48 protein-coding genes, 1 tRNA gene, 2 rRNA genes, 1 other RNA gene and 1 riboswitch are annotated in these 49,844 nt (G+C 51.9%); of the genes, 38 read left to right on the forward strand and 14 right to left on the reverse strand.

What is annotated here, in order from left to right; all coding sequences use genetic code 11:
• The 8 genes from JJQ72_RS18845 to JJQ72_RS18880 form a co-directional block, all read left to right on the forward strand.
• A 23S ribosomal RNA gene (locus JJQ72_RS18845) occupies positions 1-148 on the forward strand; the annotation flags it as partial.
• 256 nt (positions 149-404) lie between these two features.
• Positions 405-521, forward strand: a 5S ribosomal RNA gene (rrf, locus tag JJQ72_RS18850).
• A 292-nt stretch (positions 522-813) separates the two neighbouring features.
• Positions 814-2,271: an IMP dehydrogenase gene (gene guaB / locus JJQ72_RS18855; RefSeq protein ID WP_138223959.1), complete on the forward strand. Its 1,458-nt coding sequence runs from the start codon at positions 814-816 to the stop codon at positions 2,269-2,271.
• Positions 2,272-2,415: 144 nt separating this feature from the next.
• Entirely contained in the window at positions 2,416-3,843 is a 1,428-nt protein-coding gene (locus JJQ72_RS18860) for a D-alanyl-D-alanine carboxypeptidase family protein (RefSeq protein ID WP_138227552.1), read from the forward strand.
• A 125-nt stretch (positions 3,844-3,968) separates the two neighbouring features.
• The gene (pdxS, locus tag JJQ72_RS18865; protein ID WP_138223960.1) at positions 3,969-4,850 is read left to right on the forward strand and encodes a pyridoxal 5'-phosphate synthase lyase subunit PdxS; all 882 of its coding nucleotides are present in this window, start codon (positions 3,969-3,971) and stop codon (positions 4,848-4,850) included.
• A 17-nt stretch (positions 4,851-4,867) separates the two neighbouring features.
• Complete coding sequence (pdxT, locus tag JJQ72_RS18870) at positions 4,868-5,455, forward strand: pyridoxal 5'-phosphate synthase glutaminase subunit PdxT (RefSeq protein WP_208204612.1); 588 nt, start codon at positions 4,868-4,870, stop codon at positions 5,453-5,455.
• 121 nt (positions 5,456-5,576) lie between these two features.
• Positions 5,577-6,860, forward strand: a complete 1,284-nt coding sequence (gene serS / locus JJQ72_RS18875) for a serine--tRNA ligase (protein ID WP_138223962.1) — start codon at positions 5,577-5,579, stop codon at positions 6,858-6,860.
• 71 nt (positions 6,861-6,931) lie between these two features.
• Positions 6,932-7,020: transfer RNA gene (locus JJQ72_RS18880), tRNA-Ser, on the forward strand.
• Positions 7,021-7,206: 186 nt separating this feature from the next.
• On the opposite strand, the gene JJQ72_RS18885 is transcribed toward JJQ72_RS18880, so the two are convergent.
• Positions 7,207-7,512: a hypothetical protein gene (locus tag JJQ72_RS18885; protein WP_138223963.1), complete on the reverse strand. Its 306-nt coding sequence runs from the start codon at positions 7,510-7,512 to the stop codon at positions 7,207-7,209.
• A 279-nt stretch (positions 7,513-7,791) separates the two neighbouring features.
• On the opposite strand from JJQ72_RS18885, the gene JJQ72_RS18890 reads away from it, so the two are divergent.
• The 3 genes from JJQ72_RS18890 to JJQ72_RS18900 all read left to right on the forward strand — a co-directional run bounded on the left by JJQ72_RS18890 (position 7,792) and on the right by JJQ72_RS18900 (position 9,870).
• Positions 7,792-8,133 (forward strand): hypothetical protein, encoded by a 342-nt coding sequence (locus tag JJQ72_RS18890; protein WP_138223964.1) that lies wholly within the window; start codon positions 7,792-7,794, stop codon positions 8,131-8,133.
• Positions 8,134-8,212: 79 nt separating this feature from the next.
• On the forward strand, positions 8,213-8,365 hold the full coding sequence (locus JJQ72_RS18895; RefSeq protein WP_138223965.1) for a small acid-soluble spore protein P: 153 nt from the start codon (positions 8,213-8,215) through the stop codon (positions 8,363-8,365).
• A gap of 434 nt (positions 8,366-8,799) precedes the next feature.
• The gene (locus tag JJQ72_RS18900) at positions 8,800-9,870 is read left to right on the forward strand and encodes a hypothetical protein (protein ID WP_208204613.1); all 1,071 of its coding nucleotides are present in this window, start codon (positions 8,800-8,802) and stop codon (positions 9,868-9,870) included.
• A gap of 110 nt (positions 9,871-9,980) precedes the next feature.
• Here JJQ72_RS18900 and tadA read toward each other — a convergent pair whose 3' ends face one another.
• Positions 9,981-10,493: a tRNA adenosine(34) deaminase TadA gene (gene tadA, locus JJQ72_RS18905; RefSeq protein WP_279591748.1), complete on the reverse strand. Its 513-nt coding sequence runs from the start codon at positions 10,491-10,493 to the stop codon at positions 9,981-9,983.
• Positions 10,494-10,877: 384 nt separating this feature from the next.
• On the opposite strand from tadA, the gene JJQ72_RS18910 reads away from it, so the two are divergent.
• Positions 10,878-13,181 carry an ATP-binding protein gene (locus tag JJQ72_RS18910; protein WP_208204615.1) on the forward strand — a complete coding sequence of 768 codons (2,304 nt, stop codon included), beginning with the start codon at positions 10,878-10,880 and terminating at the stop codon, positions 13,179-13,181.
• A gap of 18 nt (positions 13,182-13,199) precedes the next feature.
• Positions 13,200-13,904: a 23S rRNA pseudouridine(2604) synthase RluF gene (gene rluF, locus JJQ72_RS18915; protein WP_138223969.1), complete on the forward strand. Its 705-nt coding sequence runs from the start codon at positions 13,200-13,202 to the stop codon at positions 13,902-13,904.
• Positions 13,905-14,000: 96 nt separating this feature from the next.
• Here rluF and motB read toward each other — a convergent pair whose 3' ends face one another.
• Together motB and motA are read right to left on the reverse strand one after the other, a co-directional pair.
• Positions 14,001-14,831 (reverse strand): flagellar motor protein MotB, encoded by an 831-nt coding sequence (gene motB / locus JJQ72_RS18920; protein ID WP_138223970.1) that lies wholly within the window; start codon positions 14,829-14,831, stop codon positions 14,001-14,003.
• Positions 14,815-15,615, reverse strand: coding sequence for a flagellar motor stator protein MotA (motA, locus tag JJQ72_RS18925; protein WP_138223971.1), 801 nt, complete (start codon positions 15,613-15,615; stop codon positions 14,815-14,817). Before motA ends, motB begins: the two co-directional genes overlap by 17 nt.
• 196 nt (positions 15,616-15,811) lie before the next feature.
• Between motA and JJQ72_RS18930 the strand changes: the two genes are divergently transcribed.
• The gene (locus JJQ72_RS18930) at positions 15,812-16,105 is read left to right on the forward strand and encodes a hypothetical protein (RefSeq protein ID WP_208204616.1); all 294 of its coding nucleotides are present in this window, start codon (positions 15,812-15,814) and stop codon (positions 16,103-16,105) included.
• A 43-nt stretch (positions 16,106-16,148) separates the two neighbouring features.
• Positions 16,149-16,454, forward strand: coding sequence for a 4a-hydroxytetrahydrobiopterin dehydratase (locus JJQ72_RS18935; protein WP_138223973.1), 306 nt, complete (start codon positions 16,149-16,151; stop codon positions 16,452-16,454).
• Between the two features lie 92 nt (positions 16,455-16,546).
• On the opposite strand, the gene JJQ72_RS18940 is transcribed toward JJQ72_RS18935, so the two are convergent.
• The 5 genes from JJQ72_RS18940 to JJQ72_RS18960 form a co-directional block, all read right to left on the reverse strand.
• On the reverse strand, positions 16,547-16,906 hold the full coding sequence (locus tag JJQ72_RS18940; protein WP_138223974.1) for a c-type cytochrome: 360 nt from the start codon (positions 16,904-16,906) through the stop codon (positions 16,547-16,549).
• A 144-nt stretch (positions 16,907-17,050) separates the two neighbouring features.
• Positions 17,051-17,539 (reverse strand): GNAT family N-acetyltransferase, encoded by a 489-nt coding sequence (locus JJQ72_RS18945; RefSeq protein WP_208204617.1) that lies wholly within the window; start codon positions 17,537-17,539, stop codon positions 17,051-17,053.
• Positions 17,540-17,801: 262 nt separating this feature from the next.
• A complete protein-coding gene (locus JJQ72_RS18950; protein ID WP_208204618.1) occupies positions 17,802-18,275 on the reverse strand; it encodes a C40 family peptidase in 474 nt (157 codons plus the stop codon).
• A 3-nt stretch (positions 18,276-18,278) separates the two neighbouring features.
• Positions 18,279-18,418: riboswitch (cyclic di-AMP (ydaO/yuaA leader) on the reverse strand.
• Between the two features lie 233 nt (positions 18,419-18,651).
• Positions 18,652-19,473 (reverse strand): hypothetical protein, encoded by an 822-nt coding sequence (locus tag JJQ72_RS18955; RefSeq protein ID WP_208204619.1) that lies wholly within the window; start codon positions 19,471-19,473, stop codon positions 18,652-18,654.
• A gap of 10 nt (positions 19,474-19,483) precedes the next feature.
• Positions 19,484-21,472 carry a M1 family metallopeptidase gene (locus JJQ72_RS18960; protein WP_208204620.1) on the reverse strand — a complete coding sequence of 663 codons (1,989 nt, stop codon included), beginning with the start codon at positions 21,470-21,472 and terminating at the stop codon, positions 19,484-19,486.
• A 156-nt stretch (positions 21,473-21,628) separates the two neighbouring features.
• Between JJQ72_RS18960 and JJQ72_RS18965 the strand changes: the two genes are divergently transcribed.
• Positions 21,629-22,135: a YwhD family protein gene (locus tag JJQ72_RS18965; protein WP_138223978.1), complete on the forward strand. Its 507-nt coding sequence runs from the start codon at positions 21,629-21,631 to the stop codon at positions 22,133-22,135.
• A 53-nt stretch (positions 22,136-22,188) separates the two neighbouring features.
• On the opposite strand, the gene JJQ72_RS18970 is transcribed toward JJQ72_RS18965, so the two are convergent.
• From JJQ72_RS18970 to JJQ72_RS18980, 3 genes are all read right to left on the reverse strand, one after another.
• On the reverse strand, positions 22,189-23,367 hold the full coding sequence (locus tag JJQ72_RS18970) for a copper amine oxidase N-terminal domain-containing protein (RefSeq protein WP_208204621.1): 1,179 nt from the start codon (positions 23,365-23,367) through the stop codon (positions 22,189-22,191).
• A 161-nt stretch (positions 23,368-23,528) separates the two neighbouring features.
• Positions 23,529-23,921 (reverse strand): large-conductance mechanosensitive channel protein MscL, encoded by a 393-nt coding sequence (gene mscL / locus JJQ72_RS18975; RefSeq protein WP_138227554.1) that lies wholly within the window; start codon positions 23,919-23,921, stop codon positions 23,529-23,531.
• 115 nt (positions 23,922-24,036) lie between these two features.
• Entirely contained in the window at positions 24,037-24,777 is a 741-nt protein-coding gene (locus tag JJQ72_RS18980) for a DNA-3-methyladenine glycosylase (RefSeq protein ID WP_208204636.1), read from the reverse strand.
• A gap of 194 nt (positions 24,778-24,971) precedes the next feature.
• Here JJQ72_RS18980 and JJQ72_RS18985 point away from each other — a divergent pair, with 194 nt between their 5' ends.
• Entirely contained in the window at positions 24,972-25,904 is a 933-nt protein-coding gene (locus JJQ72_RS18985) for a hypothetical protein (protein ID WP_208204622.1), read from the forward strand.
• 76 nt (positions 25,905-25,980) lie between these two features.
• Here the strand turns inward: JJQ72_RS18985 and JJQ72_RS18990 are convergent, their stop codons facing one another.
• Entirely contained in the window at positions 25,981-28,053 is a 2,073-nt protein-coding gene (locus JJQ72_RS18990; RefSeq protein ID WP_208204623.1) for a transglycosylase domain-containing protein, read from the reverse strand.
• Between the two features lie 331 nt (positions 28,054-28,384).
• Between JJQ72_RS18990 and speE the strand changes: the two genes are divergently transcribed.
• The 7 genes from speE (at position 28,385) to argS (ending at position 34,795) form a co-directional block, all read left to right on the forward strand.
• A complete protein-coding gene (gene speE / locus JJQ72_RS18995; RefSeq protein ID WP_208204624.1) occupies positions 28,385-29,212 on the forward strand; it encodes a polyamine aminopropyltransferase in 828 nt (275 codons plus the stop codon).
• An 18-nt stretch (positions 29,213-29,230) separates the two neighbouring features.
• Positions 29,231-30,100 carry an agmatinase gene (gene speB, locus JJQ72_RS19000; RefSeq protein ID WP_208204625.1) on the forward strand — a complete coding sequence of 290 codons (870 nt, stop codon included), beginning with the start codon at positions 29,231-29,233 and terminating at the stop codon, positions 30,098-30,100.
• Between the two features lie 162 nt (positions 30,101-30,262).
• Entirely contained in the window at positions 30,263-31,120 is an 858-nt protein-coding gene (locus JJQ72_RS19005; RefSeq protein ID WP_208204626.1) for a carbon-nitrogen hydrolase family protein, read from the forward strand.
• A 56-nt stretch (positions 31,121-31,176) separates the two neighbouring features.
• Complete coding sequence (locus tag JJQ72_RS19010; protein ID WP_208204627.1) at positions 31,177-31,854, forward strand: GNAT family N-acetyltransferase; 678 nt, start codon at positions 31,177-31,179, stop codon at positions 31,852-31,854.
• Positions 31,855-31,907: 53 nt separating this feature from the next.
• The gene (locus tag JJQ72_RS19015; protein ID WP_208204637.1) at positions 31,908-32,582 is read left to right on the forward strand and encodes a GNAT family N-acetyltransferase; all 675 of its coding nucleotides are present in this window, start codon (positions 31,908-31,910) and stop codon (positions 32,580-32,582) included.
• Between the two features lie 111 nt (positions 32,583-32,693).
• Positions 32,694-33,119, forward strand: coding sequence for a YwiB family protein (locus tag JJQ72_RS19020; protein WP_208204628.1), 426 nt, complete (start codon positions 32,694-32,696; stop codon positions 33,117-33,119).
• Positions 33,116-34,795, forward strand: a complete 1,680-nt coding sequence (gene argS / locus JJQ72_RS19025; RefSeq protein WP_279591749.1) for an arginine--tRNA ligase — start codon at positions 33,116-33,118, stop codon at positions 34,793-34,795. The genes JJQ72_RS19020 and argS overlap by 4 nt, the downstream gene beginning before the upstream one ends.
• Positions 34,796-34,925: 130 nt before the next feature.
• On the opposite strand, the gene JJQ72_RS19030 is transcribed toward argS, so the two are convergent.
• Complete coding sequence (locus tag JJQ72_RS19030) at positions 34,926-36,068, reverse strand: S8 family peptidase (protein WP_208204629.1); 1,143 nt, start codon at positions 36,066-36,068, stop codon at positions 34,926-34,928.
• Between the two features lie 407 nt (positions 36,069-36,475).
• Here JJQ72_RS19030 and rpoE point away from each other — a divergent pair, with 407 nt between their 5' ends.
• The 14 genes from rpoE to JJQ72_RS19100 all read left to right on the forward strand — a co-directional run bounded on the left by rpoE (position 36,476) and on the right by JJQ72_RS19100 (position 49,514).
• Positions 36,476-37,051, forward strand: coding sequence for a DNA-directed RNA polymerase subunit delta (gene rpoE / locus JJQ72_RS19035; RefSeq protein WP_138223989.1), 576 nt, complete (start codon positions 36,476-36,478; stop codon positions 37,049-37,051).
• Between the two features lie 373 nt (positions 37,052-37,424).
• The gene (locus tag JJQ72_RS19040) at positions 37,425-39,026 is read left to right on the forward strand and encodes a CTP synthase (RefSeq protein WP_208204630.1); all 1,602 of its coding nucleotides are present in this window, start codon (positions 37,425-37,427) and stop codon (positions 39,024-39,026) included.
• A 241-nt stretch (positions 39,027-39,267) separates the two neighbouring features.
• The gene (locus JJQ72_RS19045; RefSeq protein ID WP_208204631.1) at positions 39,268-39,642 is read left to right on the forward strand and encodes a response regulator; all 375 of its coding nucleotides are present in this window, start codon (positions 39,268-39,270) and stop codon (positions 39,640-39,642) included.
• Between the two features lie 181 nt (positions 39,643-39,823).
• The gene (gene fba / locus JJQ72_RS19050) at positions 39,824-40,678 is read left to right on the forward strand and encodes a class II fructose-1,6-bisphosphate aldolase (protein WP_138223992.1); all 855 of its coding nucleotides are present in this window, start codon (positions 39,824-39,826) and stop codon (positions 40,676-40,678) included.
• Positions 40,679-40,874: 196 nt separating this feature from the next.
• On the forward strand, positions 40,875-42,128 hold the full coding sequence (locus JJQ72_RS19055; protein ID WP_208204632.1) for a UDP-N-acetylglucosamine 1-carboxyvinyltransferase: 1,254 nt from the start codon (positions 40,875-40,877) through the stop codon (positions 42,126-42,128).
• A gap of 205 nt (positions 42,129-42,333) precedes the next feature.
• Positions 42,334-43,677, forward strand: coding sequence for a transcription termination factor Rho (gene rho / locus JJQ72_RS19060; protein ID WP_208204633.1), 1,344 nt, complete (start codon positions 42,334-42,336; stop codon positions 43,675-43,677).
• Positions 43,678-43,725: 48 nt separating this feature from the next.
• On the forward strand, positions 43,726-45,003 hold the full coding sequence (locus JJQ72_RS19065; protein ID WP_138223995.1) for a radical SAM family protein: 1,278 nt from the start codon (positions 43,726-43,728) through the stop codon (positions 45,001-45,003).
• A 143-nt stretch (positions 45,004-45,146) separates the two neighbouring features.
• Entirely contained in the window at positions 45,147-45,344 is a 198-nt protein-coding gene (gene rpmE, locus JJQ72_RS19070) for a 50S ribosomal protein L31 (protein WP_138223996.1), read from the forward strand.
• A 243-nt stretch (positions 45,345-45,587) separates the two neighbouring features.
• Positions 45,588-45,854: signal recognition particle sRNA large type (ffs, locus tag JJQ72_RS19075), an RNA gene on the forward strand.
• Between the two features lie 202 nt (positions 45,855-46,056).
• Positions 46,057-47,772, forward strand: a complete 1,716-nt coding sequence (dnaX, locus tag JJQ72_RS19080; RefSeq protein ID WP_208204634.1) for a DNA polymerase III subunit gamma/tau — start codon at positions 46,057-46,059, stop codon at positions 47,770-47,772.
• 26 nt (positions 47,773-47,798) lie between these two features.
• On the forward strand, positions 47,799-48,110 hold the full coding sequence (locus JJQ72_RS19085) for a YbaB/EbfC family nucleoid-associated protein (protein ID WP_217496362.1): 312 nt from the start codon (positions 47,799-47,801) through the stop codon (positions 48,108-48,110).
• Between the two features lie 30 nt (positions 48,111-48,140).
• A complete protein-coding gene (gene recR, locus JJQ72_RS19090; RefSeq protein ID WP_138223999.1) occupies positions 48,141-48,737 on the forward strand; it encodes a recombination mediator RecR in 597 nt (198 codons plus the stop codon).
• A gap of 273 nt (positions 48,738-49,010) precedes the next feature.
• Positions 49,011-49,235, forward strand: a complete 225-nt coding sequence (locus JJQ72_RS19095; RefSeq protein WP_138227557.1) for a DUF2508 family protein — start codon at positions 49,011-49,013, stop codon at positions 49,233-49,235.
• 15 nt (positions 49,236-49,250) lie between these two features.
• Positions 49,251-49,514 carry a pro-sigmaK processing inhibitor BofA family protein gene (locus JJQ72_RS19100; RefSeq protein ID WP_208204635.1) on the forward strand — a complete coding sequence of 88 codons (264 nt, stop codon included), beginning with the start codon at positions 49,251-49,253 and terminating at the stop codon, positions 49,512-49,514.
• Positions 49,515-49,844: the final 330 nt, after the last annotated feature.

Consider the following 49,844-nt stretch of genomic DNA (forward strand, 5'->3'; position numbering starts at 1 on the left):
GCTGAAAGCATCTAAGCGTGAAGCCCCCCTCAAGATGAGATTTCCCAGTATGTAAGACCCCTTGAAGACCACGAGGTAGATAGGTTGGAGGTGGAAGTGCAGCAATGCATGGAGCTGACCAATACTAATCGGTCGAGGGCTTATCCTAAGAGCTTTGCGAAGCAAAGCTAGCTACGAAAGCATCCGCAGAGCTTTGCGAAGCAAAGCTAGCTACGAAAGCATCCGCAGAGCTTTGCGAAGTAAAGCTAGCTTCGGAAGCATTACGCTAATGATCAATCTAACAACGCACATTCGTTTCGTATCTAGTTTTCAGGTGATCAAACATCTGAGCACACTGAGGGTGAATATCAAGGTTTGATATTTTCTCGCAGCGATTTTGAAGAGCTATGCTCCGAAAAATCATGTTTGGTGGTGATGGCGGAAGGGTTCCACGCGTACCCATCCCGAACACGAACGTTAAGCCTTCCAGCGCCGATGGTACTTGGACCGCAGGGTCCCGGGAGAGTAGGACGCCGCCAAGCGAACAACCTATAGAGTCACAATGGATACCCATTGTGACTCTATTTATTTATATAGCATAAAATTTCAGAGGTTCTTGTCCACCCTATAAGGACAGATATACACGGGTTAAGGATTTAAGAGCACGTTAAACGAGGCCGCGTAAAAAGGTAAGCTTGCGCCTTGACAGCCCATATGCCCTTTGCTAAGATTGCAATAATATATTTCTGAAAATCATATGTAAACGCCGTCCCGCGCCGCTCAGACAGCTTGTATGTAGTCCGCAGGAAGACGACAAAAGGAGGAATAACCCGAGTGTGGGAAGATAAATTTAGTAAAGAGGGCTTCACATTTGACGATGTACTGTTGGTTCCTAGAAAATCGGCAGTTCTGCCGAAGGAAGTGGATGTTTCCACAAAATTGAGTGAGTCCGTAAAGCTGAATATCCCTCTGATCAGTGCGGGGATGGATACGGTCACGGAAGCACCTTTGGCCATTGCTATTGCCAGAGAAGGCGGAATCGGCATTATTCATAAAAATATGAGTGTAGAGCAGCAGGCAGAAGAGGTTGACCGTGTGAAACGTTCGGAAAGCGGCGTTATTACGAATCCATTCTCCTTACAGGCAGATCATTTGGTGTCTGACGCGGAGAAGGTAATGTCTAAATTCCGGATTTCCGGTGTTCCAATTGTGGACGAGCAGCATAAGCTGATCGGGATTTTGACAAATCGGGATCTTCGTTTTGTTCATGACTATTCTACTCCAATCAGCGAAGTCATGACTAGCGAGAACCTCGTTACTGCTCCAGTGGGCACGACGCTGACAGATGCAGAAACCATTTTGCAGAAGCATAAGATTGAGAAGCTGCCATTGGTGGATGAGAATAATGTCCTGAAGGGTCTTATTACCATTAAAGATATTGAGAAAGCGATTCAATTCCCTAACGCAGCCAAGGACAAGCAAGGACGCCTTCTGGTCGGCGCAGCGATTGGGATCTCAAAGGATACCTTTGATCGTGCAGAGGCGCTTGTCAAAGCGGGTGTAGACGTTATTACTGTAGACTCTGCCCATGGACATCACATTAACATTATTGAAGCGGTCAGCAAGCTGCGCAAGCTTTACCCGGACCTCACCATCATCGCGGGCAACGTGGCTACAGGAGAAGCTACCCGTGATCTGATCGAAGCCGGTGCATCTGTAGTCAAGGTCGGTATCGGCCCAGGCTCGATCTGTACAACCCGCGTGATCGCCGGGATCGGCGTACCACAGGTTACTGCGGTGTACGATTGCGCCAGCGTCGCTAAAGAATATAATGTTCCGATTATTGCAGACGGCGGCATTAAATACTCCGGAGAAATTACGAAAGCTCTTGCGGCAGGTGCCAGCGCAGTCATGCTGGGCAGCATGTTTGCCGGAACGGAAGAGAGCCCGGGCGAATCCGAGATTTATCAAGGACGACGTTTCAAAGCATACCGCGGTATGGGCTCCATGGCGGCCATGAAGCAAGGCAGTAAAGACCGTTACTTCCAGGACGATGACAAGAAGCTGGTTCCAGAAGGCATCGAGGGCCGTGTTGCTTACAAAGGTCCTTTGGCGGATACTATTCATCAGCTGATTGGCGGACTTCGCTCCGGTATGGGCTATTGCGGGACAGGTAACCTGGAAGAGCTCCGCAACGACACCCAGTTTATCCGGATTACAGGGGCAGGCCTGCGCGAGAGCCATCCACATGATATCCAAATTACGAAGGAAGCACCAAATTACTCCCTGTAAGGGGAAGATTCGGGGCACATTCTCGACTCTAATCATGCTTACAGAGACAAGCCGGTTGAAAGGTATCCGGCTTGTCTTTTTTCTGATAGAATAGAACAAGCAAAAAGAGTGCGAGAGAGGAGTATTACCTTGAAAGAGTCCAAAATGAAAGAGCAAATCTCCTATAAGATGAAACACAACGTAAAGCCTGTAACCAAACGTCCGATCATTCAGAGAACGCTGGCATCGGTCATGTTACTGAATATATTATGCTTTTCGGCTATACCGGCCGCGGCTGCCCTGGCCGAACCTGCACCGGCGGCTACAACGACAGAAACGACGGCTAGTCCGGCAGAAACAGCAAAACCCGAGAAGCTTGATAAAGTGGCGGGTGTAGATTCACTGGGCCTGCAGGTCAGATCAGCCGTGCTCATGGAGCCAACTACGGGACAAGTGTTGATGTCTCTTAATTCCGATAATGCGCTCCCTCCGGCAAGCATGACCAAGATGATGACGGAGTATATCGTCCAGCATGAGATCAAGCAGGGCAATCTGACGTGGGACACGATGGTTACGGTGCAGGAGAATGCGTCTTTAAATCAAGGCTCCCGGATATTTTTGGCCCAAGGGGACCAGCATACTGTAGAGGAGCTTTATATTGCGATGGCCGTAGGCTCGGCGAATGACGCGACGGTCGCGCTGGCGGAGTATATTGCTGGCTCTGAAGAAGAGTTTGTAAAGATGATGAACGACTATGCGCAAAAAATGGGGATGGAAACCGCTTATTTTGCCAATGCGACGGGTCTGAGCATCAAGGATATGCCCGAGAAATACCGTCCTGCAGATCCTCGGGAAACGGTGCTGTCCGCTATGGATACAGCCAAGCTCGTAAAGTACATCGTCCAGGAGCATCCGGACTTCTCGAAGTATACAACGATTCAAACGTATCAATTCCGCGAGCGTGATCAGGCGCCAATCGTGAACCTGAACTGGATGCTGGAAGCCAATAAGGACGTGCCGAACTTCCGCGCCTTCGCGTATGAGGGTCTGGACGGTATGAAGACCGGCTTTACGGAAGAGGCTTTGAATACGTTCGCCGGGACGGCCGAGCGTGATGGATTGCGTCTCATTAGTGTCGTAATGGGTGCAGAAACGAAGGCGTCCCGTTTTACAGAAACCCGGAAGGTGCTGGATTACGGCTTTAACAACTTCGAGGTGAAGCAGGTCATTGATGCAGGCTCAACCATTGAAGGCTTCGAAACCATTCCGGTGAGCAAGGGCAAGGAGCAGTCTCTTCCGCTTGCCATCGACAAGTCGGTATCCTTCATGGTGCCAAAGAATTCGGAGGGCAAGAGCTACACCGTGGAAGCGAAGCTGGATAACCCGACGCTGACCGCTCCGGTCCAGAAGGGCACCAAGGTAGGGACAGTGACGTATAGCTATCACATTGATGGCGTAAAGAATATCCAAAAGGCCACTGTCGATCTCATTGCAGCAGAGGAAGCGGAAAAGGCCGGCTGGTTCAAGCTGTTTTTGCGAGCAATTCAGCAATTTTTTGCAGATTTGTTTCAATCCATCAAGAATCTGTTCTAAATCATTGAAATCCCGAGTAAATGGGTTGTATATTTCCCGGGTGTAGAGTAAAATTTGAAGTTAGAATCATACCGTAATTGATGACGGATTAACATATTTTGATATTGATCGGGAGGCTAATTAACATGGAAACGGGAACATCCAGAGTAAAAAGAGGCATGGCAGAAATGCAAAAAGGCGGCGTCATTATGGACGTCATGAACGCAGAACAGGCTAAAGTCGCTGAAGCGGCCGGAGCTACTGCAGTCATGGCGCTGGAGCGCGTGCCTTCCGATATTCGTGCAGCCGGCGGCGTTGCCCGTATGGCAGATCCGACCATTATTGAGGAAGTCATGAAGGTGGTTTCCATTCCTGTTATGGCGAAGGCTCGTATTGGACACTATGTAGAAGCTAAGGTACTGGAGTCTCTGGGTGTAGACTACCTGGACGAGAGTGAAGTGCTTACGCCAGCTGATGAAGTGTTCCATATTGATAAATGGCAGTTCACGGTTCCTTTTGTCTGCGGAGCCAAGGATCTGGGAGAAGCGCTGCGCCGTATTGGTGAAGGAGCTTCCATGCTTCGCACGAAGGGTGAGCCGGGAACCGGCAACATTGTCGAAGCGGTTCGCCATATGCGTCTGATCAACAGCCAGATTCGGAAGGTCCAGAACCTTTCCAAGGACGAGCTGTATGCTGAAGCCAAGAACCTGGGTGTTTCGTATGAGCTGCTGAAAGGGATTCAGGAAACCGGCAAGCTTCCGGTAGTAAACTTTGCAGCCGGCGGTATCGCTACCCCATCTGACGCAGCGTTGATGATGCACCTGGGTGCTGACGGCGTATTCGTCGGCTCCGGTATTTTCAAATCTGACAATCCGGAGAAGTTTGCGCGCGCTATTGTAGAGGCAACGACCCATTTTGAAGATTACAAGCTGATTGCGGAAGTGTCGAAGAACCTGGGCACCCCGATGAAAGGCATCGAAATTTCCAAGCTGACTGCGGCCGAGCGGATGTCGGATCGCGGCTGGTAAGAGAGAAGGAAAGCTTCATGAAGATCGGAGTATTGGCGCTGCAGGGCGCTGTAGCTGAGCATATTCGGAGCATTAATCAGACGGGGGCAGAGGGCGTTCCCGTCAAGAAGGTGGAGCAGCTTGAGGAGCTCGACGGACTGATAATTCCGGGTGGCGAGAGTACAACGATTGGCAAGCTGATGAGAAAATACAGCTTCATCGAACCCATTCGTAATTTCTCAGCACAAGGCAAGCCGATATTTGGAACCTGTGCCGGCTTGATCGTGCTGGCGAAGGACATCGCAGGCGGCGAGGAGCCGCATCTCGCGCTGATGGACATTCAGGTGGCACGGAATGCTTTTGGACGGCAGCGGGAGAGCTTTGAAACCGATCTGCCGGTGAAGGGGATGGAGAAGCCGGTGCGGGCAGTGTTCATTCGAGCGCCGCTGATTCTGGAAACCGGCGAGGGCGTAGAGGTGCTGTCCACATATAAGGATGAGATCGTTACAGCTCGTCAGGGCCATTTGCTCGCGGCCTCCTACCACCCGGAGCTGACTGAGGATTACGCACTGCATCAGTACTTTGCCGACATGGTAAAGGACGCTCAGGCTGCGGTAAAGCTATAAATAGGCTAAAATTACAATCTTGGCTCTTTTTAAGGGCCAGGATTGTTGTTTTTTTGGCAAATATTCAATAAAATAAGTAGAATGACGTGGATACGATGTTTTTTTACTTAGGAGGGTTACTGTGTTAGACGTGAAGATATTGCGCAGCGAGTTCGGACGTGTGGAGGAAGCTTTGAAGAACCGCGGCAAATCCCTGGATTTGATCGCTGATTTCCCCAAGCTGGACACACGCCGCAGGGAGCTGCTGCAGGAGAGCGAAACGCTGAAGAACCGACGCAACACGGTGTCCGCCGAGGTTGCCAGGCTGAAGAAGAACCGGGAGAATGCCGATGATCTCATTCTGGAAATGCGAGAGGTGTCGGACCGGATCAAGAGCCTGGATGAAGAGGTACGGCTCGTTGAAGCTGACATTGCCGAGCTCACGCTCGCTATTCCCAATATACCGCATGAAAGTGTGCCTGTCGGATCTTCTGAAGAGGAGAATGTAGAGCTGCGCCGCTGGTCTGAGCCGAGAAGCTTTGAGTTTACACCGAAGGCGCACTGGGACTTGGCGCAGGAGCTGGGGATCCTGGATTTTGAAGCTGGAGCGAAGGTTACGGGTTCTCGTTTTACGTTCTATAAGGGACTGGGAGCCAGGCTGGAGCGTGCTCTTATTAACCTGATGATGGATCTGCACAGTGATCATGGCTATGAGGAAATGCTACCTCCGTATATCGTGAATCGGGACAGCCTCTACGGTACCGGTCAGCTTCCTAAATTCGAAGAGGACTTGTTTAAGATCAGCGATACGGATTATTATCTAATCCCTACGGCAGAGGTGCCGGTCACGAATTATCACCGTGAAGAAATTCTTAGCTCCGAGGAGCTTCCAAAGAAATATGTCGCTTACAGCTCCTGCTTTCGCTCGGAAGCGGGTGCCGCCGGCCGGGATACCCGGGGTCTGATCCGTCAGCATCAGTTCAATAAAGTCGAGATGGTAAAGGTGGTTCATCCGGATCAATCCTTTGCAGAGCTGGAGAGCATGACGCAGGATGCCGAGCGCGTGCTGCAGCTGCTGGAGCTTCCCTATCGCGTAATGGCGCTGTGTACAGGCGATATGGGCTTTGGATCGATGAAAACCTATGACCTGGAAGTGTGGCTGCCGGAAAGCGGCATGTACCGCGAGATTTCGTCCTGCTCCAACATCGGTGATTTCCAGGCTCGCCGTGCCAACATCCGGTTCCGTCCGGAAGCGAAGGCAAAGCCAGAGTTTGTGCACACGCTGAACGGTTCCGGACTGGCCGTTGGCAGAACGGTCGCAGCCATTCTGGAAAATTATCAGCAGGAGGATGGCACCATCGTGATTCCTGAGGCATTAAGACCTTATATGGGCAACCGGAGCGTGATCGGCGGCGAAGGAAAGTAGAATTAAGTTGATTTAAAGGATCTGTGTGTGATACAATAATTAATGCACGTGATTAATTGTTGTATCTTTTTGGAGAGGTACCGAAGCGGTCATAACGGGGCGGTCTTGAAAACCGTTAGGGGGCAACTCCACATGGGTTCGAATCCCATCCTCTCCGCCATACATACTTAAATCTTTGTCGCAGGGATTTGCGGCAATTATGACGGAAACGCAATTGACTGTTAACAGCGGTCGGGTGCGTTTTTTTGTGTTTGTGACCGTTAGCCATGTATTAACACAAATAAACCTTTTCGTTATGATCGTTATGAGTTTCCTTGTATCCTGACGAACATCGGTACTTACGGTATCACTCTGCACCGTTAGAGTACATTCTCTTGTCTTCTTGAATCCAAGCAATTCGTTCAGATCTACTTGTAGGGTAATGGATGTCTAAATCAGAGTGTTCTGCTAAGAAATGAATACCTTTGATTGTGAGCTTTGTTTGTTTTAGCGAGAAAAAATCTCCAACAATTAAAATGTTCTCTAGATAGCCTTTCTTCTCTAAAAGTTTAACCATCCTGATAAATTCATGGTCCTCAAGTCCATAATCCTTAGCCTCTGGGGTAAATTCATTGTTGTGAATTTCTTTTAAAATAGAATATCCTACTCTCACTTTAAATCATCTCCACATGAGTACTAACTAAACAGATATGCCTCATACCAATACGTTATCAACACAACAGGTCATTGAAATAGCTGTTTTAAACAGTGAACGCTATTCCTTTATTTTACGACATCAGCGATTCGTATGATAGAAGTCATATCGTGAATGGCGTGTCTTCAGCTAACGCATCGGCTGCTGGTTAGGGCAAGTTGCGTTTTTTTGTATATATTACATGTCATAAAAAAGGGTTCGTCGCCGCACCTTAAGGATCAGGGGGGTGTAGCAAACATGAACTCAGAGCTGAATGTAGGACAAGAGGTGCTGGTTGGTGCATGGCAGGAGCGTCTGCCGACCATTCTGAAGCCAGGCGACCGGGCACAGGTAGCGGCCGATCTGGCGAATCCGCAGGGACTGCGTATTCACATTGAAGCGGCGGGCAGGCAGGATTATTCATTTGATTTTGAGTGCCGTTATGTGGATTCACGGGAAGTTCAGGTCAAGCTGGTAGACGTGGAGCGCGCAGGTGTGGTGGTGGATGAGCGAAATGAGAATGTGCAAGGCATGGCAGGCGATTATACCCGGCACATCCATGAATGCGCTCAAGCACTGCAGCAGATCACGCATCCGTAATCGGTTGTGCTGCTGCAATCTGTATACAGATGCAGTCATCTCAGAAGCGTACTAAACGCTTTGAAAAGGAGGGCTTTCCATGAGCAAACCAAAAGCGATTCCTGTGCCAGAGGCGCAAGAGCCTCGCAGACAGCGTAAGGATAATGACCATGGCGGCAATCAAGAGCCGAATACAGGCTCACATCGTGCAAAAATTGCGAAGCAATCGGGTCATTTTAACCCGGAAGGCTAGCACGCTCCATTAAACCGTGAATGAAAGCTTCCGCAAAGGCGGAGGCTTTTTTCATGGAAAACGCTAATTGTGAAATGAAAATGAATGTACATAAAACTTTTTGAAAGGTTAAAACGTCTATAACAATAGGGATGTAAAATATTCATAAAGACGAAACTTCCTCCAGCCTTCTCCGTAGAAGAGGAGCATGAAGTAAGATTCGATTAAAGATAACCGAGGCCCTGATATTCAACCAGTGTTAGAATGCAGTGCTAATGAGATAGGATCATGCACATCGGTATAGCACGGGGATTGATCATGTCACGGAATGGGCAGCATCATTTACAAAAATGTAATAAAGTGTTTCTCATTTCGTGGAAATGGTTTATGATGAAAGGGTCGGTTATTTTTTCGAGGTAATTTTTGGTTTGGAAGAACCGAGGGGAGAGAAACGAATGAACAGAAAGTTTATGTCACTTATGCTGGCCGTGCTGATGGTGATGACAGTGGTACTCGCCGGCTGTGCAAAGAACGAAGAGCCGAAGGCGGCGATGACTAAGGCAGCACAGCAAGCGATGAGCATGGAATCTTATGAAATGAAGAGCAGCTTCATCATTGAAGATCTGCAGATGAACGTAGGCATGGTTGAGGATGACCCGACGATGACGCAAGCGATGACGATGCTGAAGAATGCCGAGCTCACGTTGAGCGGAGTATATCAGGCAGAACCGCAGCAAACGGAAATGCGTATGGGCATTAATCTTAAGGGTGACTTGGCGATGACCTTCAATGTTGATATGGTCATGACCACAGATATGCTGTATGTCAAGGTTCCGAACATTCCAACAATGCCTCTTCCGGAGGATCTGGTTGGGAAGTACCTGGCGATTGACTTGAAGGAGCTGGCGGAAGAAGCGGGTGAAGAGTTTGATCCTGCGATGCTGGATGCCGAGAAGAATCAGAAATTCGCAACAGAAGTGATGAACGCGCTGCTTAGCGAATATGACCAAGAGAAGTATTTCAAGGAAGTAGCCGTGAAGGATGCCAATCTGCCAGAAGGCGTAGAAGCGAAGCAAGTGGTACAATTCTTCGTCACCAATGACAATATCAAGGAAGCCATTGATACCCTGGTGAACCAGGCTGCTCCGAAGATTCTAGACATTGCCGCTAAGGAAGAATACCGCACATTGCTGGGCCTGACGCAAGAAGATATTGATATCGCTAAAGAAGAATTGAACAATGTCGATCAAGGCGAGTTCGAGGAAGCGATGACAGAGATGCAGCAATATCTGAAGATCAATAATTTCAACATCAACACAGCAGTGAATAAGGATGACTTCCCGGTGTATCAAGACATGGCGATGAACGTCGAGATCACGGAGCCGGAAACGGATGAGTCCATGAAGATTGCCGTGAAGGGCAGCACGCAGTACAGCAAGATCAACGAGCCACAAACCTTTGTCGTTGGCATTCCGGAAGGTGATAATGTAGTTACACTGGATGAGCTGGAGCAAATGGGCTGGTAATTATTCTTATAAAGAACTTATAAATGCATAGATTTGCCGACAAGAAAGACCAGGCCGCTTTGGCCTGGTCTTTCTCTACGAGTGGGATTTTTGCAAAAAAAGCAGATCGTCTATGGAAGCGGGGGAGCATCCTTTCGGCCGCGCAGCTTGCGAAAAAACTGTGTAAGCAGGGATGCGCATTCCGGCTGGAGAACCCCGTGGATCACCTCCGTGCGATGATTGAAGCGTGGCTCTTGAAGGAGATTCATGAGCGTCCCGGCACATCCGGCTTTTGGATCGGTCGTACCGTAGATCACCATGGGTACGCGCGATTGTACGATGGCTCCGGCACACATGGGACAAGGCTCCAGGGTCACATAAAGACGACAATCCAACAGTCTCCAGGCCTGCAGCTGGCGGCTCGCTTCGCGGATGGCGATAATCTCTGCGTGCGCTGTACCATCAAAGGTCGTTTCGCGGAGATTGTAGCCGCGTCCGATGATTTCCCCGTTCCGGACAATCACGGCACCAATGGGAACCTCCCCCAAAGCCTCGGCTTTCTGGGCTTCCAAGATCGCTTCGCGCATCCAGTGCTCATGCTCATCTTGATCCACAGTAGAGGAAGGGTCATTAGGCAATAACAAGGTGGATAGTCCTCCTTTATCTTTAAAATAACAGCTTGTTCTACGAACATTCATTCGGTTGTTAACATGGTGTGGACATATTTGTGGATAAGTTTCGGCTTATGCACAGACTTATACACATTTTCCACAGAAAGCTTGTGTGTTTGTTAGCAATCTGTGGACAAAGCTTGTGAGAAAAAATACTGCAGGTCAACTTCTTTTATTCTAGAGAATGGCTGTAAGAAGTGCAATATATGTCTAAACCACGAAATGAATGAGCAGCAGCAGCAGCATGAGCTGAAATTCCTTTCCAAACCGTAAGTCAGAAGTTATCATAAAAGTGACAGGCTGTGGAAATTTGTACCTGAGACCTGAGTTTCTCCGAGAGAGTAGGTGTCATCTCTTTTGTCTATAAAAACAAAGCTTTCCTCCATCATCACCGTATCAGTTCTGTTCATTCTGCTTCTGAATATTACATTGAGCTTCTATACAACACAGGAGAATCTGCGTAAAGACAGCGAGGCCAAAATGGTCATTGCCGCGACTCAGATTGCCATTACGGTAGAGCAAACAGAGTACAGCACGAAATACGTTGAGGGTGTATACAGTGATCTGCTTCGGAAGGCCTCCATACTAGCAGCGGAACGGCTGGATCCGGACATCCAGAACATTTCGAATGGCGATTTGGTCCGTGTGGCTGAAGAGGTGGGCGTTCATCATTTATCTCTGCTTGTCAAGACGGAGGATGATATTGTCGTAGAGCGCTCCTCAGATCCGAAAGAGCTGGGCTTATCTACAAAAAACTGGGGTTACTGGCATACAGCACTGCAGGAGCTGTTTCAGTACACGCAGGTGCGGACGGTGGATCAGGGGCAGACTGCTAATCATTTCTGGTCGGGACCTTTTGAGTTCTCCTCCTCCAGTCCCGAGACAACAGCCAAATGGGGCAATTACTATGATGGCAAGCGCAACTATATTATAAATCCTTATTTTCGGGGTGTGGATATCAAGGACTTCTCCAACATTTCCAGCCCGGACCGGGTTGTGGACCGCACCATCGCAGCAAGCCAGCATATTTTAGAAATTACCGGCATTAACCCACAGACGTTCGGTGGTTCGACAATGGAGGAGGATGGTACAGACTCCGTTCATTTCAAGCTGGATAGTCGCCCCATCAAATTTGGCAGCTATCAATACGGGGCGCTGGCGTCGGATCGCGCTGCGGTCAGGAAGGCGCAGAGCTCAGGCAATAGTGTCGTATTTGTCAGTACGATCGAGGGCAAAAAGGTGATGAAAAGCTTTATCCCCATTCAAATCCAGGACGCACCATCCTATGTTATTAGTGTGGTCATGGATTATGAAGTCATTTCGTCCGTCATTCGCGAGCAGATGATCAGCCTGGTGGCGATCTCGCTCGTGCTCCTGGAGATTGTCGTCATTGGCAGCTATATCGTGGCCGCATATTTCACGAAGCCGATCAAAGCGATTCTGGCGACGGTGAATGAGGTGGCTGATGGCAACTTTGAACGGCGGCTAGAAGTGGCAAGCCGGGACGAGCTCGGCAGACTTTCGGGACGGATTAATACGATGACCCGTAATCTGGGCCACTATACCCGCCAGCTGGAGCAGATGATTGATGAGAACCAATCGGTTAAGGAATATCTGGAGTCGGTCATTAACCAGACTGCGGATGCGATTCACACGACAGATCAGGCAGGCCGCATTCTCAGTGTAAACAAAGCCTTTGAGCAGCTTTATGGCTGGGAGGCGGAGGAGGCAGTCGGCCGGCGGCTGCCCATGGTGCCTGAGCAACTGCGAGAGGAAGAGGAGGAGCATCAGCGGCGCCTGCTAAATGGAGAAGCGCTGGCACCGATTGAAACGGTCCGCAGGCGCAAGGATGGCAGTCAGATTGAGGTCAGCATCAGCACCTCTCCAATCCGGGATGAAGCGGGGCAAATCACGTCGCTGGTAAGTGTGTCGAGGGATGTCACAGAGCGGAACCGGATGGAAGAGCTATTACGGCAATCGGAGAAGCTGACGACCGTGGGACAGCTTGCTGCCGGCGTGGCGCATGAGATTCGCAATCCGTTGACGACGCTGAAGGGCTTCCTGCAGCTGCAGCAGCAAACCAAGAAGCATGATCCCAAGCATATTGATCTAATGCTGTCGGAGCTGGAGCGGATCAACCTGATCGTGAGTGAATTTCTCATTTTGGCCAAGCCTCAAGCCGTCCATTATCAAAAAAAGGCGCTCCGTTATATAATTAAAGATGTGCTGTCGCTTCTGGAAACTCAAGCCCATCTCTATGGGGTTATGTTTACGCTGAAGAAGATGGACCAGGAAATGCTCGTATATTGTGAAGAGAATCAGCTGAAGCAGGTATTTATCAATGTATTGAAAAATGCAGTAGAGGCGATGCCGGACGGCGGAACCGTGGAAATTGAAATTGCCAAGCATGCACAGAATCAAGTGGCTGTGACCATTTCCGATCACGGTATCGGCATTCCGGAGAAGCTGCTTCCGCATATTGGCGAGCCATTTATTACGAACAAGGAAACAGGCACGGGGCTGGGTTTAATGGTCAGTCAGCGCATTATTCAATCGCATCAGGGTACGCTGGACATTAACAGCCAGGAGGGAATCGGTACTACTGTGACTATTCGGCTTCCGGCTGTTCCCGAAAGAACCGAAGAAGAAGAAACCAGCTAAAATGGAGAGGATACAACCTTGAGAATAAACAAATTTATTAGCGAAACCGGATACTGCTCCCGCCGGGAGGCAGACAAGCTGGTCGAGAGCGGACAGGTCACGATTAACGGAGTAAAGGCAGTCTTGGGCAGCCAGGCGGAGGAAGGCGATGACGTTCGTATCTCCGGACGACGGCTTCTGGACAAGAAGGAGAAGCATGTATATATTGCCTTGAATAAGCCAACGGGCATTACGAGTACGACCGAGCAGCATATCAAAGGTAATATTGTTGATTTTGTCGGTCATTCAGAGCGAATCTTTCCCATCGGACGGCTGGATAAGGACTCCGAAGGATTAATTCTGCTGACCAGCGACGGTGATATTGTTAACAAGATTTTACGTTCGGAAGGCAAGCATGAGAAGGAATATGTTGTTACCGTGGATCGGCCGATTACAGAGTCATTCCTCAAGGGCATGTCGAGCGGTGTACGCATTCTGGGTGAGATGACACTGCCCTGCACGGTGACAAGAATGACGGAGCGGACCTTCCGGATTATTCTGACTGAAGGCAAGAACCGCCAGATCCGGCGCATGTGCAGTGCTTTCGGCTATGAAGTCAGAAAGCTGCAGCGCATCCGCATTATGAATATTGAATTGGGCAGCCAGAAAACCGGCAGCTGGCGGGATCTGACCGGTGAAGAGAAGTCAGAGCTGGGACGGCTGCTGAACTATTCACTGAGCTGAGAACGCTGCTTCCCGTATACATGAACGCGATATCGCCAAAAGGGGCGATCGGCATTGTAATGTGCCGGTCGCCCCTTTTATCAATTATACCTGAAATTATTTCTCGTCCTTCGTATTCGTTACATTAATATAAGCGTTATTATCTTGATATTTCCGGATAATGGACACCTCAACGCGTCGGTTCTTCGCACGGCCCGCTGATGTATCGTTGGTCGCAATCGGATGGTACTCCCCGTAGCCAATCGGCATGAAGCGCTTAGGGTCCAGCGATTTATTAAGCAGCAGGATCTTCATGAACTGCAGGGCGCGGTCCGAGCTCAAGTCCCAGTTGGAAGGGTACTTGGCGCTGTTCATCGGGACGTTGTCCGTATGACCGGACACGATAATATCGTAGGCCGGAACCTGCTGCAGCATTTTTGAAATTTCCTCGGCCAGCTTGCGGGAATCTGTTTTAATGACCGCTTCACCGGAAGCGAACAACGCGTTGTCACGAATCGTGATCATGAGCTGGGAATGGTTCAGCTTGGTGCTAAGCTCGGTCGTCAAGCCGTTGTCTTTGATGTATTTATCCAGCTGCTGCTTCAGCTTCTCCAGCTCTTCCTGTTCCTTCTTCATGAGCGCTTCGCGGGCAGCCTGCTCGGTAGGCTTGGGCGCCTCTGTTTTGACATTGGTGACTGCGTTAAACTTGCCTACATCTGCAGGCTCCTGGCTCGGCTTCGTATTATTGTACTCCAGCACGCTGGCGCCGCCGTTCAGGACCGAGCTGAAGGCCTCGCTCATTTCCTGAAACTTCTTGGCATCGGAGGCACTCATGGCGTAAAGCACGAGGAACAAGGCAAGCAGCAGTGTAAGAAGATCGGCGTAAGGCAGCAGCCAGGATTCATCGGCATGCTCTTCATGGGGCTCATGCCTAGTCTTTTTGCTCACCAGCCCCCGCCTCCTTTTCGCTCATTTGCAGACGCTCCGTCGGAGTCAGGAACACAGACAGCTTCTGATTGATCGCGATAGTGGATACGCCGGATTGAATGGACAGCAGTCCTTCAACCATCATCATGCGGATTTCGACCTCCCGCTTGGACATGCGCTTAAGCTTGTTGGCCAGCGGGTGGCAAATAACATAACCGGTAAAAATACCGAGCAGGGTTGCAATAAATGCAGCTCCGATGGCGTGGGCCAGCTCGTTCATATCGCTCATATCCGACAGCGCGGCAATCAGGCCGATAACAGCTCCTAATACCCCGAGCGAAGGCGCGTACATGCCCGCCTGTGAAAAGATCAGAGCCCCCGAACGATGGCGCTCTTCGGTTGCATGAATATCCTCCATCAGCACATCGCTGACAAATTCCTGATCGTTGCCGTCAATAATCATCCGCATTCCATTGCGGAGGAAGGCATCGTCGATTTCTTCCACCTTCGCTTCCAGAGCAAGCAGGCCTTCGCGGCGGGTGATGGAAGCCCAGTCCATGAACGTGGAGATCAGCTCGGCCTTATCCATCAGATTCTGCTTGGAGAAGGTCATCTTGACCAGCTTGGGGAACTTCTTCAGCTCGGCCATCGGGAAGCCGATAAAAATGGTTGCTGCCGTTCCTCCAAAAATAATAAGGTAGGCTGCTGGGTTCACCAGTGACGTAACGGGGGCACCTTTCAAAAACATACCGACGATTACGGACAGAAAACCCAAAACTAAGCCTATGACTGTTGCGATTTCCATAGCACACCTCATCCATGAGAAAATAAGTAACGAATCCATTCGTTTACCCGCTGGCCGCCTCTTTATAAGGGGTGGCATGGGTACTACCCTATTTATCGTCAGGAAGGGCTTTTTTTTTTAGCGGTATTTTCCGGTATAATAGAGACAGGGGAAAACTAAGTGCATGATGAGGGCTTATCAAAGGAGTGAACAGTCAATGGGTGTGAAGCATGGTAGAGATTACGGTGAGATTCTTGCTGACTTTACGGTAGCGGTCGGACGCATTCCGGACAGCTATGTTTTTTTTGAAATGGATCTGAGCGATTGGGAGCATTTGAACACGACCGAGCAGAATGAGGTCCATGAGGCCTTGGCAGAGGATTTATTTTATGCGCTGGGTACGGAGCCGGTAATCCCGGTAGGAAGCGGAGTCGTTATCCACGATCCGAAGCAGCATCGCATCAATGTACTGATTGGTGAGGAAGAGCTGGATGTGGTCTCGCTAATCTGAGGAGAGCTTGCTGGAATAGGAATTACGGGGGAGGAAGATAAGCATGCTGTACACACAGCAGGAGGTAGAAGCCCATCTGGAGAAGCTGGAGGGATGGGAGCTGGAGCAGGGGCGGTGGATTATAAGAAAATATACGTTCCCTTCCTTTATGAAAGGCATTGCCTTTGTGGATGAGGTAGCAGCGATCTCGGAGGCGTTTGACCACCATCCTTATATCACCATTGATTTCAAGACGGTTACGCTGCGGCTGACCTCCTGGAATGAGGGTGGTATTACCGCACTCGATATTAAAGAGGCACAACAGTTTAACGAGGTATACGAGAAAAGAAGGTCCGCAGAGAACGGATAACGAGGGTCCATGGGGAAGATCCAATCACCACCTATACATTAAAAAAACACGCTTGGGTCTGCATGAGACCAAGCGTGTTTCGTGTGAAGCTATTATTTCTTCTCGGCGAGGTACATCGCCACATTAGCAATTTCCTCTTCCGACAGCGAATCCTTGAAAGCAGGCATGCCTGGTGGGCGGCCTTTAGAAATCACAGTGAAGAGGGCTTCAGCATCCAGCTTAGCGCCTACCTGATTCAGAGCTGGGCCTGCACCGCCTTGAAGCTGGTCTCCGTGACAGGTAATACAGCTGCTCTTCAGTACGGCTTCAGCGTCTGCTGCAACCATAGTAACCTCCGGCATGGTCGGCTTCGCTTCTTCTGCAGCCTCTTCTTTACCTGGAAGCGTGAACAACAATACAAGAGCCAACGCGCATGAGAAGAAGAAAATGCCGCTCATGATCCATTTCTGCATCGTCAAATCGTCCTTTCCTATGTATGTGCATGTATTCCTATTATAGACGATCCTGTCGGGACAGCAAAGCAGTTGTGACAAAAAAAGCACAGACATGCTCATCTGAAAGCTATAATATCACAGAATCGTGACAAAATGCAGTCTTTAGCTCGGCACATATTCCATACAATAAAACTCGGCCATCCCGGAAGGCGTAAGCTTCTCATAAGAATCCGTAATGCCAAAGCCGGCCTTGCGGTAGGTGCGGATCGCGCGCTCGTTCCAGGCCAGAACCTCCAGATCTAAGGGGCCGCTTGGATAACGGCGCTTGGCCTCGTCCACAATGGCCTCCACAAATCGCTTACCCATTCCATGTCCGCACCAATCAGGGCGCATCCCGAGACCGATGCGAATGACCCGGTCCAAGGGAAATAGCTGTGCGAACCCCCATAGTCTGTCCTGCTCATCCACTACAGAAAGATACTGCTCCTCCCGAATGAGGGGATCGCCGAATTCCACGCCAAGCTGAACCATTTGCTCCCACGGGAGCCAGCCATAAATATTGTAGGGCTCTGGATAACGCCAGCTGCATACGTCGATTGCATGCTCAAAGGTCATGGGAACTGCTCGAAATAAAGGGTATGAGTCAATCATGGGAGGCACCTCACGGCAAAGGGTTGTTTACGCTTTGAGAATATATAACATATTATTTTCCAAAATGTGTTTCATACTCAGGGATACGGGTATTAAAGCAGTAAGACGCACGAGAAGATAAAAAGTTGTGGCTTTTACATATTTTTTTGTAAAATGAAAAACCTTTTGCCTTCTTCCTGCGTTATAGAAGTATAGCACAAACAAAAGCCCCGAAGAGATGTTGGCGCATCTGCTTCGAGGCAAGTCAATGACATGAATTGGATTAGTTGTAATTCACGGCGACGGCCTTGTACTTGCTCTCACTCATGACCCGCTTGGCTCCGACATAACGCTTGGCGAAATAGCTGGAGTTGAGGCTGGTAATAGTGACTCCTTCGGAGCTGGAGGAATGAGCAAACTTGCCGTTGCCTACATAAATCCCAACGTGGGAAACACCGCGGCCTGTCGTATTGAAGAATACGAGATCACCGGCCTTCAGGCTGCTCTTGGACACAGAGGTCCCCACCTTATATTGAGCGGAAGAAACACGCGGTAAGGTGACACCGAGCTTCTTGAACACATAACTTGTAAATCCGGAACAATCAAAGCCTTTCGTCGTTGTTCCACCCATCTTGTAGCTTACGCCCATGACCGGCTTAATCGTGCTGGTAAGCTTTGAATCTGCGAAAGCGCTTCCGGCAGTAATGCTGAGCGCGAGCGCTAAACCAAGTGAGACTGCAGCCAACTTCTTCTTCACGTGAAAAGCTCCTTCCAAGCCTGCGAGGTTAGCTTAAGGGTTCGGTTGAGAAGGTTAACCTATGACCCCTCTGTTACAAGGTCAATTCACCCAGGACGGATCCCCCGTTTTCCTTACATTCGGAAATTCGGCTTTCTGAAAAATGTTAAAGTATTGGACTCAACGACAATATGGCTAGGTACATAAATGATGACATCAAGATGACAAATTTGTTACTATCACTTTCGTTATTTTAGCAGAGTATTTACATTTTGGCAAACAAAGGAACGATATTTAATAAAAAAAGAAACGGATGTCCCGGGAAACAGCAAAAAGGAGCTGTCGCCACAAGATTCAATCTTGTCGGCAGCTCCTTTTTTAGTGGACCGATAATTCTTTATTTTGTAGATGATGATTTAAATACGTGATACTGTGAGGCCATTCCCCACACCTGAAAAAGGCTCTTCAGGAAATAGGAAGCCTGCTGCAGCAATAGGCCGATCAGGCCCGACCACCATAAGGACATCCCGCCGATCAGTAACGAGGACAGCAGGGCCAGGCCGCCAATGAGCAGGGAGAGCGGAAGCGCGCTGCCGAGGCGGCGCAGGAACAAGAGCAGGGCTGCGGGAGTTCCTGTGCCGGACGTATATCCAAACTGCATGTACAGCAAAGCCAGACGGATGATCCATACATACAGAAGCCATCCCAGCACCCAGAGTCCCGGCTGCAGCAGCGCCTGCGGATGACGGGCTGCTTCAATGAAGGAAGGCAGGGCCTCCGGAAGTAACCAATACAAGGGCAGACCCAGCAGGATCAGCTCCAGGATATAGAACAGCGTCAAGGGCTTCCACAGCTTCCGCATGCCTTGAAAAAGAAACAGCCCCCGCTCCCCCTCGGCTTCCCGGTGAAGATGATACATCATTCCGGCCCGAATGCAGGGAGTCAGCAGAATATGCACAGCCGCAAGGAGAATCAGCATCCATACAGCACCGGGAAGCAGGCCGCCGCGGGTCAATGCCAGCTCTCCTTCAAAAAAATAAAGCAGTCTGCTCAGCTCATGCGGAGCGGGATCGGGGTATCGCAGCAGCAGCGGCACGACGATGGAGGAAATGAGGCGATACAGGCAGTACCCCCAGAGCAGCCGATATACAAACAGCAGAATGATGACATAAAACTGATCCTTCACACTTCCCCATCCTAAACCCGCGTATGTTCTCATATAATCCCCCCTACCATGACAGCGCTCCGTACAGCGTCTCGATCAGCTTGGTGACGCTCAGGTTCCAGCGTGTCACCTGCTTGGCCTCCATGCCGGCCTTTAAATAGTTGTTCACATGCTTGTTCTCAAGCACCATCGTGTAGTCGGGATCAGCCATCGCCCAGATCAGCGGGGAGGAGGAGGTCACCTTGAAGCGTGCAGCCTCGCCGCTGCCGTCCCACACCCGGCGGATCGTTTCTCCATTCTCAAAAGCGAACGTCACGGGCACCTGGTGAACCGGTCCTCCCCGGCTGCTCAGCGTCACTGTGGTCGTATAGGAAGGATGGTCTGCTGTACCGGTGGAGGCCCCCTCAATACTTTCCACGGCAACATCCATCATCTGTGCGCCATACACATAGTGGTCGAAATAGCTCTGCCATGATGATTCGGTGATCTGCTCTACAACCTGCTGGAAGTCCGCTGTAGTGGGATGCTTGAAGCGATATTTTTGGGCATAGGCTTTCATGATCCTCTCCATCGTCTTCGCACCGACATGCCGCTGAATGTCCTGAAGCACCAGCTTGCCACGGGTATACACGTTTTGGGCATAATGCTGGTGGGAGCCGTATTTCCATGCCTCCTGCGTCAGGGAGGAGGGCTTGGCAATGGACGCAGCCTGGGCTGCCGTGTTCGGAGTGAGGCCGTATTCCAGCTCCATCACCTTTTCCTCCGCGTAAGAAGTGAAGGCTTCATCGAGCCAGGCTTCTTCAAATTCATTGCTGGCTATCATGCCGTAGAAATACTGGTGGCCGATCTCATGAATGACTGTGCGCTCCAGCTCATAGCCAGGGGAATCATCCTTGGCCCCGAAGGCTGTGATGAGTGTCGGGTACTCCATGCCGCCGGCGCCATTGCCCTCTTCGGGAGGCACGACAATGGACAGAGTGGAGTATGGATACGTCCCGTACCACTTGCTGTAGGATTTCAGAGCCGCTTTGGCTGCATCGAAATAGCGGTCCTTCAGATGCTTGTGCAGCGGATCAAGATACAGCTTAATCTTGACTCCCGGCACCCCGGGTGCTGAAAAAGCTTCTTCGGCAGCGATAAAATCAGGGGATGCCGCCCAGGCGAAATCGTGGACATCATCGGCATAAAACTGATATATTTTTTCGCCGTCCGATGTGACTGCGGATTTGGTCGGGAAGCCGGTCGCGGCGACGATATAATGCTCCGGTACACGGATGCGTACGCTGTAGATGCCGAAATCGGCATAAAATTCAGAATTTCCGTGATACTGATGAAGGTTCCAGCCCTCCTCAGAGGCTCCCCGCGTTCCTGCTGGCTCATAGACACTGAGCTTCGGAAACCACTGCCCGGCCATTGTGAAATCCCCCGCGCTTCCCATTCGCGCGAATATTTTAGGCAGCTCCACTTGAAATCCAAGATGCAGGGTGATGCTCTCCCCGCCTTTTACCGGCCGGGGCAGGCGAAGCTTGACCAGCGTCTGATCGTTGATATTGCCGTCATCCGGCTGTACGTACTGAAGCCGGTGCAGCAGTGAGAGTCCGTCTGTCGTCTTGACCTCGGTAATGCTCATCGAGCCGAAGCCGTCCTGTGGCATGGTATCCGAACGGAGACGTCCGCCGGATTCCTTCATAAAGGTTGTATCTTTGGAAGCAAATGCATTGGGATAGAGGTGAAAATAAAGCTCGGTGACGGCTTTTTTTCCCGGATGAGTCCAGGTCAGGGTCTGTGTTCCGGTCAACTGGTTCTCTTCCGGCGTCAGGCGCACATCCATGTGATACTCCACCAGCCGGTTGCTGAGGGCAGGGGCCGGCAGATCGGGCTGCACCTTGGGCGGGGACAGCGGCGCTTTGACGGCAGACGGTGCTGTCCCGGATTCCGGACCGAAAGCGGGGTCGGCCGTACCGCTGAACCGGGCAATGAGCAGGAATGCTCCTGCCAGCATGACGAGCGCGAGCATGGATGAGAGAAAGACCTGGATACGTGGTGGGACCATTTCAATAACCTCCCGTTGACAAGCATGTACAGCATGTATATGTTTGCAATGGGATGATTATTAGTTAAAATAAAATTAATTACGGACAGGGCCTATGACAGCCTTGCAGCCTAAAGACAGTGTTCTTCACTGTACCTACAGGAGGGTTAAAGAAGCATGGACAATCAGGAGCCGCAGGGCAAGAAGCAGATTGCCTTGAACATCATAAACAGTAAGAGCAAGCATAAAGGATTCGGAGCAGGGTCGATTGACCTTAATAGTGTGTCGCCGGTCATTATTGACCGCGGGGAAGCCAAGATCGAGATCGGGGCCATGCACGCCAAGAGCAAGGTGGAGCGGGGCATTAAATTTTTTACGGACCGGGAAGAGGTGCCTAACGGACGCCAGGTGTGGATTGTATGGGTCGCTGTAGACCGGACGCCGGAAGGACAGCACTACGGCGGCATGACCGCCTGCGAGATGCTGATTGACGAGGAGAACAAGCGCGGCTGGAAAATTCTCGCCGAGCATGTGAACAGGCTGGATGCTTCGCTGAAGCGCAAAGTGATGCTCGAAGGCTTGGGAAGTCAGGAGAAGCAGGCCCTGAAGCAGCTGCTTATTGAGAAGAATCAAGAGTGGTGGGATGCTACACCGGAGTATGTGAAGCAGGCTCTCGAGGAATAACAGCAAGACGCCGGGGTGATGGATGCCCGGCGTCTTTTGGTATGGTCATACGTTTAGAAAGGTAGCTTGTACGTAAACGTGCCGCTCTCTTTCAGAAGGAATGTGCTGTAATTCCATTGAAAGGTCAGGGTTCCGTTACGATACCCGGTATAGGCCAAGCCATCGCCATCAAAATCGGATTCATTTGTTGGATAGGTCTGAATGACCTCGATCGCTTGATCACTGAGCAGCTCAGGGTAGAGCAGCTTGGCTTCCCCGGTCACAGGATGAATAAGATACAGGACGGCTTCCTTTAAAGGACGAACCAGCAGAAACTTCTCTTCGATGACTTCCACCGAGAAATCCCCCGAAAGGCCGGTGCTTTGAGCCAAATCGTAGGTCTTGACCGTTTTGCCTGTCGGGTGTACGATCTCTAGCTTGCTGCCGTCCATCATGGGAATATGTCCTTTAAAGCCCCCGACATTCGGTAAAATGGGTCGTCCACTGAAATTTCCATAATAGGTACTGCTTTCCTTGACGGTCTGACCTTGATAAACAAGCACCCGATGGCGTGTTTCATGAATATGCGGCTCGCCGTAAGCATTCAGGAGATCCAGGACGTAGCTGTCCTTGTTCACTTTACGGACTGACAGATCCAGCAGGTCCGGGTGCCGCAGGGTGATGCTTCCGGCGGGAGACATGGCTTTTCCTTGGCTGCCCAGGAGCAGCTTGCCACTCTCCTTGTCCAGCCAGAAGATCATATTACCGGTTTGGGCAGCGACATAACGCGGGGCTTGGGCGGTGAGCTTGACGCTCGTGCCGCCGCTCCACTGGACGTTAGCCCCGAAGTAGCGGGATAGCAGGGAAGCAGGAACGTAGGTAACTCCCTTTTTTACAATTACGGCGCCGTCCAGCTTTACAACCTGCCCTGTCGCGTTCACAGCGCTGGAACGGCCGGGTGTCAGTGTCAGGGACTGCTTTGGTCCCAGCGCCAGCACGTTCTTTTTATCATTCGACGGCGTGACCAGGAGATCTAGTGACGCGGACAGCTCTTTTAAAGGTACATATACCTGGCCGTTCAGCTTGAACGGCGAATGCTCCAGTCGCAGCTGGAATGGTGATGGGCTGGTCTCTGAGGCAGCAGCCGCGGCATGCGTGTTCAAGCCCGTCAGCGTAGAAGGTGCAGGAGTGAACCCGATCGAGAGGGCCAGCACGGCTGCGCCGGCGATCTTGCTTGCTTTTGGAATATTCATGGCAGGAGGCCTCCATTCAAATAAAATGGTCATATAGTTGGCATTATTAACATAGACGTCCTGAAAGTGGAAAAAGTTTCACGATATCTCATACAAGCCTGCAGAATCCTACTGCTGGCCATAGCAAAGGGGTACCCGACATGCCGAGTACCCCTGCTTCTTTATGGACGGATCTGCTGCTCTTTAAGGATATCGCGGATTTCGGCCAGCAGCAGCTCCTCCTTGGATGGCTCTGGCGGTGCAGGAGGCTTCGCTTCCTCTTCCTCCTCTTTGCGTTTCAGCATGCTCAGTCCTTTAATGAACATAAAGATGGAGAACGCCACGATGACGAAATCCAGCACGGTCTGTAAAAAAGCTCCGTATTTCAGCTCCACGCCATTAAACGTGTACTGCAGTGCCGACAAGTCGAGGCCGCCAAGCAGCAAGCCCAGCACCGGCATCAGCAGGTCATTGACGAGCGAGGTTACAATTTTGCCAAAAGCTCCGCCGATGATGACCCCGATCGCCAGCTCCAGTATATTGCCCTTCAGTGCAAATTTCTTAAAATCCTTCATCCATTGCTTCAACGTTCATGCCCCTCCAGCCTTGAGTTCAATGTTTGAACCATTTGAAGCTAAACATATCACAGGACCGCCAGGGGCGCAAAGGGCAGGAGAAGGAGAAATGCGGTTAAAAATGAAACGGCCGGGCGTTCTTGTCCCGGATCGAGACATAGGGATGGTCCTGGATATAAAAACGCCACGGCTCTTCCGCATACTCCTCCGCATACGGAATGTTGATGCGCGGTGCCTGCACAATATTCAGGGAGGATACGTCGCCACCCTGCTGCAGGTGCAAGGGACCGCCAGGCTGCATCAGAGAGCAGCCGTTCAGGCTCTTATCAATGCGGAGCGCAAGACACAGCTTGCCGGGGCCGTTGCTTACATTCACAGCTTTGCCGCCGGGAATCCGGGCGCGGTAGCGCTGCATCAGGGCAGCATCATGCGGGGTGAGCGGCTCCACCGCACGGATTAGAACGGCCTGAGGATCATCCGCTGGCCCCGTCACAAGATTCAGGCAGTGGTACATGCCGTATATCAAATACACGTAGGCTTCTCCCCCCGGATGAAACATCGTTTCTGTCCGGGGGGTTCGGCGGGCGGCATAAGCATGCGAGCCTTTATCCTCCACCCCGCCGTAGCTCTCGGTTTCGACAATACGGCAGCGGATTTCACCGTCCTCCGTGCGCCGCACCAGAATTTGATTCAGCAGCCGCGGGGCGGCCTCTAGTGCCGGAAGGCTGTATAGCTCCGGAGGCAAGGCTTGCGGGGAGGCCGGGGCATGGGGAGCTAAGGAGTTTGCAGCCGTCCCGCTGCCTGCGCGTTCATGATCTTCAGGCCCGTCAGGGCTGCTGTAGCGTAATGTGTCCATCAACGAATGTCCTTCCTTTCCTATAAAATGAAGTATCGTTTACCGGGCAGAAAATACTTTTCATCCCGGAAAAGCATCTATATACTATTACCTGAATCGTCCCCAATTTACGCTTTCAAGTAAAGCCCGGCGTGTCAAAGCGTCAGGTTACAGCCTGGAGGGAGGGGCAAAGAAATCGGTAAAGGAGGCATACCATGAATTGTCCAATTTGCGGACAAGAGCAGCAGGTCAGAGGAGCGTATTGTGAGAAATGCGGGGCGATGCTGAGCACAGCGCCGGAGGTGGAGAACAGCAGGGATGGGGCAGTGCAGCCTGAAACGGTACAAGCTGAAGCGCCTGAGCTCCGGGAGGAGGCTGCCAGCGTGGAGCACAGCGAGCATCCGGAGCGGGAACTGTCGGCAGGCCAGACCTATTATTCACCCTCTTCATCGGTGCCAGCGCCCGTTGTACATACTTCTTCCTCGTCGAAACAGGAGCCAGAGCCGTCCAAGGCGGCCGCTTACCTGGATCAGGCCAAGGACGGCTCTCGAATATACATAAGCTATGCCCTGGAGGTTCTGAAAAGTCCGTTAGCCGCTGCACAAAGAACCGGCAGCGAGCAGCTGGTCAACGGCGTCATTTCTATCGTTTTATTTACCCTGCTCATTCCGTTGCTGGTTTATATTATGATCGGCAGTAACGGACGGAATTTGATCGAATACTCCATAGGCCGCAGTCCTTTTACAGAAATTGTCCTCAAGCCATGGTTCTGGCTGCTCGTGCTGACGGGGTTGAGCGCGGTGTACACTGCGGGCGCGGTGAAGCTGTCCAGCTCTTCAAACGTACATATTAAAGAAGTCATTGCGCGTTACGGAACGCTGCTCGTGCCGTTTATCGCCCTCATGATGATCTCATCACTGCTGATTTCCATGGGAACCAGCCTGGGCAGCATGCTGCTTATCATCGGTCTGGTCGGTGCATATTTCACGGTCCCTGCCCTGATCATAACAGGGTACTTCAATCAAGCAGGGCGAGGCAACATGGATGTGCTGTACAGTATCCTGCTGGTCTATGCGGCCCTGCTCGTTACCATCATGCTCATCGGCAGGTCGCTGATGAGCATGATCGTTAACGGACTAGGATTCTGATTGATCTCATAGCACCGCCCAAAAAGGAGCTCCCCGAACCCGAGGGAAGCTCCTTTTTGACAATCCATTGTACGCTTTACTCTACCCACCACCGCTTGAAATGAGACCACCAGGAATGCTCCTGCTGCTTCTGTTTCTCGGCATCTCCAAGGGTATCCTCTTTCTCTTCAGAAGCCGGCTCACCGCCATGGCTGCAATACTCGGACGGCTCCGTGCCGGGCAGAAATACCTCGAGCGTCTTGGCAGGACAGTCCGGTCCGGCCCGCAAACCGGTAGTGGGATCGATATACAAGCTGACGACTCCTTCCGGGATCGGAAAAATCTTCGGGGGCACGTTCTCCAGCACCTCTTCCGTAAACTGGGCAAAAATAGGGGCAGCATGCCGCGCCTCACTCGTTGAAATTTCGCGCCCCTTGTCATAACCGACCCAAACGGCCGTTGCAAGCTCCGGCGTGTACCCGACCAGCCAGGCGTCCGTGTCGGTGGTGCCGGTTTTGCCAGCAACGGGACGCTTCATCAGCGCCGATACTCTTCGGCCGGTTCCGCCATCCTCAAAGACGCTTTCCATCATGCGGGTCAGTATATAAGCTGCCGCCGGCTCTACGACCTGCTCTCCGGCTGCCTCTGGAGCCGTGTACAGCTTGCGTCCGGCGGCATCCGTAATGCTGAGAATGGCGGTCACCGGCATGCGCCGCCCGCCGCCGGCCAGCGTAGAGAAGGCGGAAGCCATCTCCAGCGGGCTGACTGGAGAGGTGCCCAGAGCGAGCGAGGGCACCTCTTCCAGGCTGCTCGTAATGCCCATCCGGCGCGCCATGTCCGTCACTTGATCTGTACCGATCTGCATAATCGTATTCACGGCATAAATATTGTCCGAGGCCGCGATCGCCTGCTTCATATTGATCTCGCCCCAATATTTGCCCCCGAAATTGCTGGGCTGGTAGGTTTTGCGGTTATCATCATAATGAAACAGGGTGGGCTGGCTGTTGAACAGGGTGACACTGGTCATCTGCCGCGAGGATAGCGCGGCTAGATACATAATCGGCTTAAAGGCAGAGCCGGGCTGGCGGGTTTGAGCCAGGGCATGGTTGTACTGATTCTGGCGGTAATCCCGGCCGCCGACCATCGCTTTCAGGTGGCCGTTCCGCGGATCGACTGACACCAGGGCGGTCTCCAGCTCGGTGTCCCCCTTCAGCTCCGCTGCCACCGCCGCCTCTGCGGCTGCCTGAGCGCGGGGATCGAGTGTCGTATAAATATCCAGTCCGCCCTGCTGGAGCTGCTGCTCTGTAATTTGAAAGGTGCTGGTCAGCAGGCCTTTGACATAATCCCGAAAGTAAGAGGCGACCGCCTTGTTCTCCTGACGATCCTGAGGCAGCAGGGCAAGCTGTGCGGAAGAAGCCTTCTCTGCTTCCTGCTGTGTAATGTCTCCGGACTCTACCATCGCCTGCAGCACCAGCTTCTGCCGGTTCATTGCGTTCTCCAGGTGATTGTATGGAGAGTAATACGTAGGCCCCTTCGGAATGCCAGCCAGCATCGCGCTTTCGGCCAGATTCAGCTCCTTCGCGGACTTGTCGAAATACAGACGGGCAGCCGATTCAATGCCGTAGGCGCCGTGTCCGTAGTAAATTTCGTTCAGGTACATCTCCAGAATGTCGTCCTTCGAATATTTCATTTCCAGCTGCACGGTATAACGAGCTTCTTTTAGCTTGCGCTCCAGCGTCTTCTCGTGGGAGAGATACAGATTGCGCGCGAGCTGCTGGGTCAGCGTGCTGGCTCCCTGCTTGCTGTTCCAGTGCTGGAGATTCACCAGCACGGCACGGGCCATGCCCTTCAGGTCGAACCCGGGATGCTGGTAGAACTTCCGGTCCTCCACGGCGAGCGTGGCCTGAATTAGCAGCGGGGAGATGTGAGACAGCTCCACCCGGTCCGAGGTGCGTCCATCGGGCGAGAACGTGGCAATGACCTCACCCTGGCTGTCCAGCAGCCGGGAGGCGCGCTCCGTTTTGGCAACTGGCAAGGGTGTAATATACAAATAGCCGAGCACTCCAGCGCTGGCGAGGACGGCCAGCAGGCAGACAACAGCCAAGCTTATGGCGAGCCGGAGGGGCCAGGGCTTGCGGCGTTTACGGGAAAAAGGCTGCGAACCGTTCATCGCGGAAGCTCCTTCATTATTTTTGCGGACGATGCCTGGGTGTGACTTCAGTGCACTTATCGTTTGCCCACTGATTTTTTCAGGCCGATCCTGTTATTCATTATGGGGCTTCTATTGGCAGGATATTCATGGGGACGTGAGTGCATTGAGGCAGACGGGGAAAAGGCTAGATAATTTGGTTGCATTTTGGGCTTGATTTAATATAATACAATTTGTTTGGTACAATAGAAAAAGATGTGAAACAACAATACGCGGCACCTGCCGGCATCAAGTTTTGCGGCCTGGATCTGGACGGCTGAACATTTATTCTAGCGGAAAGAAGGTAGAGACGATGGAATTATGGTTTACGGAGAAGCAAACCCCGACGTTCGGCATTACAGCGAAGATTCGGGAAACGTTTGTACATGAGAAGACGGAGTTTCAACAGCTGGATATGATCGACACGGAGGAATTCGGGCGGATGCTCGTACTGGACGGTATGGTCATGACGACGGTAAAGGATGAATTCGTCTATCATGAGATGGTCGCTCACCCCGCTCTGAATACGCATCCGAATCCGAAAAAGGTGCTCGTTGTGGGCGGCGGAGACGGCGGCGTCATTCGGGAAGTCATCAAGCATCCGGACGTTGAGAAAGCGGTGCTCGTTGAAATCGACGGCAAGGTTATCGAATACTCCAAGCAGTACCTGCCGGAAATTGCCGGCAAGCTGGACGACCCGAAGGTCGAGGTGCTGGTCAATGACGGCTTCATGCATATCCATGAGCACAAGAATGAATATGATGTCATTATGGTGGACTCCACCGAGCCGGTAGGTCCTGCTGCTCCGCTGTTTGAGCGCGGCTTTTATCAAGGGATTTATGAGGCATTGAAGGAAGATGGCATTTTCGTAGCCCAAACCGACAACCCTTGGTTCAAAGCAGACCTGATCCAAAAGGTGAACAACGACGTCAAGGAAATTTTCCCGATCGTACGGGTGTACGGCGCGAACATTCCAACCTACCCAAGCGGTCTGTGGACCTTCACGATGGGCAGCAAGAAGCATGATCCGCTGGAAGTGGACGAGTCCAGTATTGCTGAGCTGGATACCAGGTACTATTCACCTCGCCTGCACAAGGCGGCATTCGTTCTGCCTAAATTTGTGGAAGACCTGGTGAAATAGGAGAGGAGCACACAGCGAATGAAACTGGAACAAGGATATTCCGGCAATGTGTTTATTTTGAGCTCCGATAACTATGAGGCCTCCAAAGCGGTGATCTACGGGATGCCGATGGACTTTACCGTCAGCTACCGTCCCGGCTCCCGCTTCGGCCCGGCGCGAATCCGTCAGGCCTCGGTCGGCCTGGAGGAGTACAGCCCTTATCTGGACAAGAGCATCGAGGACATGACCTATTTTGACGCAGGGGACCTGATGCTGCCCTTCGGCAATGCAGCACGCAGCCTTGACGTCATTGGAGATTACATCGGCAAGCTGCTGGATGACGGCAAGTTTCCGGTCGGTCTCGGCGGCGAGCATCTCGTAACCTGGCCGATCATCCAGAAGATGTACGCGAAATATCCCGACCTGATTCTCATCCATATTGATGCCCACGCAGACCTGCGGGAGCATTATGAGGGTGAGCCGCTGTCTCACTCCACACCGGTACGCAAGGCGGCCGAGATGATGGGCGGCAGCAGCATTTATCAATTCGGCATTCGTTCCGGATCGCGTGAAGAGTTTCAGTACGGACGTGAGCATATTAACTTCCATCCGTTCGAGGTGGCCAAGCCCTTGAAGGAAGCATTGCCTTCCATGGGCAATCGTCCCGTGTACGTGACCATTGATATTGACGTGCTCGATCCATCGGCTGCGCCGGGCACCGGTACGGCTGAAGCGGGCGGCATCACCTCCAAGGAGCTGCTGGAGGCCGTGCACCTGATCGCGAACTCCGATGTGAACGTTGTGGGCTGTGACCTGGTGGAGGTCGCTCCGATTTATGATCCTAGCGAGCAGACGCAGATTGTGGCCGCGAAGCTGATCCGCGAAATGCTGCTCGGATTCGTGCGCTAGGCGCAGGCTTTTATTCATAAAACCAAGCCTTTCCTTATTCAGCGATTCAAGCTGAATAAGGAAGGGGCCTGGTTTTTTTCATTGATAGGAAACTTGCGTGGGTCAGGGCGGAAATTGCTATAATGAAGACATCTGAATCCATTAGACCCAAGGAGGCGCACTATGAAATTTCGTGTATCCGCCGTTCAATATCATTTACATACCATCTCCTCCTTTGAGGAGTTTGCTGCCCAGTGCGAGCATTATATACGGACTGCTGAGGAATTTGAGGCTGATTTTGTCCTGTTTCCCGAATTCTTTACCACGCAGCTGATGTCCATTGGCGATGAGCAGGGCCAGGCACTGAGCATCAATGACCTGCCAGGCTTCACGGAGCGCTACCGGGAGCTGTTTCAGGGCTTCGCGCAGAAATATGGAATTCACATTATCGGAGGAACCCATGTCATCCGCCGCGAGGGCAGGCTGTACAATGTCGCTCACCTGTTCTACCCTGATGGCAGGGTGGCTGAGCAGGCGAAGCTTCATATTACTCCGTCCGAGGTGACGGGCTGGAATATGGGTGCAGGCGAGGGACTGCAGGTATTTCAGACGGAAAAAGGAACCATTGCGATGCTGACCTGCTACGACATTGAATTCCCGGAAATTGTACGGATGGCGAAAGCGAAGGGGGCTGATGTCATCTTCTGTCCGTCCTGTACTGATGATCGGCATGGCTTCCACCGTGTTCGCTATACGAGCCACGCCCGCGCGATCGAGAACCAGGTCTATGTCGTGCTGACAGGCACGGTGGGATCACTGCCTACGGTAGATTTAATGCGTGCCAATTTCGGCCAGGCTGCCGTGATTACGCCGAATGATATTCCGTTCCCGCCGCAGGGTCTGCTGGCCGAGGGCGAGCTAAACAACGATATGATCATTACCGCAGATCTGGATCTGGAGCTGCTGTACCAGGTGCGGGAAAAAGGGTCGGTGACGACCTGGCGCGATCGCCGAACGGATCTTTACCCGGATTGGGAATAGCTTTTATTGCATGATAGTAAGCTCATACTCATCACGCTCAGGAGGTGCAGTGTACGATGCCACAACCAGCTTACCGTCAAGCCTTTTATGTGTTTGACAGCAGTACACCCGTTCCGGCTTTGATCCGAAGCTATACGCCGGAGGATTTTGAAGAACTGATTGTGATCCAGTCTGAGGCCTTTCCGCCGCCGTATCCGGCGGAGCAGTGGTGGAATGAGGAGCAGCTCCACAACCATGTGGAGCTCTTTCCCGAAGGGGCGCTTTGTGTAGAGGTGGACGGCGTTCTGGCGGGGTCCATCACGTCCCTCATTGTGAACGAGAAGCCTGGGGAAGCTCCTCGCTCCTGGAGCCAGGTCACGGATCATGGCTATATCCGGACCCATTGCCGTGAAGGCAATACACTGTATATCGCCGACATTTGTGTACGGCCCAGATTTCGCAAGCTCGGTCTCGGCAAATGGCTGCTGCAGGCGCTGTATCATGTTACCGTGGAGCTGGACCTGAACCGCCTGCTCGGCGGCGGGCGGATGCCGGGCTATCAGGAGCATGCCGCAGACTTGACGGCTGCCCAGTACGTCGATGAAGTGGTGTCGGGGCGAATCAAGGACCCGGTCATCACCTTTTTGCTGCGGTGCGGACGGACTCCGGCCGGCATTGCTGCAGATTATCTGGAGGATGAGGAATCCTGCGGGTACGCCGTGTTAATGGAATGGAAGAACCCGTTTAAGAGCTGACGGGCTGAAGGCATAAGATACATAAACCATCCATAGAGGAGGCTTAACGCATGATGGAATATATCCGTATTACCCATATTGAGGACCCGCTGTTTTGCAAAATGCACGACCTGATGAAGGAGGTATTCCCACCGGAGGAGGTGCTGGAATACAGCCTGTGGAAGGAGCCGCTGGAGGACCCTGGCATTCGCGTATTCGTGGCGCTGCATGAAGGGGAGGTCGTAGGCACGACAGAGTACCGCTACTACGAGGACTGGAATGTCGCTATGACAGACTTCACCATTATCGGCCGCGAAGGGCTGTCCATTGGCCGCTTCCTGGCACAGAATCGAATGAAGGACCTGATGTCACTGGCCCAAGGAAACGGCGGTCAGGAGCTGCTGGGCATGTTCGCAGAAATATACGATCCGTACCGCGTAGAGGATCACGCATTTGGCGGCGTCAAGCCGATGGATCCGTTCGTGCGCCGCGAGGTGCTCTCACATCTGGGATACAAGCGGACAGATCTGGCGTATGTGCATCCGTCCTGGAATAACGACGGGGAGGCCGTCAGCGGGCTGGACTTCTGCTTCATGCCGACGGACGATGCACTGGACACGCTCCCGGCAGAGCTGATCGCAAGCTTCCTGAAGCGGTACTATGCGGTGCTGCCGCAGAAGCCGCAGGCCTGGAGTGACATGGTGGCCGAGCTGGAGAAGCGGGATACTGTAGCGCTTTTGCCGCTGTAAACAACAGCAGCCTGATCCTTGACCACGGATCAGGCTGCTTTTGAAAATGAGAATTGAATTGGCGCTCTATACTGGATATAGTAGTACAATAGGTAAGGAAAGGGGCGCATCATGTCACACCGCATACAAACCGTCATTACGCTTTCCAGTCAGCATGAGGGTGAGCGTACGGTGCAGGAGCTGTCGGCAGAGGTGTTTGCCAAAGGACAGGCTCTATACGTCCGTTACGAGGAGCCGAAGCTCGGTCCGCACCAGGGCAGTACACGGGCGACCGTGAAGCTGTCGCCGGACGAGTTCAAGATTATCCGCCACGGTGAAGTGCAGTCGGAGCAGGCGTTTCGGCTCGGGCAGCAGATGCCCGGGTATTACCGATCTCCGTTCACTTCCTTTCAGCTTTCAACGCATACCCAGCGCATGGAGCTTCAGCTGGAGGGAATGTCCGGCCGCGCAGCCTGGGAATATGATTTATATGTATTTGAAGAATGCTCAGGACATTTTGCAATCAGTTTGACTATTCAGGAGGCACAGGAAGCATGAATATGAATCCACTTGACCACATTCACCAGCTCGTTGCAGAGGCGGTCGCGGATGCGGCAGTCACGGCCGGCCTGGTTACCCGCGAGGAGCTGCCGGCGATTACGCTGGAGGTGCCCAAGGATAAATCCCATGGCGATCTCGCCACGAACGCAGCGATGCAGCTGACCCGTATTGCCAAGAAGAACCCGCGTCAGATTGCCGAGGATATTGTAGCCCATCTGGAGACAGGCAAGGCATCCATTGAGAAGGCAGAGATTGCCGGACCCGGCTTCATCAACTTCACGCTCAACAAGAGCTACCTGTATCCGGTCATTGGCCTCGTGCAGGAGCAGGGCGAGAATTATGGCCGCGTGAGCCGCGGCGACAGCCGCCGCATTCAAATGGAGTTTGTAAGTGCCAATCCCACCGGAAGCCTTCACCTTGGACATGCCCGGGGAGCTGCTGTGGGCGATGCGCTCTGTAACGTGCTGGATTTTGCCGGACATGAAGTGACCCGGGAGTACTACATTAATGATGCGGGCAATCAGGTTATGAATCTGTGCAAATCCATTGAGGCCCGTTATCTTCAGGAGCTGGGCCAGCCGGCTGAAATGCCGGAGGACGGATACCACGGTGAGGACATCAAGGGCTTCGCCAAGGAGCTGGTAGCTGAAAAAGGAGACTCTCTGCTGTCCCTGACACCAGGCGAGCGGACTGCCTTTTTCCGGACCTACGGCCTTCAGAAGGAGCTTGGCAAGATCAAGCGCGACCTGGCTCGTTTCCGGGTGAATTTTGACGAATGGTTCAGCGAAACCTCCCTGTACGAGAACGGTCTCGTTATGAAAGCGCTGGAAGCGCTGGATCAGAAGGGACAAAGCTATGAGCAGGAGGGAGCAACCTGGCTACGCACCACGGATTATGGTGACGACAAGGACCGCGTTTTGGTGAAAAATGACGGCTCCTACACCTATCTGACCCCGGATATCGCCTACCACCTCAACAAATATGAGCGCGGCTACGATGAGATGATTAACATCTGGGGAGCGGATCATCACGGGTATGTACCGCGCATGAAGGCCGCAATGGAGGCTCTTGGCAATGATCCTGCCAAGCTGACCGTGCTGATTGCCCAGATGGTCAGCCTGTTCCAGAACGGCGAGAAGGTCAAAATGTCCAAGCGTACCGGCAAAGCCGTGACCATGGAGGATTTGATGGATGAGGTCGGCGTGGATGCGATCCGCTACTTCTTCACCATGCGAAGCATGGATTCCCATCTCGACTTTGACATGGACCTTGCGGTTTCCACTTCGAATGAGAACCCGGTGTTCTATGTCCAGTACGCCCATGCGCGGATTTGCAGCGTCTTCCGTCAGGCAGAGGAGCAGGCTATTGCACTGCTGCCGCTGTCTGAAGTGAACCTGAGCCTGCTTACGACCGAGCATGAGTATGATCTGCTTCGCAAAATCGGTGAGCTCCCGCAGGAGGTAGCTGCCGCTGCTGACCATTATGCGCCGCATCGGCTGATCCGTTATGTCTACGAGCTCTCCTCCCTGTTCCACAGCTACTACAAGGCAGAGCGTGTCATTACAGAGGAGCAGGATCAGACGCAGGCCCGGTTTGCCCTGCTGTCAGCGGTCCGCATTACGATTGCAAACGTACTGCGCTTGATGGGTGTTTCGGCGCCGGAGCGTATGTAGTCACTGCTGCACAGATGGATCACAAGATTTGAAATCACAGCCGCCCTCTCTTTCGGTAGAGGCGGCTGTTTGGGTTAGGGTGTCACAATATGCTGCTTCATGTCTTATGGCTTCATGGAACATCAGCGGCTCAGCCTCTCAGGCCTTCGCGTATGAATTTTAGTGTATGGATCTCTCCTTCAGAGGAGGAAATGCCCCGCTGCAGACGGAGCGGAACCGCGGTTCGCTGGAGCAGCGCTTTAATCGCGGCCGGCTTCAAGCCAGGCCTTTGGGCGAGCAAGAGGGCTATGGTACCGCTCACATGAGAGGTTGCCATGGAGGTGCCGCTCATTTCATGGTACTTGCCATGCAGCCAGGCAGACATAATCTTGTCTCCGGGAGCATAGATGTCGACGTACTGGCCGCGGTTGCTGAAGGAGGCGATTTTTCGCTTGCGGTCTGTGGCACCTACGGAGATCGTCTGGGGGTAGCGTGCAGGGTAGTCGATGGCGCGGCGTTTGCCGTCATTGCCGGAGGAAGCGACCACGACGATGCCAGCCTGGCCTGCTCGGTTGACAATATCCAGCAGAGACCGGCTGCGGGTCTGCATTCCGAAGCTCATATTAATCAGATCTGCCCCTGACCGGACACACCAGTCAATTCCGGCGATGATGTCTGATACATAGGCCGAGCCATTGGCATCGAATGCCTTTACCGGATAGATGATGGATCTGGGGGCAACGCCTATCATACCCCGAGTGCTGTTTGCGGCAGCGATCGTTCCGGAGATATGGGTTCCGTGCCCGTTATCATCAAAGGGCGGCAAGCCCCGGTGAACGAGATTGATCCCCCGTCCGAGAGAGTGCTGCAAATCGGGATGGCCAACATCAATGCCGGTATCGATGACGCCGACCTTGATGCCGTATCCCGTCGATATAGACCAGGCCTGTGGAGCTTTGATGGCTTTTACGCCCCATGGAATGCCGGGTCCTCCTCCCGTACGGCTGGATAAGCCGCTGAGATGAATAGTGCTGTCTTCTTCCGTGACAGCCTCATGACGCCACTTTTTCTCGATTTGCTCTGCTAGTGGTGAAGGAGCGATGATGCATTGGGCAAGTGGAGCCCAGAGGACCCGCGAAGCAGCTCCCGCGCGTGCTGAGGTGAGCCATTGCTGCCGCAGTGCTGCATACAGCCCGGGGTCATGAAATGTCAGGATATGCCGGGTGTTTTGCTGCTGAAGCCTGTCGCCATGACACGGCGGGTGCAGTGTGTGTACGATCCGGGTGAAATTCATGCCAGGCATCCCCCTTTTCGGATCAACCGTTGCTTCAGTATTGTATGAGCTATCCCGTTAGCCGGAATGGGAGAGAGCCTTTTTTGTTTCAAATAGGCGTGTAGGCCGTGTCAAATGCTGACCTGAAACATAAGATAAGTGGAGAGAGCTCACGCGCTCTCTCACCATCCAGCAAGGAGTTCATCCTTGGGGCGGATACAGTCGGAAAGCGGAGAGCAGCCTGCTCTTCGCTTTTTCTTATGGCTTCATCGCGGAGGCTGCCTTCTCTTTTTTCGTAAAAGCCTGTGCTGAGCAGCATGATAAAAACTTGATTTTTGACAGCAAATAGGTTTTACTTAGGTTTGTTATGGATATGTTTGAAATCATGGCAGTGCAAAGCGAAGATTGCATGAGAGGAAGTGTCGTTAGTGAGTAATCCGCTCAATTTAAAAATCGACCCGGAAAAAATCCATGAGGTTCCCATGGTTGACCTGGCTTTTATGGTATTAAAGGCGGCAAATACGCCGTACTATTACCGTGACTTAATGAATGAGGTCGCTAAGCTTCGCGGCTTCACCGAAGAAGAAATTAACGAAACGATTGCCCAGTTATATACAGAAATTAACATTGATGGTCGTTTTGCTTGTGTGGGCACGAACCTGTGGGGCTTGAAGCGCTGGTATCCGCTGGAGCGTTCTGATGATCCAGTAGCCAATGCGAAGCGTCCGCGTATTATCAATGATGAAGATGATGATCTGGAGGATGATTTCACCGAGGAGGAAGATACCTACAGCGGTGATGAATCTGATGAAGATTACGATAGCGCAGATGAAGATGACCACGATGATGACGAGGATGATATGTACGGCGATGAGGATCATTCCGAGGATGAGGTGGATGAGGACGTCGAGCTGGACGATGAGGATCTGGACGATGAGGATTCCCAGGACGAAGAGGAAGAGAGCGATTCCGAGGACGACGACCTGGACGAGGACGACCTGTAGGGCTGCCTGCAGCCTCGTTCTTTCTCCCTCGCTGCGCCCTGCGCTTGTTCAGAGATTTAAGCCTTCTTCCTCTCTTGACAAGGAGAGCAGCCGCGGAGTAAACTATTGCTTGGGCTTATGATCAAGGTTTATAAGTGAGAATTGAAGTGCCCCGTACTGCGGGTCACTTTTTTTGTTTTTATTGGGTTTTTTTAGTGGTGAAAGAGGTCATTTCACGAAGAAATGATGAGATGAGAAATCGGTCGGCTCGCTTTATCCGTAAAGCGGGCACCGTTTATTTTTATGTCCTTTTGATGATGAATCTCTAGGAATAGGGTTACCATAAACATCATATGTCGCCTGATTTTTCGAATTTATTTAGGAGGGTATTACTGTGACAAAGTACATTTTCGTAACGGGCGGGGTCGTGTCTTCCCTGGGCAAAGGAATTACGGCCGCTTCGCTAGGCAGACTGCTGAAGAACCGAGGGCTGAAGGTGACGATCCAGAAATTTGATCCTTACATTAACATAGATCCCGGCACCATGAGCCCTTACCAGCACGGTGAGGTGTTTGTTACGGATGACGGCGCCGAAACGGACCTCGATCTGGGTCACTACGAGCGGTTCATTGACATTAACCTGTCGAAGAACAGCAATGTGACCACCGGTAAAGTGTATTCCTCTGTGATCAGCAAGGAACGGCGCGGAGAATATTTGGGCGGCACGGTGCAGGTTATCCCTCATATTACGAATGAAATTAAGGAGCGCGTATTCCGCGCGGGCCGTGAAGCGGGCTCTGACGTTGTCATTACTGAAATCGGCGGCACGGTAGGCGACATCGAAAGCCTTCCATTCCTGGAAGCCATTCGTCAGATCAAGAGCGAGGTAGGGCGCGATAATGTCATGTACATTCATGTAACGCTCATTCCTTACATCAAGGCTGCCGGCGAGGTGAAGACCAAGCCGACCCAGCACAGCGTGAAGGAGCTGCGCAGCATCGGCATCCAGCCGAATGTGATTGTATGCCGTACCGAGCACGAGCTCTCCACTGAAATGAAGGCGAAGATTGCCCTGTTCTGTGACATTGATGCCAATGCAGTCGTGGAATGCCGCGATGCCTCAACCCTGTATGAGGTTCCGCTGAACCTTCGTCAGGAAGGCCTCGACGAAATCGTAGTCAACCATCTGAAGCTGGATACTCCAGAGCCCGATATGACGGAGTGGGAGGCCTTGGTTGACCGCGTGTCCAAGCTGGAGAAGACCGTTGAAATTGCGATTGTCGGCAAGTATGTCGCGCTTCATGATGCTTACTTGAGTGTGGTTGAATCGCTGTCCCATGCTGGCTTTGACGCCAACGCGGAAGTGAAGATCCGCTGGGTGAACGCCGAGGAGATTACCGATCAGAACGTGAAGGACATGCTGGGCGGCATAGGCGGTATTCTCGTTCCCGGCGGTTTCGGTGACCGCGGCATCGAGGGCAAAATCTCAGCCATCCGCTATGCGCGGGAAAACCATATTCCATTCTTCGGCATCTGCCTGGGTATGCAGGTGTCGGTCATCGAATATGCTCGCTCGATGGCAGGCATGGAAGGCGCGAACAGCTCCGAGATTAACCCGGCTTCGGAATATCCGGTCATTGACCTGCTTCCAGAGCAGAAGGATATTGAGGATCTTGGCGGCACCATGCGTTTGGGACTGTACCCTTGCAAGCTGGTTCCCGGCTCGCTGGCTGAAGCCTGCTACCAGGATGAGCTCGTCTACGAGAGACACCGTCACCGGTATGAGTTCAACAATCAATATCGCGAGGCTATGGAAAAGGCCGGCTTCCGTTTCTCCGGCACGTCGCCGGACGGAAGATTGGTGGAGATTGTTGAGCTTCCAGACCATCCATGGTTCCTGGCTGTTCAGTTCCATCCGGAGTTTACCTCCCGTCCGAACCGTCCACAGCCGCTGTTCCGTGAATTTGTTAAAGCATCCTTGAAGCATTCGTCATAACATGTAAGCCTCCCGTGTATGGGGGGCTTTTTTATATATAAATATCTGTCAGCATTGCGTAAGCTATGAGAGCGTTTCCTTCTGTGAAGCCTTATTTTTCTTGGTGTTTTTTGGTTAAAATGCAGGATTTCCACCTTCTCCGGGCGAATACTGTTAGGACCATGCAGTATGTTCCGGAAAGTTCAGGGGGAGTGCCGGTTCGTCGATAAGCCAAACATGAAACAGAATGGGAAGGTGTTACATGATTAAACACAAGGTCCTGATCGTCGATGATCAAAATGGAATCCGTATTCTTTTAATGGAGGTGTTCAGCAGCGAAGGGTACGAGACCTTTCAGGCTGCCAATGGCCGCATTGCGCTCGACATTGTGAAGAGTCAGGTTCCTGACCTGGTGCTGCTGGATATGAAAATTCCCGGCATGGACGGTCTTGAAATACTGAAGCACATCAAGCAGATGAATCCCGAGATCAAGGTCATTATGATGACCGCCTACGGGGAACTGGATATGATCAAGGAAGCGACCGATCTTGGCGCTTTAATGCATTTTACGAAGCCTTTTGATATTGATGAAATGCGAATGGCTGTGAATATGCAGCTGCGCACCAAAGCGATGTAGCAGAATGCTTGCTTCCTCAGGTGGTTTGGAGCGAGGCGCGCGGACAGCATTATTTTTACCATCATGCAGGCCCGATTTTCACCATTTGGGGAGTTAGTATTTATTCTTCAATGTGGTATAATACGATGTGTATGCGAACTTCGGCTATATATTAGATATACCTACAATAGGAGGATGGACCATGCCATTAGTATCAATGAAAGACATGCTTAACAACGCCCTTGAAGGAAAGTACGCCGTGGGCCAGTACAACATTAACAATCTGGAGTGGACTCATGCTATTCTCGAGGCAGCACAGGAAGAGCAATCCCCGGTCATTCTGGGTGTTTCTGAAGGTGCGGCACGTTATATGGGCGGGTTCAACACCGTCGTGAAGATGGTTCAAGGTTTGATGGAGGACCTGAAGGTTACCGTTCCGGTTGCCATTCACCTCGACCACGGCTCCAGTGTGGAGAAGTGTAAAGCAGCGATTGATGCTGGCTTCACTTCCGTTATGATTGACGATTCCCACAGCCCGATTGACCAGAACATTGCTACTACGAAGGAAGTTGTAGAGTACGCACATGCCAAAGGCGTTTCTGTTGAAGCAGAAGTCGGCATGGTTGGCGGTCAAGAAGATGACGTTATTGGTGACGTTATGTATGCGAAGCTGGACGACTGCGTACGGATCGTTAACGAAACCGGTATCGACACGCTGGCGCCGGCTCTTGGATCTGTACACGGACCTTACAAAGGCGAGCCTAACCTGGGCTTTAAAGAGATGGAAGAAATTCGTGATGCTGTGAACCTTCCGCTCGTGCTTCATGGCGGGACAGGCATTCCTACTCATGACATTAAGAAGGCCATCTCCCTGGGTACGTCCAAAATCAACGTAAACACCGAGAACCAGATCTCCTTCAGCAAGGTCGTTCGTGAGGTGCTTGCTGACAAGCCGGAAGCTTATGACCCACGCGTATTCCTGAAGCCAGGCCGTGAAGCAATCAAGCAAACCGTCATTGGCAAAATGCGTGAGTTTGGATCCAACAACAAGGCTTAATGAGTAAGCTTTAGTAATATCAAGCGGCGGCCCACCGGGCCGTCTGCTTTAATACTTGTCTTTATTGGAATCTCACACCGCTTGCCGGTGTTTTTCCATTTTAATCAGGTGTGACAATCTTCTGCAATTTACGCCATGCTGGTTGGCGATCAGACCCATTTATGCAGCAATGTGATCTAGGGGGACCCTTAAGCATATGGAAAAATTGATGATCAGCGGTGGACGCCCGCTGCAGGGCACTGTAACCATCAGTGGTGCCAAGAACAGTGCAATTGCTTTGATTCCTGCCGCCATCCTGGCGGATAGTGAAGTCGTGCTGGATAATCTGCCTTTACTTAGTGATGTTGCCGTTTACGCGGAAATCCTGGAAGCCTTGGGCGGACAGGTATCCTGGGACGGTCAACAGATGAACATCAACCCTTCTGATATTAAGTCCATACCGATGCCCAACGGGCCTGTCAAGAAGCTGAGAGCTTCCTATTACATGATGGGTGCGATGCTGGGTCGTTTCAATGAGGCTGTCATCGGTCTGCCGGGCGGCTGTAACTTTGAGCCCCGTCCTATTGATCAGCATATCAAGGGCTTTGAAGCGCTGGGTGCAACCGTAACCAATGAGCACGGTGCCATTCACCTGCACGCCAAGGAGCTGCGCGGCGCTAAGATTTACCTGGACGTGAGCAGTGTTGGGGCAACCATAAATATCATGCTGGCGGCTGCTAAGGCCAAAGGCTCCACAACGATTGAAAATGCGGCCAAAGAGCCTGAAATTATAGACGTAGCAACATTGTTAAATTCCATGGGAGCCGTCATTAAAGGAGCGGGCACAGAGACAATCCGGATTGAAGGCGTGTCCTCGCTGCATGGCTGCAGGCATTCTATTATACCGGACCGGATTCAAGCAGGGACCTATATGATTGCAGCAGCAGCCACGCGCGGAAATGTGCTGGTGGATAACGTCATTCCGAAGCATCTGGAGGCTCTAACCGCGAAGCTGATCGAGATGGGCGTCGGCATTCAGGAGCATGATGAAAGCATCCGGGTCATCGGCAAGGATCGTTATGAGCATGTAGACGTCAAGGCTCTTGTGTATCCTGGATTTCCTACGGATTTGCAGTCACCGATGACGAGCCTGCTGACACAGGCTGACGGCGTAAGCGTCCTCAGTGATTTTATATACAGCAGCCGGTTTAAGCATGTGCCGGAGCTGATTCGCATGGGCGCGAAGATTCGCGTTGAAGGCCGCTCTGCCATCGTGGAGGGCTCGGCCTTGAACGCAGCAAAGGTGAAGGCTGCTGATTTGCGTGCCGGTGCGGCGCTAGTCATTGCCGGACTCACGGTGTCCGAAGGGGTAACAGAAATTACCGGTGTCGAGTTTATCGACCGGGGGTATGACCATTTGGTCACGAATCTCCGGCAGCTTGGCGCTGACGTATGGCGGGAAACTGAATAGCGGGTTCATGGTAAGGATTACCCTCAGAGGCTGAGAGTAGCAGGTATCGTGGAAGGAGGAATGAAATATATTCCATAAAAACCTTTTATGTCTGCATATCTCCCTCCAGATTGGGTAATCCTTATCTAGTGATATCCTCATAGAATGATAGATTTAGTATAGAAGCAATGTATATTGAGAACACAATGGAATAGGTGGTTATGGAATGGATCTACAGATATCCGACTTGGAAGGAATGAAGCTGACCGACCTTTACAAGCTGGCCAAGAAGCATCAAATCCCGTACTACGGTCAACTGAAGAAAAAAGAACTGATTTTTGCAATACTCCGCGCGCAGGCTGAACAAAGCGGCCTGATGTTTATGGAAGGCGTACTCGAGGTGCTGCCGGAGGGCTATGGCTTTCTGCGGCCGATCAACTATCTTCCAAGCACCGAGGATATTTATATTTCAGCGTCGCAGATCCGCAAATTTGATCTGAGAACCGGAGACCTGGTATCCGGCAAATGCCGGACGCCGAAAGAGAATGAAAGATATTTCGGGCTGCTGCAGGTTAACGCGGTCAATGGCGAGAACCCGGCAGTTGCCGCAGAACGGCTGCACTTCCCAGCCTTAACTCCTCTTTATCCGCAAGATAAGCTGGTTCTGGAAACATCCCCTAATCAGTTGTCCACCCGAATTATGGATTTGCTGGCGCCTGTTGGCCTGGGACAACGCGGTTTGATTGTGGCTCCGCCCAAAGCAGGAAAGACTCTCCTCTTGAAAGAATTGGCTAACAGTATCTCAACCAACCATCCCGATATTGAACTGTTTGTGCTCCTGATCGATGAACGTCCTGAAGAAGTGACGGACATGCAGCGCTCGGTGAAGGGTGAAGTCGTAGCCTCCACCTTTGATGAGCTGCCTGAGAACCACATCAAGGTGGCTGAACTGGTGCTGGAGCGGGCATTAAGACTGGTCGAGCACAAAAAAGACGTAGTGATCTTGCTGGACAGCATCACACGATTGGCGCGTGCCTACAATCTGGTCATTCCTCCTTCGGGACGTACATTGAGCGGTGGTATTGATCCGGCGGCCTTTCATCGGCCGAAGCGGTTTTTTGGCTCAGCCCGTAACGTGGAGGAAGGCGGCAGCCTGACGATCCTGGCTACTGCGCTGGTGGATACCGGCTCCAGAATGGATGATATTATTTACGAAGAATTTAAGGGCACCGGTAATATGGAGCTGCATCTGGACCGTAAATTTGCAGAACGCCGCATATTTCCAGCGATCGACATTCGTCGCTCCGGAACGCGCCGGGAGGAAGTGCTCCTGAGCAAAGAGGAGCTTGATACGATCTGGTCGATTCGCAAGAATATGAATGATAGTGCAGACTTTGTGGAAGGCTTCCTCAAAAAAATGCGGGACAGCAAAACCAATGCCGAATTCTTGGCTTCCTTTGATGTCAGTGCTTCGGGAGCTTCCTCCGGCGGTAGCGGCGGCTCTTCCTCCGGCACCTCGGCGCCGAGACGGACCTCCCGTCCGTCCGCAGCATCAGCTTCCCAAAGCTAAGGCCCTTTCGCTATAATCCCAAATTCACGAAAAGAACAGGAGAACAACATGTATTTGGTGTATGCAGATGAACAGGGCAACGTCTTTGATCATCAAGAGTGGTTTGGACTTGCCCGCAGCGGCGAGATGTATGTAGAAATTCTAGAAGAAGAGCTGATTCCGTTGCCGGAAGGAGCTACGCTGGTCGGCCTGCCGAATACCCGTGCCATTGGCATGGATCCGGCTACGGGAGACATGAAGGCTCTGCCAATTGGACAAACGGCGGTCGGCGCCCTTTTGCCGCAAGGGTTTACCCGGCTGTGTATTCCCGGCTATATGAAGACAGATAAGGAATATAAGCTGCCTCTGTTCGGATACTCTGCGGTAGTGTGGAAAGACGGAGCATTCTATACCGCGGCCAGGTTAAGCGATGACCCTGAGAAATGGAATCCTATGAACTGTGATGTGGAGGAACTGGAGCTGGGGGTAAAGAAGCTGACGGAGAAATACCCCGAGAACCGTTTATATCAGCATCTCTCCAATTGCGCGCTGGGTTATGAGTGTCTCACTGCCTCGAATACCTTCCTGAACCGATGGGAGGGCGCGGTGCCGGTTTCGTATTCCTGCAATGCCGGATGCTTCGGGTGTATTTCGGAGCAGCCGGATGACAGCGGGTTCGTAGCTCCGCAGACGCGGATGAACTTCCGTCCCCGTACCGATGAGCTGGTGCAGATCATGCTGGAGCATCTGAAGACGCCGGAGTCGATCATCAGCTTTGGCCAAGGGTGCGAGGGAGAGCCTTCTACTCAAGCCAAGATTATTATTGAAGCCATGCGTGAGGTGCGCTCCATAACGGATATGGGCTACATTAATATCAATACGAATGCCGGGCTTACAGATCATATCCGGGGAATCGTAGATGCTGGCCTTGATTTGATGCGGGTCAGCACGATCAGTGCGCTGGATGATCATTATAATGCGTACTACAAACCGCGCGGCTACAATCTGTCCCATGTAGAGAAGTCCTTGAAATATGCTACAGACCAAGGAGTATACACCTCGATCAACTATCTTATATTCCCGGGTGTCACAGATCGGGAGGAAGAGGTGGAGGCGATGGTGGAATTTGCGCGCCGTACCGGGCTGCGTCTGATTCAGCTGCGCAATCTGAATATTGATCCAGAGAGCTATCTGGAGCTGATTCCTCCTGCTCGCGGAGATATTTTGGGGATGAAGCAGGCGATCGAGATTTTTCAGGAGGAGCTGCCGGATGTCGTGATCGGGTCGTATACTCATGTGCCGCCGGAGAACCTGCGCCGTGCCAAGCGTCCTTTATCCTCCCGCTGATCTCTGAGGACGATGCTCTCATCCATACCACATGAATGGATTAGATGTATTGCATATAGACGAGTAGTATGCTATAATCCGATTATGTGTCCATTTACTCTGTGCCCGCATGAGGCTCAGGGCGGAAAGAAGGTGAAAGTCTAATGAAACAAGATATTCAACCGAAATATCATGTTACTACGGTAACTTGCGCTTGCGGTAATACGTTTGAAACAGGTTCTGTTAAGCCTGACCTTCGCGTAGAGATCTGCTCCAGCTGCCATCCATTCTTCACAGGAAAGCAGAAATTCCTGGATGCCGGCGGTCGTGTCGATCGCTTCAAGAAGAAATACGGTATGTAATTATTCAACGGCTGTTTCTGAAGAGAGTCCATTCTCTCTTTCGGAAACAGCCGTTTTATATGGCCACCGCGCACACCTTCTGGCGCGTGGTGGAATAGGGCGGGTGTCTTTGATAGCTGCTGTACAGTCTTCATGTCAGGTCAATGTCATAAATGAAGGCTGTTCGCCCAAGAGACGGCGGACGGTAGTGCAAATTTTGCCTTCGGTTGCATTTTGGACAGGCATGCGCTATACTTAATTTCGCCGTGCTAGACGGGGAGGTAGCGGTGCCCTGTAACTCGCAATCCGCTGTAGCGAGGTTGAATTCCTGTTAGAGGTATTGTCGATGTGAGGCTGGTCCCTGAGCTCGATGTTGACGGCTGGGTCCTCCGCAATGAGCACCTGTGAACCTGGTCAGGTCCGGAAGGAAGCAGCCATAAGCAGGAGCGCTCTTGTGCCGGAGGGTAGCCTAGCCCGAGTTGTAGCTCAGGGTGGCCGCTCGGATCGCAATTATCAATAACAGGTGCACGGTATACATAATACCGACTGCGAGAAGCGTTTCTGTCGATGTGACAGGGGCGCTTTTTTTGATGGCTTGAAAGTCAAGAAGCCCTAAAGGTTTTGCGGAAAGCGAAGGAAATTGGATGGAAATGTAGTATAATAAGTACAGGGATGCAGGTGATAAACGGCCTGCACACCGTAGAAGGCGGAAGTTGAAAGAAGGTTAAGCGTAGTGGAACATATTGCGTTATATCGTGCCTGGAGACCGCAGTCTTTTGGAGACATGGTGGGACAGCAGCATATTATCCAGACTCTACAGAACGCGATCCGTGAACAGCGGGTCTCCCATGCCTACCTGTTCAGCGGTCCGCGGGGTACGGGGAAGACCAGTGCCGCCAAGATTCTGGCCAAAGCCGTGAACTGTGAAAAAGGTCCGGCGGAGGAGCCTTGTAACCAATGTGAAGCCTGCCGGCGGATTACGTCCGGTGCGGTAATGGACGTACAGGAGATCGATGCTGCTTCCAACCGGGGAGTTGAAGAGATCAGGGACCTCAGGGAAAAAGTGAAATATGCTCCCACTGAGGTTCGCCGCAAGGTTTATATTATTGATGAAGTACACATGCTCACAACAGAGGCATTTAACGCTTTGCTGAAGACGCTGGAGGAGCCTCCGGAGCATGTTATGTTCATTCTGGCAACCACGGAGCCCCACAGACTGCCGGCGACTATTATTTCAAGGTGCCAGCGGTTTGATTTTCGGCGTGTTTCCCTGGAGGAACAGAAGGAACGTTTGGCGCAGATCAGTAAAGAAGAAGGCATTACAGCGGATGCTGAGGCCCTTCAATACATTGCGCGTCTTTCGGATGGTGGTATGCGCGATGCGCTGAGCATTTTGGACCAGATTGCATCTTTTACCGGGGGACATGTATCCTATCAGCAGGTTATGGAAATGACCGGCGGTATGGCCTCGGAGCAGTTTGGGCGTCTGGCCCGTGCCGTTCGCAATAATGAGCCCGGGGCTGTGCTGGAGCAGGTGGAGCAGCTTATGCAGGAGGGCAAGAGTGCGGACAAGTGCATGGAGAATTTGCTATACTATTTCCGCGATTTGCTCATGATCAAGATGGTCCCTCAGGCGGACCAGATGACAGACCGGATCCTGAATCCGGAGGATTTCAAGGAAATGGCCGATGCATTCTCTAAAGAGGAGCTTTTTGCGGTCATCGATACTCTAAATCGCTATCAGAGCGATATGAAGTATGCTTCCCAGCCGCAGACACTGTTTGAGGTGGCGCTGCTGAAGCTCTGCAGTGTGTCAGACCGTCGTGGGCAAGGCACTCAGGAGACTGGTGCGGCTCCTTCGGGAGAAGTAGAGCGTCTGAAGGGGCAGCTGGCTGCTGTGGAGAAGAAGCTGGAGCAGCTGCTTCAGCAAGGAGTTTCTGCACAGGGTGGACGGGAAGTGTCCAAGCCTGCAGTCCGAACACCCGCGCCCCGGGCCTCTTCAGCCGCGAAAACCCCGCAGCACATGGATCGGTATATTGCTTCACGCACTCAGGAGAGCTTCAACGCCGTTCAGCGACAGTGGGCTCAAATTCTGCAGCGTGTGAAGGAGGAAAAGGTTACCGTCCATGCCTGGTTTATGGATGGAGAACCGGTATCCGTATGGGAAGACAACATTCTCGTTGCATTTAAGAACAACATTCATCGCGAAACCACTGAGAAGCCGGCGAACAAGCAGGTTATTGAAGGGGTATTCGAATCACAGCTGGGCAAACCGCACCGCTTGGTGACCATGATGCTGCGTGACTGGAGCGAAGCAGTTGAGGGAGCAGGCAAGCCGCAGGCGGAAGAGCTGAAGCTGGAGCATGAAGAGGATGGAGCACAAGAAACCCCGTGGATCGATGAGGCGATTCAGCTTTTTGGCGAAGACCTCATTGTTATAAAAGATTAGGAATTATATTTGAAGGAGAGATGATCATGAATAATATGAACCAAATGATGAAGCAAGTGAAAAAAATGCAGGAGCAAATGATGAAAGCCCAGGAGGAGCTCGCGTCCAAAACCGTTGAAGGCACTTCAGGCGGCGGTGTAGTTACAGTAACCGTCTCTGGTCACAAGCAGGTTCAATCCATTTCCATCAAACCGGAAGCGGTCGATCCTGATGATGTAGAAATGCTGCAGGACCTGGTGTTGACTGCGGTGAATGATGCGCTAGCTAAAGCGGATGAGCTGGCGAACAATGATATGGGCAAATTCACGAACGGTATGAAAATCCCGGGCTTGTTTTAATTACTAGGCCCAAAAGGAGTCGTTGCGACTTTGTACTATCCCGAACCGATCGCCAAGCTGATCGAGGCGTTTACTCGCTTGCCGGGTGTGGGGCCCAAAACGGCCGCCCGCCTGGCTTTTCATGTCCTAAATATGAAAGAAGACGATGTGATCGATTTCGCAAAAGCGCTGGTCAGCGTGAAGCGGAATCTGCACTACTGCTCCGTGTGCTGTAACATTACGGATACGGACCCCTGCCGAATTTGTCAGGATAAGAAGCGGGATGCTTCCGTGATCTGTGTGGTCCAGGACGCCAAGGACTTGGTAGCCATGGAGCGCACGAAGGAATTTGACGGCTATTATCATGTGCTGCATGGCGCCATCTCGCCGATGGAGGGCATCGGACCGGACGAGATCCGGTTAAAGGAGCTGCTGACGCGGCTTAGCGACGAGCGGGTCAAGGAGCTCATTCTCGCGACGAATCCGAATATCGAAGGCGAAGCGACAGCAATGTACATCTCCCGGCTGGTTCGTCCTTTCGAGCTGCGGGTGACGCGTATTGCAGCAGGCCTGCCAGTAGGCGGAGATCTGGAGTACGCAGATGAGATCACGCTGTCTAAAGCGCTGGAAGGCAGACGAGAGCTGTAATATGGAAGCTGTAGAGTAGGGGGCCGAGAGGCTCCCTTCTTTGTTTTAAGGAGTGTTCCGCAGCCGTGTGACAATGGCAGTTGAGAAGTCTCCTTTTTTTGATGGTTTTTTAGCTACGGCATGTGTCGTTTAGTTCTAAGTTTGTCCCTGAGCTGATATGTATGGTACAGGCGGTACAGATCAGAATCGAGGGGGCTGTCGTTAATGTGGTGGAATAAATGGAGCAGGCAAGAGGAGAAAAGGGCCGAACATCCAGAAGCAGAACATGAAAAGATGTGGGAGACATATCTTGATGTCCGGCATTCACAGCTGGAGTGGGAACGCGCACATCTGCTGTTTCAGGAGGCGGCCGGGCAGGACCAGATCGATTATGCGATATACATGCTGGAAGCTGCCGAGCGTAAATATCAGATCAACCTGAAGCAGGCAAAAGAGCTGAATATGAACGGAGCCGCGATGTACAGGGAGGAGATCCGGCGTTACAAGTCGGACTATTAAGAAGGAGGATGGAGAATGAAGCTCATTATAGCAGCGGTTATGGTGCTGTCCCTGACAGCACTGCTTTTTATTATTTTTAGGAAAAAGCTCGGATTTCAATGGCTGACTCAGTTTGGGACCCACCTGGTGCTGTCCGCATTAGGGGTATATGTGATCAATTTCTCGGGTCTCATCAGCGAACTGTATATTCCGTTAAACCCGATGACAGTTGGTACAGTCATGATGCTGGGTCTCCCAGGTGTTGCCTTATTAGTTGCATTAAAATTAATAGTTATTTAGGTGTTGACTTAGAGGGCGGAATTATGATACATTAATTCTCGCCCGTTTGAACGGGGAATGAGTAAGAAACCGGTTGAGAGAAAAGCTTCTGAAAAAAAGTTAAAAAAACTCTTGACCTAAAGCAAGCAAGTGTGATACATTATTAAAGTCGCCGCTGAGAGATGCGACGATGAAGAATGAAGAGAATTGATCTTTGAAAACTGAACAACGAGTGAGTTAAACCGATCTTGCCTTCGGGTGAGATCAACAATGAGATTTTATAATCTCGTCAGTTTTGAAATGAGCAATGGAACTCAACTTTCATGGAGAGTTTGATCCTGGCTCAGGACG

Source organism: Paenibacillus sp. F411 (assembly GCF_017582705.1).
GTDB classification, from domain to species: domain Bacteria; phylum Bacillota; class Bacilli; order Paenibacillales; family Paenibacillaceae; genus Paenibacillus_AQ; species Paenibacillus_AQ algicola.

Bases quoted from the DNA above. Each gene is read 5' to 3' on its own strand.
- JJQ72_RS19085 (WP_217496362.1), top strand. From the start codon at position 47,799: ATGAATAATATGAACCAAATGATGAAGCAAGTGAAAAAAATGCAGGAG.
- rho (WP_208204633.1), top strand. From the start codon at position 42,334: ATGGATCTACAGATATCCGACTTGGAAGGAATGAAGCTGACCGACCTT.
- JJQ72_RS18935 (WP_138223973.1), top strand. From the start codon at position 16,149: ATGCTGTACACACAGCAGGAGGTAGAAGCCCATCTGGAGAAGCTGGAG.
- motA (WP_138223971.1), bottom strand. From the start codon at position 15,615: ATGGAAATCGCAACAGTCATAGGCTTAGTTTTGGGTTTTCTGTCCGTA.
- argS (WP_279591749.1), top strand. From the start codon at position 33,116: ATGAATATGAATCCACTTGACCACATTCACCAGCTCGTTGCAGAGGCG.
- pdxS (WP_138223960.1), top strand. From the start codon at position 3,969: ATGGAAACGGGAACATCCAGAGTAAAAAGAGGCATGGCAGAAATGCAA.
- JJQ72_RS18990 (WP_208204623.1), bottom strand. From the start codon at position 28,053: ATGAACGGTTCGCAGCCTTTTTCCCGTAAACGCCGCAAGCCCTGGCCC.
- pdxT (WP_208204612.1), top strand. From the start codon at position 4,868: ATGAAGATCGGAGTATTGGCGCTGCAGGGCGCTGTAGCTGAGCATATT.
- JJQ72_RS19015 (WP_208204637.1), top strand. From the start codon at position 31,908: ATGGAATATATCCGTATTACCCATATTGAGGACCCGCTGTTTTGCAAA.
- JJQ72_RS19005 (WP_208204626.1), top strand. From the start codon at position 30,263: ATGAAATTTCGTGTATCCGCCGTTCAATATCATTTACATACCATCTCC.
- JJQ72_RS18980 (WP_208204636.1), bottom strand. From the start codon at position 24,777: ATGGACACATTACGCTACAGCAGCCCTGACGGGCCTGAAGATCATGAA.
- speB (WP_208204625.1), top strand. From the start codon at position 29,231: ATGAAACTGGAACAAGGATATTCCGGCAATGTGTTTATTTTGAGCTCC.
- mscL (WP_138227554.1), bottom strand. From the start codon at position 23,921: ATGAAGGATTTTAAGAAATTTGCACTGAAGGGCAATATACTGGAGCTG.
- JJQ72_RS18965 (WP_138223978.1), top strand. From the start codon at position 21,629: ATGGACAATCAGGAGCCGCAGGGCAAGAAGCAGATTGCCTTGAACATC.
- JJQ72_RS18945 (WP_208204617.1), bottom strand. From the start codon at position 17,539: ATGATTGACTCATACCCTTTATTTCGAGCAGTTCCCATGACCTTTGAG.
- JJQ72_RS19100 (WP_208204635.1), top strand. From the start codon at position 49,251: ATGAAGCTCATTATAGCAGCGGTTATGGTGCTGTCCCTGACAGCACTG.
- fba (WP_138223992.1), top strand. From the start codon at position 39,824: ATGCCATTAGTATCAATGAAAGACATGCTTAACAACGCCCTTGAAGGA.
- JJQ72_RS18970 (WP_208204621.1), bottom strand. From the start codon at position 23,367: ATGAATATTCCAAAAGCAAGCAAGATCGCCGGCGCAGCCGTGCTGGCC.
- JJQ72_RS18930 (WP_208204616.1), top strand. From the start codon at position 15,812: ATGGGTGTGAAGCATGGTAGAGATTACGGTGAGATTCTTGCTGACTTT.
- JJQ72_RS18890 (WP_138223964.1), top strand. From the start codon at position 7,792: ATGAACTCAGAGCTGAATGTAGGACAAGAGGTGCTGGTTGGTGCATGG.
- JJQ72_RS18960 (WP_208204620.1), bottom strand. From the start codon at position 21,472: ATGGTCCCACCACGTATCCAGGTCTTTCTCTCATCCATGCTCGCGCTC.
- JJQ72_RS18985 (WP_208204622.1), top strand. From the start codon at position 24,972: ATGAATTGTCCAATTTGCGGACAAGAGCAGCAGGTCAGAGGAGCGTAT.
- JJQ72_RS19030 (WP_208204629.1), bottom strand. From the start codon at position 36,068: ATGAATTTCACCCGGATCGTACACACACTGCACCCGCCGTGTCATGGC.
- speE (WP_208204624.1), top strand. From the start codon at position 28,385: ATGGAATTATGGTTTACGGAGAAGCAAACCCCGACGTTCGGCATTACA.
- JJQ72_RS18895 (WP_138223965.1), top strand. From the start codon at position 8,213: ATGAGCAAACCAAAAGCGATTCCTGTGCCAGAGGCGCAAGAGCCTCGC.
- JJQ72_RS18900 (WP_208204613.1), top strand. From the start codon at position 8,800: ATGAACAGAAAGTTTATGTCACTTATGCTGGCCGTGCTGATGGTGATG.
- JJQ72_RS18955 (WP_208204619.1), bottom strand. From the start codon at position 19,473: ATGAGAACATACGCGGGTTTAGGATGGGGAAGTGTGAAGGATCAGTTT.
- JJQ72_RS19045 (WP_208204631.1), top strand. From the start codon at position 39,268: ATGATTAAACACAAGGTCCTGATCGTCGATGATCAAAATGGAATCCGT.
- JJQ72_RS19065 (WP_138223995.1), top strand. From the start codon at position 43,726: ATGTATTTGGTGTATGCAGATGAACAGGGCAACGTCTTTGATCATCAA.
- JJQ72_RS19010 (WP_208204627.1), top strand. From the start codon at position 31,177: ATGCCACAACCAGCTTACCGTCAAGCCTTTTATGTGTTTGACAGCAGT.
- JJQ72_RS19020 (WP_208204628.1), top strand. From the start codon at position 32,694: ATGTCACACCGCATACAAACCGTCATTACGCTTTCCAGTCAGCATGAG.
- rpmE (WP_138223996.1), top strand. From the start codon at position 45,147: ATGAAACAAGATATTCAACCGAAATATCATGTTACTACGGTAACTTGC.
- JJQ72_RS18860 (WP_138227552.1), top strand. From the start codon at position 2,416: ATGAAAGAGCAAATCTCCTATAAGATGAAACACAACGTAAAGCCTGTA.
- JJQ72_RS19095 (WP_138227557.1), top strand. From the start codon at position 49,011: ATGTGGGAGACATATCTTGATGTCCGGCATTCACAGCTGGAGTGGGAA.
- JJQ72_RS19055 (WP_208204632.1), top strand. From the start codon at position 40,875: ATGGAAAAATTGATGATCAGCGGTGGACGCCCGCTGCAGGGCACTGTA.
- JJQ72_RS18940 (WP_138223974.1), bottom strand. From the start codon at position 16,906: ATGCAGAAATGGATCATGAGCGGCATTTTCTTCTTCTCATGCGCGTTG.